Below are 57,671 nucleotides of genomic sequence, written 5' to 3' on the forward strand. Positions count from 1 at the left end.
GCAAATCCTGCGAGCAGCCGTTTCACGCCCACCGGCGCCGGGAAGGCGATCTGCAGCTCCATATCGTTGCCGCTGCCTTTCACGGCGACAATGGTGCCAACGCCCCATTTGCCGTGCGAGACCTTGTCGCCCGCCTTGAAATCGGCGGACGCTCCTCCTCCAGCCGGGCGGGCCGCAGCTCCGCCTGAGGTCACGGTCACGCGGCTGCGGCCCGCCGCCGCGGACGCCGAAGCGCCGCCGTAGCCTGCAGCGGCGCCCGGCGATGAAGCCGCGGCCGCTCCGCTCCGGCCGCCGCCGAAATTGCCGCGGCCGCCTGCGCCGAAGCCGCGGCCGCCGTAGGCTCCGCCTACATCGCCGCCCCGGCGGAAACGGTCGGCGTTCATGACGGTGTCTTCCTTGAGTTCCTCAGGAATCTCGTCCAGAAAGCGGGACGGCGGGTTGGCCGTCGTCCGCCCGAACAGCGTGCGCATCCGCGCGCAGGAGAGGAATAGCTGCTTCTCGGCCCGGGTAATGCCCACATACGCCAGCCGCCGCTCTTCTTCCAGCTCATCATTGTCCTGGAAGGCGCGGCTGTGCGGGAACACCCCTTCCTCCATCCCGACGATGAACACGACCGGAAATTCCAGCCCCTTCGCGCTGTGCATCGTCATCAGCACGACGGCGTCGCTGCGGTCTTCTTCCGTATCGTTCATGCTGTCGATGTCGGCGATCAGAGCCAGATCGGTCAGAAAGGAAACGAGCGACTTATCGTCGTTATTCTTCTCAAATTCCATCGTCACCGATAGGAATTCGTCGATATTCTCCAGGCGGGAGCGAGATTCAATCGTGTTCTCCTTCTGCATCTCCAGCTTGTACTGCGACATTTCCAGCACCTTCTCCGTCAGCTCGGTCACCGACAGGAATTCCACCATCCGGTGGAGCGCCAGAATCATGTCGTAGAACTCTACAAGCCCGTTCCGGGTCCGTCCGGCGAAGCCCAGGTCGTCCACCGTCTCCAGCACCCGGAAGATGGAGATGCCTCGGGATGCCGCCGCGTCGGCAAGCTTGGACACTGTTGTATCTCCGAGTCCTCTTTTGGGAACATTGATGACCCGGGTCAGGCTGATATCGTCATCGGGATTGGACAGCAGCCGCAGATAAGCCAGCAGGTCCTTGATTTCTTTGCGGTCGTAGAACTTGATGCCCCCGACAATCTGGTATGGAATATCCGATTTAATGAGAATTTCCTCTATGACCCGCGACTGGGCGTTGGTTCGGTACAGAATAGCATGATTTTGGTATGAATTTCCTTTTTTAACATTTTTGCTGATTTCTCCGGATACAAAATAACCCTCGTCATGCTCGGAGTCGGCCCGGTACACCTTGATCTTCGGACCTTCCTCCGAATCCGTCCACAGCTTCTTCGGCTTGCGTCCGGTATTCAGCGCGATAACGCCGTTCGCGGCGTTCAGAATATTCGAAGTTGAACGGTAGTTCTGCTCCAGTAAAATAACTTTGGCTTCCGGATAGTCTTCCTCGAAGTTGAGAATGTTGCTGATGTCGGCTCCGCGCCAGCGGTAGATCGACTGGTCGCTGTCGCCGACGACGCAAATATTGTGATGGCCATCGGCCAGCATGCGGCAGAGCATGTACTGCGCCCGGTTCGTATCCTGATACTCGTCCACATGGATGTACTTGAATTTCCGCTGGTAGAAATCCAGCACCTCGGGCACTTCCTTGAACAGCTGGATCGTCGTCATGATCAGATCGTCGAAATCCAGCGAGTTGTTGCTTTTGAGCCTTTTTTGGTACATCGTATATATTTTGGCAACGAGGCCTTCAAAATAATCCCCGATCTTCATCTCATACTGCGCAGGCGTTACCAGTTCGTTCTTGGCCGTGCTGATCATCGACTGCACCGCCTTCGGCTCGAATTTCTTCGTGTCGATATTCAGTTCCTTCATGCAGCCGCGGATAACGGAGAGCTGGTCCGTGGAATCCAGAATCGAAAAATTGGACGTAAACCCGATCCGCTCAATATCCTTCCTCAATATCCGGACGCACATGGAGTGGAACGTCGATACCCATATATCGCGGCCTTCCGGGCCTACAAGCTTGGACACCCGTTCCTGCATTTCCCTTGCCGCCTTGTTCGTGAATGTAATGGCAAGAATCGCCCAAGGCGGAGCCTTGCGATTAGCGATCAGCCAGGCGATGCGGTGGGTCAGCACCCTTGTCTTGCCGCTTCCCGCTCCGGCCATAATGAGCAGCGGACCATCGGTCGCCTCGACCGCCTGGCGCTGGGGAGGATTGAGCCGGCTTACGGCTTCTTGTATGTTAACGGATTGCATGTAGGACATGCCCCTTTCCAAGCTTAAATCGCTTATTTCATGAGTAGCTCTATATAGAACTACTATATCATTCGCTAGATGGCGGCGTCTGCTTAACCGCGTTGACCGTCGACAGCGCCCGCCCGATATCACTATAAATAATGTTACCCACGACAACCGTATCGGCCAGAGAAGCCGCAAGCTTCGCCTCTTCTTGTCCGGCAACTCCTCCGCCGTAGAAAAGACGGGCACGGCCTACGGCTTCGCGCACGGCTTTCATTGTCTCCACATCTCCAAAGCTGCCGCTGTATTCCAGATAGACGATAGGCAGAGTCATAAGCTTGTCCGCAATATGCGCACAGGCAGCCGCTCCGTCCGCCGACAGCCCCGTATCCGCACCGGTCAGGCGGGCCACGGCGGAATTTCCGTTCAGCACAATATAACCCTCGGTCAACAGCAGCTCCCAGGGGATAAAATCACCGTATCGCTCGACGGCTCTTCGATGGTGGCCGATAATCCATGCCGAATCGGGAGTATTCAGCACCATGGGAATCATATAGGCGTCAAAGCCGGGCACGACAGCGGATAGATCAGACACTTCCTGAGCGCACGTCACACCGTAACCCTGTATTCTGGACATGAGACGGGCGGTATTAACATAGGTGATGCCTGTAGACCCGCCCACCAAAATGGCATCCGTACCAGACTGGCAGACTGCCCTCAGCTCTTCTTCACCGATATCGCGGTCCGGGTCCAGCTTGAACACATGACGCCAGTTCTCAATCATTTGTCGCACCACAGTCATGATCTTCCATCCTTATTCGGTTTAATAAGCATCAAGCTTATACTTCTTATATGTTAAAATAGCCGGCTGGACGTGTCAATTAAATACGAACATTTTTTCGCCTTTTCCGTCAATCCCTCCGGCTTCCCAACGACTACAGTCTTATGCCTATTGCCGCCACAAAGACTGCCATAGTCCCCCCGACGTCTTCACCTCGTTTTCGGAGACAAAATCGGTGTAAAATCCGTCCACCCCCAAACGGTCCAGCCTGCGAATTTCCCTCATATCATTGACAGTGTGGACGTACACGCGCACGCCGGCGTCCTTTAGCCTGCTTACAAACCCGGCATTTGCGCGGCTGACAGGCATCGTGATATCGACACCCGTTTCTTTGGCAAATCCGATGACCTGCTCATCGGTGTCTTGAGATTCATACAAGGTATAGATCACATGCGGAAAAGCATAAATCCTGTTCAGTTGTTCCAGCATCGGGCGGTTGTAAATCTGCGGAATAATCCGGCTGAGCAGCGCAGGATTGCGCTCCCGGGTCGCTTCCACCAGCATTTCAAATTCCTTCCCGAACGTCCCGCCGGATTTCTTGATGTCTGTCACAAGGTAAGCATCCGGATAATGCTGCAGCAGATCAAGAACGGTATCCCAATCCATCGGAGAGTAGATATCCAGGATCGGCGTGTTCATAAAATCATCGTAGCTGAGAGCTTTCCCCTGCTTGTCCGCAGGCAGAACGTCCAGTTGTCCTAGCTCCTTGCTCATATTTTTCGTCCACTCATGCCTGGCCACCAGCCTGCCGTCGCTCGTTATGAGCAGATCAGTCTCGAACAGCCTCGTGCCTTCTTCATAATTGGCGACAAAAGCTTCGAAGACGTTGGTATACTTATGACCGTTTACACTCCCCATCGCATGGGCGACAACCCGGTAAGCGGCCAGTCCCGTTCCGGACTCATCTTCATCATTACGAGAATTCACCAGCAATAAGATTAAAGCCATCGAGAACAGAATCGCAAACGACAATACTGTTTTTTTCTTCATATGCAGGATTCCTTTGGAAATAGTCTGTAAAAAACAATTCCCCGCCCCGCCTTCAAGCGGCGGAGCGGGGAAACGGATGTATGATGACCTCATTAATAAGCGTTCTTATTGATAAAACCGTTGCGGATCGTTTTGAAAATAATCCGGATATCGAACAGCAGCGACCAGTTCTCGATATAGAAAATATCGTGCTTGATCCGGTCCTCAATCGAGGTATCGCCCCGCAGACCGTTGCTCTGCGCCCAGCCGGTAATTCCGGGACGCACATGGTGCTTGACCATGTACTTCGGAATTTCTCCTTTAAACTGCTCCACATAGTAGGGGCGTTCCGGCCGCGGACCGACTACGCTCATGTGGCCCATCAACACGTTGAAGAACTGTGGAAGCTCATCCAGACTCGTTTTGCGGATAAATGTCCCGAACCGGGTTCTCCGCGGATCTTGCTCCGTGCTCCAGCCCGTGTCCTCCTCGCCGTCACGCTGCATTTTCATCGAGCGGAATTTATACATCGTGAACGTGCGGCGGTTGAGACCCACCCGCTCCTGCCGAAAAATCACCGGCCCCGGTGAAGTCAGCTTCACTCCAAGCGCCACAATCAGCAAAATCGGACTCATTACCACAATGGCGAACAGCGAAAATATAATATCGAACAGCCTCTTGGCCATCCGGTTGGCCGTCATGTCCAGCGGAATATCGCGCACATTAATCATCGGCATTCCGGCAAAATTATCGAAGTACGGACGCGCAGGCAGGTAGTCGAAGAAATCCGGGATGATCAGCGTTCGGACCCCTGCCCGTTCGCAGGTCGCGATAATCGTGGAAAACTTGTGGTGCGCATCCAGCGGCAGAGCGAGAACCACCTCATCGATCAGCATCGTCTCAAGCACCTTCGGCAGCTCGTCAAGCTTGCCGAGAATCGGCTTATAGCGCTTGGACTCCAGCGTGTCCCATGCTTGGTAATCGTCCAGAAAACCGATAATCTCATAACCGAGCTCGGGGTAATTCCCGAGATTGTCGTAAATTCTTCTGCCCAGCGTGCCCGCCCCGAGAATGAGCACAAATTGACGGTTCAGCCCTTTTTCCCGGAAAGACTTCAGCATCTTCTTCAGTACATACCGGTACAGCATGGTCGAGAGCATAATAATGCCGATATAAATGGACAAGTATTGGCGGGAAATATCGATTTCTCTCACAAAATACATCAGGCCGAGCAGGATGAAGATGCCCATCACATGCACCTGGAAAATCTTCAGGAACTCATCGGCAAACCGCTTCTTCCGTTTGGGCATATACAGCGTAAGCAGGATACCGAGCAGAACGGCGATTCCTCCATAAATTAAGCTCCAGTACGCATACGATTCTACCGTCATATGATTCTCGTAAGGCATCCAGTCACTCTTGAACTTCAACCACCAGGATAGCAGAAAAGCAGCCTGAATGATAATGAAGTCGGCGACCATATAAAGCTGCGTCAAAAACCGCTGATTGCGGCGAATCATAATCTCACCTCGGTATTCGATTCGGAACGCGTGCCGGCGTCACCCGCGGTAGAGAGGCTTGGCACAGGCACTTGCTTCCGCTGTCCAAACGTCAGGGCATTGCGCAAAAGGACTGCGGCAAACTTGACGCCTACTCCGGCGTATACGGCCCCATTCACCATAAAAGGATACTGCCTGCTGTAATGCTTACGGTGAAAGACAATCATGGCGCGGTGAAACTCATAGATGATCTTAAGCGGTCTGCGCCGCGCGCTGCCGCCCTTCAGGTGCACGATGAATGCTTTTGGATAATAGTAAATCTTCCAGCCGGCTTCCTTGATCCGGTAACACCAATCGAGATCCTCACCGTACATAAAAAAGGTCTCGTCCAGTCCGCCAATCTGCTCGATCGTCTCCCGCCTTACCAGCATGAACGCTCCGACCAGACAATCCACTTCATATTCCTTGTCAGGGTCAAGATATCCCAATTGGTAACCGTTGAATCGCGGGTTGTCGGGAAACAGCCTGCTGAACCCGAACGCATAATAGAAGGAAGCCGTAGGGGTCGGAAATCCCCGTTTGCATGCCTTATCCAGACTTCCATCCGGTAAAATCACCTTGCACCCCGAAGCCCCGAGCTCCGGCCGCCGGTCCATCAAGGCAATCATCGTCTCCAGCGTGTCCCGCTGGACCACCGTATCCGAATTCAGCAGCAGAATGTATCTGCCATTGGCAATATTCATTCCCTGGTTATTGGCCCGCGCAAATCCGGTGTTCTCCCGATTCTGGATAAGATTCACCTGCGGAAATCCTTCCCGAATGACATCTGCTGATCCGTCGGAGGAATGGTTGTCTATCACAATAATTTCATAGGCATATTTAGTTTCCGAGTCATACACCGACTGCAGACAATCGACTGTCAGGCGGCACGTATTGTAATTGACAATGATGATGCTCGCATCGATATTCACTTTTGCTTACGCTCCAGACAAAAATAGTAATCTATCGACAATATTATAGCATAAAACCGCGATCAATAACGGGATACCCTCAAGTAAGCTCACCTCCGGGAAATGATGGTGCATCCCTCCCCAGCAAAACGCGGCCTTCGTAGCGGCGATGGAAGACGTGCTGGAAGTGTATCATGAACCCTACGATGTGAACTGCCCAGTCATTTGCATGGACGAAAAACCGTTTCAGCTTCTGGATGGAGTCCGGCAGCTGGATTCCCATGAAACCGGCCAAGCCCCTGCGAGAATACAGCGAATACGAGCGAAACGGGACCTGCAGTATCTTCATCTTTACGGAGCCCTTGGTGGGGTGGCGGCATGTGGAGGTACGGAGTCTACGAACCCGAATCGACTGGGCCGAGTAGGTGAGAGAGTTGCTGGACGTTCACTATCCCGATGCCCCCAAAATCAAGCTCATCATGGATAACTTGAATACCCATTCCATCGCTTCGCTCTATCAGGCGTTTGATCCGGAAACGGCTCTTCGTTTAGCCAAGCGACTGGAGATTCATTACACCCCAAAGCGTGGGAGCAATCCCGTAACCAAAGCCAAAGGAGTGTGGATTGGCAATTTACGACCGATGATGCTCGCATTAAATTAAAGCACCTCTATCCATAAATTTAAAGACTGATGCTGTACTAGATTGGGACAAGAGTTCAGCATGATGAGTCACATTACACCGTCGTATGATGATTCTGATATTTCTTCTCTTTTTAGCTGATGCCACTGTCTAGAAGTTTAGAAATCTGGAAACTTATAATTAAAGCCTCTTATTTCGAGAAACGAATCATTACTATTAACTTTTACCTTTACAAAATCTTCTATCACAGCATATTCACTAATGCCATCACTTGGAACAAGATAACTCATAATTTGTGTAGGCCCAAGCTTATAAGTTTCATTATCTTTTTCAACTTTAATAGAGCGGATTAAGTATTCTCCTTTCCCAAGTTGTATTCTTAAATTCTGAACTGTATCTTCTGGTATTGGGAATACTATTTCCTTGGCAAGCTCACTATCTTTTATATATTCTCCAACCATATGATGATTATTAAAGCCTTTCCCTATGTCATAATATGCACTGTAAGTATTCGTTTCAAGGTTATTATCGAATTCAATCTGTAATGAAGTAGATGTCTCTATATGATCACCTTTAATACCTTTAATTGTGTTTAAACCAAAATACCTTGTCATAATATTATTATAGTAATGATCTTTATCAGCAGTGATATCCCATCCAAACATATGTATATTAAATTTGACATCTTGATAAAATGGGACCTTGACATCTAAATTACCTTTTTCAACTTGTTCCCTAATAATTTCAATTCTGTTCAGATGTTCTTTATTAAGTTGTTTATATTGTTGAAAATTAAATATCATTGAATTGAATAATATTAACACCAAAACAATTAGTGGTAAGTTATACAGTCTTTTATTTAGTGAATATAAAAGTTTACTATTTATTATTAAAGAAATTGAAACTATAAATGCAATACCAGCCGCAAATGTAGACCTAGGAGGAAATTCAGGAGAAAAGAACATAGCAATAATTGAAAGTGACCCGCCTAAAATGAATGCAGCTGATAAGTAAACATCTGTATTTTTAGATTTAAAAAGATTATTACGCGAAAATATCATTAATAAAAGAATTACTACTACCCCACCTAAAAACCAAAAAAGATATCTTTGCTCATAAAACACTAGATCCAAACCATTTTTGAAGTTTTGAAACATTTCACTTAGAGTAAATTCATTATCCACGGAAGTACTTCTATTAAAATTACCAGGTGCAAGAAAAAGCATTAAACTCCCAAGTACTAAAGAAAACAACCCACCATAATACCACTTTGGAAACATTCTTTTTTTAACTATAAACCAAAGATAAAGAGAGATCGACCCTATAACAAATACATTAACAATAGCTTGATTTTCTTGAGACCATCCTGCTAGTAATCCTAGAGTTACCATAATCGCAAGTGACTTCTTGTCATCTCTTAATAAGTATTTGCCATCTAATAAATGTCGATAAGGTAGTAAGAAAACTAAACTTACAACAGCTACCCATAAATAGTTAACAGCGCCAGCTTCCCAAATAACAGTTTCTCCAAATGCAGGTAAACCAAACCAAACTAAAAATAAAGCAAATACAAAGGATAAAAAATCTTCTTTTTTATTAAAACGAGTTAGTCTGGTATATAATACTATTAAAAATATCAATGAAATAAACATCAACGCATTTAGAAAATTAAAGATATCCTTTCCTGTCAATAGTAAAAGTTGTAAAGTAAAGTGCACTAAATTTCTTCCAGTCCATGTGAAAAATAAGTGCCATTGAGATTTTGCTATATCTATTAAATTTGATACTTTTTGGTCATAAGTCCCAGAAATTATGCTATAATTATATTCATCAGCTGTATAAGGTTGGAAAATATTTATCGCCATAATAAACACAAATAGTACTATAGAAAATAAGATTATTCCTTTTTTGTAATTTATCATTTTAAACCCCTTTAGTTTACTTGTTCATTTTTTAAAAATGTATACCTTACTGGCTATGTAATGAGAGAAATCTAAAAGATCACAAACAACATTAACTCTCTTACTATTAAGAAAATTCCGCGATTTACATTTCTAATCCATTCCATTTACTTTGGTTAGTATTACATAACAATAAGATTAACAACTGTCACAAGAATACCAAAGATAATGTAACTAATAATTTCTCTTTTACTGTCTCTCATCATTTACTCACATAATTTAGACACTACTAGTTTAGTATCGTTATTATTTCTTTCATCATTGTATTCATCAATATAGTAGAGTGGACGATTTTTAGTTTCATTAAAAACTCTACCTAAATATTCACCAATTATCCCTATTGAAAGTAATTGTATTCCGCCAAGAAACAAAATTACAGTCATTAGTGATGGGTATCCTGTAACGGATTCCCCAAAGAGGAGCGTTTTCCCTATGATCCAGATCATATATAGAAAAGCAAATAAAGAAATAAAACAACCAAATACAGCTGATAGACGTAGCGGAGCAATAGTAAATGAAGTGATACCTTCTATCGCTAGATCTAGTAACCTAAAGTAACTCCATTTTGTTTCTCCTGCTGCCCTAGGATCCCTATCAAATAATACCTCTTTCTTTTTATATCCAATCCAACTAAACATTCCTTTGGTGTATCTTTGGGACTCACGCAGATGTTTTAATGCATTTACACATCTACGATCTAATAATCGAAAGTCACCTGTATCTTCCTGTATAGGTATATTAGATATTTTTTTTAATACTTTATAAAAAGTAGATGACGTCAATTTTTTCAACCAGGTTTCACCAGCTCTGCTTCGTCTTTTGGCGAAAATGTCATCATAACCTTCTTCCCAATACCTTAACATTTCTGGAATTAATTCAGGTGGATCCTGTAAATCTGCATCTAAAATAATTACAGCATCACCTTTTGCATAATCTAATCCGGCAATCATCGCAATCTCTTTACCAAAGTTTCTAGATAGGTTTACATAAGAAATTCTATTATCAAGTTTTCTAAAGGATTTGATAATATCCAAAGTTTCATCAGTACTGCCATCATTCACAAACAATATTTCAAAATGATAGTATCCTAAGCTATTAATTATTGTCGTTAACCTGTCATATAATAAATTTAGTACGTCTTTCTCATTATAAGCAGGTATCAGAATAGAAATAGTTTTCATCATTAGCTCTCCTATAACAATATGAATATCCATATTTAAATTTATATAATTATATCACAATTCTATTACAAATTACTCAAATTTCGAAGACCAACTTAGGTACGGTAAGTCAAAAGTTACTATTCACAGTCGAAAATAAAAAGGGCGGACGCGCGGCGGGGGGAGCCGGCGGCATCTGCCCTGTTTCCATCCTGGTTTTCTGCACGACAACAGACGGTGATTACTCACCGCTGTCAGCGAAGATCTCCTTCACGGTATAGGGGTTGCCATTGCATAGTCTCGTCAGCGCCGCTACTTCATTGATTCCGTTCCGGTAGCAGGTTTCGATGTAGCTTTTGACCGCCGCATAGTGCCCTGCCGTTTCCTCGGACTGGAACTGGCCGGAGACTTTCATTTTGCTTTTGATCCCCCGTAGCGCCCTTTCGCTAAGGTTGTTGGAGAAGGGCAATTCGAAGTTCACGACCCAGGCGAGATAGTTGTCCTTGTAGTCCGGAATCCGCAGGATCAGCGCTCTCTCCTCGCTCCCGTAATATGTGTTGCAATCCGCTTTATTCTCCTCTACGGCCCTCAGCTGACGTTTCGCACCCTACAGATACCAAATGGGAAACATTTCAATCGGTTTTTTGAAACGGGATGCCAGAGCAACGTAAATCAAGTGGCCGGAATGCGTCAGCGCACGTTGGCGGGAAAAAGTTTCGCTGGAGAGAGAATGTGGATCGTGCTCCAAACCCATTCAAATATAGATGGACTCATCATAGCCAAATAGCGCCAACAATCGCCGTTCCTCCGACGTCAGTTGTTGACCCAATTGGCGAAAGCGGCTGCCGTCGGGCATCCGAAAGATAATGACCTGCACGTATTCAAGCAGCCGAAAGATTTCCCGCGTCGTCGGTTGCGCCAGTTTTCGTTTGGTAGTCGCAATCAGTGGATGGCGCTCGCTCGTTGGCTGCGAACCTTGCCCTGTATCGTGTGATACACCAAGAGCGCGATCAGAAACAAATAGCCCAGGACTTCCACACGATGCGGCTTTTTCAGATAGATCTCATCGACAAAATAAGGATCCTTCAAAATCGAAAAGTTACATTCGACTCGAATTTGTCCTTTGTACGTTTGTAAGAGCGCAGCGCTATCCATGGATTTACCCTGAAATGCTGCGGGAGCCGTGGACACCAGCACAAACCGGGAAGCCTTGCGGCGAGCCGCTTGAATCGCTTCTTCATCCGGTACAACCGGGCCAAACCCAATTTGTACCGCGTGACGACTTCCGGCACGGCTTCTTTCTTAGGGCGGCCTCGCGTACGCAAGATTTCTTCATAGGCTTCGGATCGTACTTCCAGTTAATGAAAGTGCACCGGATGATCAGCCAGCCATTGCCCCAGCGCCGCCTGCGCGTCATGTTCACAGTGGAACACGATTTTCCCTTGGGCTTTCATCGCATCCGTGATCTGTTCGTGTTCCTGACTTACGCGTTTCTCCAGAGTATGGGCTTTCTTCTTATCCAGTGCGCTGGATTCGACGACGGCCAGCCGAACGGCATGTCCTTCATAGTTCGCTGCAAATTCTTGAAGGCGGTACTGGGCACTGCCGCTGGAAGAGGCGAATGCCTGAGGACTTGACCAGCGGTCTTCCTGCCCATCGGCTTGCTCCAATGCCTGCTTCACGATCTTCAAGTTGTTACTGCCGCGTGTGATCAGATACGCTTTAGCCTGCCTGGCTTGTTCCAGCGTTTCGCGCGTCATCGCGGCTGAGTCCGCTACATAGATAAAGCCTTGCAGATTGACCTTTTGCAGTTGGGCATCCAAGGCCTTCAGTACCTCGGGATTCCAGCTTTTATCGTTTTGGTTGCCGTCGTGGACATCGCCATAGACCGGGCGCCCTTGTCCGTCTACGATCAGTCCATACTGAAACTGCTTGTCTCCTTGGCGGTCACGGCTATAGCCTTCCGTGATGAACAAGTCTCCTTCTTGGGGGTCTTTATACGCTCCGTACACTGATTTGCTGGTCGTATCGCTATGAAAAGCCAGTACGGTATCCGGGTTGTACTTCCAAGCTTGCAGTGCCAGTGTCGAATACAGTTCATGGATGTCCGCATCGCTGATCCGATCCAAATGCCGTGCGATCGCATCGTCATTAAAGAAAGAGGCTTGCGCACCGGGGCGCAGCAACTTCTCTACATCCAGGCGTTTGGCCCACTCCGCCATGTGAACCAGCGCTTGTCGACCGGTTAACATGTCCATTACGATCATTTGTACCACTTCGCCCGGACTAACCAGGCACTGCTTATCATAGGGTACTTTTTCATCAATCGTCTGGGGAATCTTCATGTCCTTCATCGTTTGGCTAATAAGATTCAAATACCCTGCTGCATAGATCGATTCGATTTGAATATTTGGGTTCATCTGCTTTCCTCCGCACGTTATTCACTCTACAGAGGTATTCGACACGCTCACCCTATTTCATTTTTGCTTTTATTTCTTTTCTTAGGGGACTCCAGGGTGCGAAACGTCAGCTCAGCATGATCCGATCGAAGGTTAGGAAGAACGTCCTCACATCGGCATCGTCAAAGGCGGACTCGCCCCTTTCCATGGCAGCCTTTCGGTCCGTATTGGTCTTCTCAAGGAGTGTTTTCAATTCAGATGACCAACTGTGCGGCAGGTTGTCCGTCGTTTTCTGAAGATCCCGCAAGAGATGGACATTGCACTCGATATTGCTGAAGCTGTACGCCTTATTGTAGTTGACCTTATTGTGGTCGTGCATAACGATCGTCTCTGCCGGGAGCAGCTTCAGGATCCCGTCGTCATCCAGCCCTTCCTTGTTTTTATGCAGATGCGCCGTGTATAACGCTATTTGCTCATTTCCGTAAAAACGCAGACATCCTCTGCACTTGTTGATGTCGATGACCGTGTCGTCCCAGTAGACCGTACCCAGCGTCAGGCATTTCTTTTTCAACCCATTAATGAAAGGTTGGAGTTCTCCGGCAGCCTTTCTCTGCTGCTTCATCAGATACCCTTCACTCGGGTGGATCTCCTCTTCGCTTAGGCCGTAGATCATTTTCCGCACTTTGTTCACACTCATATTCCCGATGTTCATGAGCGACAGACCGAGCGCCTGAACACGGCTCCCGTACTGATTCTCTTCCTTGAGGCTTGCCGGAATCGGGAGATGGAATTCATGCCCGCAATCTGCGCACCTGCACACGGGAAACCGATGACGCCTTTTGATCACGACGACTCCGTAATCCAGCTCGTCCTTGTCGATGACCTTCCCTGTGTCTTCTACCTGTCCGCCGCATGAAGAACAGGCTTTCGGCCTGTGGACGTTCGTTTCCGTCACTTTCTCCTCCGCAAAGGCATGGAGCTTGTTTTTGGCATGCCCCGGCTGTCCCCCAATCGGTTTCCCGCTCTTCGTTCTCGAATTGGGGATCACCTTCTTCTCGGAGAGAGGCGTCCGCGCGGTAGAAACACCGCTATTGGTACCGTCTAGGTTCAGCATCCCGCTCAGGCGCAGGATTTCCTTTTTGAGCGCCTCGTTCTCGGCCATCTTCTCTGTGAGTTCCGCCTCTAGCCGCTCCCGCAGTTGGATTTCCTTCTGCAGCAAGCGACTCTCGTTTGGCAAGGTCACACGTTCTGCTTTCAGTGCTTCATTTTCTGTCAGCAACCGTTCGTACTCTTTATATAATCCGCGTTCGTAGTTCGCCGCCATAGGAAGAATTCCCCTTTTCACTCTATGGCTTGAGTGTATCATGGATGTAGAAGAATGTGGATCATTTCTTTATTCAATGGATAGTGAGAAGACATGGCAATACGCCTTCGACTTTTTTGACGCCGATGGCGTGTGCGGGAATTATGGTTTCGGGGCTGTGAATAGTAACTTCAGACTAACTTTTTTCCAATTCCGCAATTTCACCTACTTGACATTGCACCGCTGGGCTTTCTTACGCTTCGCCCTGTCCTGAACCCATTTTCTTTTCTTTCTCAGTGAACCCCACTGCGCAAAAAAACTTCTCCACGCCTTTAGCATCTTCGGCTCCTTCAGCAGCATATATCCATGAGCGGCGATTTCGTAAGGAAGAGACAACAGAATCGTCTTGAGCATGGTCCGAAACGGCTCATTTTTAAAAATCATCTTATAGCGGTTGATGTATGAGATCCGCCGGATGAAGAGTGGCTTTCCGCTGCGGCCCGATGCTTTCCAGCCCCGTTCATGGTACCCGATCGCATCCGCGTCGTAATACGCCTTCCAGCCCAGCAGCCGCGCCCGCCACGCCACATCGACATCTTCCTTATAGGCAAAAAAATCCGCGTCAAAAAAATCGCCATCCACGCTGATCTCCTCAATCATCAGCCGCGAATACATCGCCGCCGCGCCCGATACCCCAAATACTTCGCCCGACTCCATCCAGTTCTCCGTCGGTTCACCTGCTCCCCGGTCAAAGGCCCTGCGGGCCTTATTCATCCGCAGCCCCGTACTGTCCACCATACCTTGGGCCGCCTTGAACAGCAGCTTTCCGGTGGCACTGCCGACTTCAGGATCGGCTTCCATCCGGGCAACCAGCCTGGACACATAATCCGGCGCCAGTGTAACGTCGGGGTTCAGCACCAGCACGTAATCAGCATCGCTCGCGGCAATCGCCTGGTTGTGGGCAGGGGCGAAGCCGGTGTTGCTTTGATTTTGCAGGAGGTAGAGAGGGAACACTGGTTGTTCAATTAAGGCAGCTGGAGTTTCCGTATGAGTAACGCCCGCCGCCGAATCTTCGGGTAGTCCGAGACCATTGTCAACATTGTTAACTTTGTACCGGGATTGAATCCGTTCCACCGTATGGTCACTCGAGGCATTATCCACTATAATGATTTTTTCTATCGGATAGTCCTGCCGGAACCCGGCTTCCAAACAATTTATAATGTCCTCTTGGCTGTTGTAGGTTACGATATGTATACTGATGGTTTTGTTGGTCATAGGGCAATTATAACGGAAAACGGATTGTCCTTAAATAACAAAAACTCCCGGCCTGACTTGCAGACCGAGAGTTATAAGCTTCCATATGCTAATCCCGCAGTTCAGCCAAAAATGCCTTAAGACCTTCACGCCAAGGCGGCAAATCCTGCAGACCATTCGTCCGTATCGATAAATGCTCCATCACCGAATTTCGTGGACGCGGAGCGGGCCGCGGAAACTGTTCCGTCGTACATGGCTCCAGCTTGGCGGTTAACTTGAGTCCCAGAATCTCCTCCGCCTCGGCAAAAATCGCCTGGGTAAACTCATACCACGTACAAACTTCAGTATTGGAGGCGTGGTAAACTCCGTACTTTTCAGTATCGATCAATTCCAGCAGGAAATTCGCCAAATCCACCGTATACGTTGGTGAGCCCTTCTGGTCATCCACGACCTGCAGTACCGGTTTTTCCCGGCCAAATTTCAGCATCGTTTTGACAAAATTATTCCCGTACTTTCCATACACCCACGAGGTGCGCACAATAAAATACTTGGACGACAAGGTCTGCACCAGAATTTCCCCGGCTCGTTTGGACTTGCCGTAGATGCTCTTGGGATCGGTGTTGTCGTATTCATGATACGGCTGGCTTCCTTGTCCGTCGAACACATAATCCGTACTGATATAGACCAGTTTGGCGCCGGCTTTCTCCGATGTGAGCGCAACATTGCGTGTGCCCACGGCATTGATCAAGTATGCAGCGTCAACATCCGTCTCTGCGGCATCCACCGCCGTATGCGCGGCGCAGTGAATAACGACTTCAGGACCGAATTCTCCAATTACCTTGCCGCACTGGTCGAGATCGGTAATATCCATCTCCTGCCGGTCGCAGGCCAGCACCTCATGCCCCCGGCTTTCCAGCAGCAGCACCACATCACGGCCGAGTTGTCCCGCCGCTCCCGTCACAAGAACCTTCATCGCCATTACAGGGCATCCCCCAAACGGCTGCCGTACTGTTTTTCGGCATACTTCTGGTATTCTCCGGACGGGATGCGAGTCCACCATTCTTTATTGTTCAAATACCATTGGATCGTTTCCTTGATCCCCGTCTCAAACGTATGCTTCGGCTTCCAGCCAAGCTCGTTCATTATCTTCGTTGGGTCAATGCCGTAGCGGCGGTCATGCCCCGGACGGTCCTGCACGTACGTAATCAGCGATTCCGGCTTACCCAGCTCCTGCAAAATCGTCTTGACAATATGCACATTCGTCCGCTCATTATTGCCGCCGATGTTGTACACTTCACCCAATACACCCTTATGAATGACCAGATCGATCGCGCTGCAATGATCCTCCACATAGAGCCAATCGCGAATGTTCATGCCGTCGCCGTACACCGGCAGCGCCCCGTCAGCCAAAGCGCGAGAGATCATCAGCGGAATGAGCTTTTCCGGGAACTGGTAAGGGCCATAGTTGTTCGAGCAGCGCGTAATATTAACCGGCAGACCGAACGTTTCATGATAAGCGCGCACCAGCAAATCTCCGCCCGCCTTGCTGGCGGAATAAGGGCTGTTGGGCGTCAGTGGTGTCTCTTCCGTAAAAAGACCGGTCGCCCCAAGCGTACCGTACACTTCATCGGTAGAAACCTGCACAAAATTGGTGACCTTATGCTTTTTCGCCGCATCCAGCAGCACCTGAGTCCCGAGCACATTCGTCTTCACAAATACATCCGGCTCCAAAATACTCCGGTCCACATGAGACTCCGCCGCAAAATTCACGACTACATCCACACCCTGACCAATCAAAGCGTCCATCGCCTGAACATCCGTAATGTCCGCTTTTACAAACGTGTAGTTCGGATAATTTTCGACCGATTTTAGATTTTCCAGGTTTCCCGCATACGTGAGCGCATCCACATTGACGATCTTGTAGTCCGGGTGCTGCTGAAGCATGTAGATGACAAAGTTACTGCCAATAAAACCGGCTCCGCCGGTGATAAGGAGTTTCATGGGTGACCACCTTTTTGTTCGATAAATGGTTTTAACGCTCCTGCTTCGGGAGTAGCGAATTCGTCATACAAATTAATCAAAATTCAGCTCCTCAACCTTTAACAGCGATTAGAGCTGATCTTTGTCCGATATTACAGAACCTCGCCATAGGCTAATCAATGGCACGCACGAATCACTTCATAATATGCCGCAGTCATTCTCTCGGGAATAATATTCGTCCATTTATATAATCATTGGGTGTCTGGCAACAGCTTTTCCTTATGTAGTTTTTTATAATTCCAATCCCCTGTATACTTCAGTAAAAATATTATATTTTGCCAGCTCATTCACTCTGGCTAATGAAGAGTACTCCGGCTAATGAAGAGTACTCCGGCACCGATCCACCATCTTTGAAGAACGCTTTATGTTAATTCATTTACTTTTATTATATACAATTGTTTAAGTCATCAATTCCAAGCAAATTTACCACATCGTTTATATACCTCTTAAACGGTACGATCATAATGGCCTGAGTACCGACCTGTTTTACGTTATCAATTGCGGATAAAGTATTAGACACAACCCAAGAGGAACTGTTGCTTTAGTCAGAGAATAAAACGAGAACCAGTGCCATCGGCTTGACTACCTACTAGGATTATTCAAAATCTCTTATAAGTAAATTACTCAGGCCTCACAAAAAAATTAAATATAGCCAAGGATTACAAGAAATTTAAAAAGCAGATTTTCACTACATGATTGTCTATAAAGCTTTGTATGCTTTAAAAAATATAATTTACTATTAAGCTTCTCTCTTGGTAATAGAAATAAATCGAGTTCTCTTCTTTCATTGTCTTCTAGTAGATCTTTATAAATCTTCTGAAATTCATACGCTTGATGATATAAGAAGTGCTTGTTTTTATTACTTTTAAATCTGTACCATTTCTTCTTGTATTTTTTTACCCAAGATACATCTGCACCTATTAAATTAGATTTATGTTGTCTGTACAAAATTGAAGGCTCTTTATTGTATATGATAACACCTAACGAGGAGACAACAAGATATAACCACCAATCGTGCATAATAATATTACTCGAATTAGGCATTTTATATTTAATCAACTCTTTTGCTGAACGATTAAATGTAATAGTTGCACCAACAGCAACATTTTCAATAAGTGCATTATAAAAAGTAGGTTTTTTTCTTAATCGTGGCCAAATTTTTTCGGTCCTGTACATATCATTTGTAGGAAAAGTAGAAGTAAAATGCAATGCAGGAACAGTAGGATTTGTTACACTAAGCTCCTTTACAGCGTACTCAATTTTATGTGAGAGCCAACTATCATCTTGATCACAGAAGCAAAAGTATTCGGCATTTTCATCTGTATTCAGGATTAATTCAAAAAAGCTATTAATTACTCCAACATTCCTTGCCTCTATTAAAGAAAATATGCCTGGGTATTTCCTAATATATGACTTGATTATAATTAATGTATTATCTTCTGATCCATCATCCCTGATTAATACAGAAATATTCTTATACGTTTGGTTCAAAATACTATCCAATTGTTGTTCTATATACTGCTCACCATTATATGTTGATAATAATATTTGAACTTTACCCATCATAGTGGTATTAACCCTTCTAACAAACTTTTTATTGTACTTTTATATTTCCATCCTTTTAAAAAATACAATTGAGTAGCTACTATTGTTAATCAATCGATAATTTTTCATTTTTATTCTTGCGAACAATAATTTTATTGCTAAAAAATGCATTGCACGAATTTGGTATAATAATATGCAAGTAATAAAATGCCCAGCATATTTAGTTAATAAATAGTCATTTAGAATTTTATTGTTTAGCTAAAATACATTTACCAAAGAAAGAATAAGCCAAACCGGCAAAAAACTATATTTATACTTCGTCCAAATCTTACATAGAATAAGCACTGATATTATTATATAAAATTTGACCTCAATCTGTAGCGTCCAGAATACACCGATAATGGTTCTCTTCCAAAAACCTCTGGAAACAATACAAGGCTGGTAACCCAGCGAGTAAATGTATCCCTTACAGAAACTCCTGGCAGTAAGCTGAAGGTGCAGGCTGTTATTAAGGAACATACAAACAAGGCAGGGATAATCCGTAAAAATCGTGATTTCACTAAATGTTTAAAAGTCCTTCCTTCGGCTGAAACACTTATAACAAATCCACTGATGATAAAAAATACATCAACACCAAAATCCCCTAAGTGTGCAATAGAAAGAAATTGATTTTGTGGCCAATATCCTTGAAGAGGGCCAATAAAAAAATAATGATATAATAAAACACTAAAAGCTGCAGCAAAGCGCAGTAAGTCGAGTCCCTCTATTCGAGTCTTCAATATTAAACCTCACAATTCAACTATAAGTCTATTCTCAAATGTTATTGCTGATTTTTTATATTCTTACTTTTATTAAGAACTAGGTCGGCGATCCTCCCAAAAAGGTAAATCACTTTTTTAAATTTACTAAAATCCAAATGATTATAGCTATGAACAAAATCTTTTTGTAAAAAGCAAACAATATCTTTTATGTTGTTTTCCCACTTATATTGATTAACTAGCTTATCAAAATTAGCTCTATAATTTAACTTTCCAGTATATCCCAAAATTTCTTCCGCTAAACTCTCAGCACTCAGATCCTCGATTACTATTCCAATAGATTTGTCTTTTATTTCATTAGCAAAAAAATCCCCTGAATTAGTGATAACCGGAAGTTTCGCCCAAATATAGTCCAGTATTCTTGTTCTAAATGAATAACGTGTTTCTATGTGATTTTTATGAATATTTATTCCAAGATCAGCTTCCAATAAAAAATTATGCCGATCTTCATAATCCACCCAATCATTAAAAAAAACACAATTATTAGTTAAATCCAATTGATTACTTAGTTTTATCGTTTCATCAACAATTTTCATTCTTTTAATATCAGTATTAGGATGATTAATCCCCATAAAGAAGAGTTTTATATTATCTTGCTTTTGATTAACAATTTTCATCGCTTTGATGAGCGTAATAGGATCAAACCATTCCCAGATCCCCCCTCCCCATAAAATAACTTTATCATCCTTTTCAATTCCAGGATAAACTCCCTTAAGCACTTCTTTACTTTTAACGGGAGGAGTACTGGGAACGCCAAATGGAACTACTCCAATTAAATGCTCAAAAGATTTGTTCTTCTGATATTCTTTTAAGTTAATTCTTTTCAATGAAGTTAAAGATCCCAGCCAAAAATCCTTTTGTTTTTCAGAAGCACATATGAAGTAGTCACCAAACTTAAGTTGATCAATAAGAATATTCATCATGTTGGTGTAGATCAAGTTGCCGCGCAAATTATTTTCATTCAACTCCAAATGTTCAAGCACAAAAGGATCATACAGATCAACAATAATAGAGGCATTATACTTTCTTAGAAACCTAAATTTCCACAAAGTATCACCTTGAATAAAGATAGAGTCTTTTTCCCGAGCTTCCTTTTTTAGAATTTTGGACTCCGAACAGATTAGCTTTATTTTGTAATCTTCAAGCATTTTATGGAGATCAAACGTATGGTAATTGGGAATTGCTAAAGTTATTTGAAAATATTTGGACAGCTCAATAGCCAAGTTCCAATATCTAATTCCCGGTCCAGCCATTTTTGAGGCTATAACATCCGATGAAATGATTAATAATTTTTTCATACTTACCTTCTTAATCAGCTTTATTTTTAATTTTTAAAATATACTTTTTTATTATAGATAGAAATTAAAGGTTTTAAATGGAAATAAGTTAATAAACCTTGCGGCCATGAAGAATCCTCTAAATATTGAACAAATTGTACTTTACCCTCATAGGATACTAGAGCTTTTAATGATTGTTTAAAAGGAAATCTCCTTCTTTTCTCAACAAATTCGCCAACGCCAAAAGTCTCATTATGCGCTAAATTGAAAAAGGCATTTGCTAGAGAAGAAGAAGGTGCCGTTAGCAGTTCTTTCAATAATTCCTTCGAAAACTCTTTTAATTCTCTGTTTGTCCATGCCTGGTTAAATAAGAGTGGATACCATTTCTCCACTGCTTCTAAAACCCCTTTTTGAAAGTGGGATATATACTTTCTATGCACTTCTGTTTCTTTCTTGCTCTCATCGTAACACACACTAACACTTTTTCCATTAGATTCATAACCAGTTACACTTCCCATTGGTGCATTACACATCATTTCGAGTGGAGCAACATGACGAATTATTGTCATTTCCTGCTGGTCTAAAAACGAGTATTTTTTTGTGTTATCTAATTGTTCATTAATAAAAGGGTATAGCCCAAAATAATACCCGATTATTTTTGAGTTACTCAATAAATAAGCCAGGTTATCTTGAATTGTCCCCCTCCAACCTATATCAACCATGAACACATCATTTCCATCAACAATGTTATGTTCTTCTAAATAGTTTTTAAGCTTGGCTTTCTTCAACTTAATATCATTATTTAATTTGGCAACAAATTCAATATCATTAAAGAGTTTTATCACAGAATCATTTTGCCACGGATAAACGATCGGTTCATCAACTTTTAAATCATATTTAGAGATTAGATCAATATACCCTTCTAAATCTACATTTAAGGTTTTGAATAATGCCTTTATAGATTGTATGGAGTATTGATTCCAAACACGCATAAATTCTTCAATTGAAATCTCTCTAAGTGAAGAAGAAAAGGTTGCTAGTCTACTTACTTCCAATAGCTCAGTTTTAGGTAAGGCGCTACCATGAAGATTGATATTAGCCAGAGTATCGTGAATCCTCTTAAAGAAAACACCTTCTCTAGTCAAATAGTATACTGTCTTTACTTTGTTTTGCTTTGCGGCCTCAATTATATGAAGAATATAACTTAAGAAAACAACACTATATTTCACGCCCTCAATATAACAAGCATTGTTTGATTTATTTAAGGTAAGCTCTCGAATAATATTTTCGTTCATTTCTCTCAATACTGAAGATGGATTATTAACTCTTTTTTCAAATCTTAGATTATGGGCCTTTCTCAACTCTTCTTCTTCTTTATTGAAATAATGAAGACTGTTGATTCCTAAACTTGAAGGTTGCTTAACATCAGAATACTCATTGTCTCCCAAGTGAAAATGTTCCGAAGGGGATATACCATGGAGTTCATGAACTTTTTTAAATAAATTTGAGCTTCTTTTGTTGTAACCTAACTCCATAGATGTAGTTCCAGTTTCCCCCACTAACCCTTTAGCGTTTAATATCTCTTTAATAAAAGAGCTATTTGTGTAGAAGTCGGAGAGAAACAACCGTTTATTGTAGGAAAAGCTATTTAATACATTAATTATATTAGGATCAAGGTATGTTATATCGATTTCGTGTTGTAGTTCCGCATGGTACAAATCAGTTACAACAAGATCCATTTCCTCATCGGATATTACTGCAACTAGTATAGTTTGTAACCATTTTTTTAAAACAACAAGAATATCATACTCGTCGTCAAAACCATTCTTAAGATTGACTTGTCCAATTTCGTACTCCATTTCCTGCCTTTTGCGGAACAAGCTTATCTCATTATTATCAATAAGGGCTAAATGGGGGTAATTATGTTTCAAATAAATTATTGTATTAATTTTCACTTCATCAGCATGGCTCTTTCTCCTCAAAACTGTATCCCATACATCAAATGTTAATAGTTTATACTCACTCATATCCAAACCTCATTTAATTATTTTTTTAGCTTTATTCTTTATCTTTCGCAATATATCTTTTACCTTTTGAGGGGATTGCTCCTTATTTATACGCAATGGTTCAATTTGTTTCAAAAAGGCTTCTGCTATTATGGGGGCTTCATTATATGATTTGGGGAAAGTTTTAAGTTCGAAATTTTCATTCGAGACAATTTTATTGACTGCTTCAGTGAACTGCTTATACCCATGTTCAAGTGTCTTGTCCTGCATGTAGTTAATTCCATATTCAGACATTCTATTAATTTGCTCATCGTTAGTTAAAATACTGACCAATGCATTAGCAATGGATTCAGGTGTTTGATCGGCTAATTTCACCCCGCCATCAGGCAGATCATACAAATTGTTCTCTCTGTATATATCTACAACCGGAAGACCCGCAGCCATCATCTCAAATGGAATTCTGGAAGGATTAGACGAACTAATGCATAATCCAACAGAACATTTATTGTATAGATTGTTACACTCTTCTACTGATATCAACTCTAAATTTGTATGTTCGAACCACACATTTGTTTTATTTCTAGATCCATACAAATAAATCTTTACTTCGGGCATTAAATGCTTAACGATTCCCAACGCTTCTATTCCTATAATACTGCATCTTCTTGGTTTCTCAGGTTGATATATAAAGCAAATTGCTTTTTCCCTAGTTTTCTCCGGCAGTCTTCTATACACCGTGTGATCTGCACAAAAATCAAAATAACTCGATGCCGTATTAAATTTCTCAACCATTAGATTAGAAAGCCATTTTCCAATTGTTATCGGAGTCAAATTAAACTTATAAGAGTTCTCAGCCAAAAGATACCCATCGCCCATGGGGTTGAAATATGCTTCGAAATCTTGAACAAAATAAAATTTTTTGGTTTGGTATGGAATATCTCTAACTACTTTAGCTGTGTGCCATGCAGTAGCAAAAACCGCATCATACTTTATCTCTGAATGAAAACCGAGAAAAAGATTTGCTTTAATCTCCCCAAAATACTTATTTATGCTTGACTTCATTTCTTTAAGGTTTAAGTAACTATTGTCATCTTCAATATAGATATCACATTCATAGCCTTCATATGCTAAAGCATTAATATTTTGAAATATTGTTCGATGTCCTCCGGACCCTTCCATAGGACTAGGCACATACCAAGCTATTTTTAACACAACTTCCCCTCCAAAACTACTTACAATAATTTATTATTTATCTTTAATTCAGAGATTGTACTATCTCTTTCTTTAATCATCTGATCCATTTTCTCAATAACATTATAACGTTCTTCTAGCATTAGACTTTGATTAGAGATTGTGTTATCCCTTTCTCTGATCATATGTTCCATCTCTAGAATTGTATCATAGCGCTCCTCTAGCATAGTTTTCTGAGCGGCTATAACATCATCCCGTTCTTTAACCATGGTGTCCATTTGTTGAATAGTATTTACTCTTTCTTCTAACATTTGAGCTTGTGAATTAATGACACTATCTCTTTCCTTGATCATTTCCTCCATCTTATCCATGCTTTCCAAACGTTCCTCTATAAGATGATTTTGAGATTTAATAATGTTATCTCTTTCTTCAATCATTGCCTCCATTTTCCCCATACTCTCAAAACGTTCAAACAACAATTTTGCTTGAGAGTCTATTGAGTCATCTCTTTCTTTTATCATCTTATCCATTTCGTTTATGATTTTATAGCGTTCAAGACCCAAGGCTTCAAGATCTCTGACTTTAATCAGTGCAATATCTAATTCTGATTTTGAATTGTAGTATAAAACTTTGTCATAGATATTCTCTGCAATCATAAGATCAAAAAATTTATTGCCTTTTGGAAATAAGATACCTAATCCCCAGCTGTGACTGAATTCAAAACTATTGAACTCCTGCTTTATCTCATCCCAGAATAAAGAAGAGCCATAACCAGTATCAGCAGCAGTATCATGGAATAAAATAATTCCGTTTTCCTTAAGCTTTGGTAAACACATTGTAAAGTCATGTTTTACAGCTTCATACTCATGAAAGCCATCAATATGAATAATATCAAAGTAACCATCTTCAAACTTTAGAAGAGCCTCGTCGAAAGTCATTTTATGCAAAACGGTTGAAAGCCCCGAGAAATATTCTTTAATAGTTTTCTTGACTAAATCATACACTTCTTCTCCATAGAAACCTGCTTGAGGATCTCCCATCCAAGTATCTACAGCCTCAATTTTTGTATCCATTTTAAAGTCTTTAATTGCTTGACACATGGCAAAAAAAGAACAACCGAAATGCGTCCCAAGCTCTAAAACGTTTTGAGGTTTTACAAATCTCAGAAGGTCATAAACAAATCTTCGATGGCCTGCCCATGGAGAGACATTTAACTTTTCATTGAGATTATCCGATTCAAAAAAGGGATTGCTAATCTTCCAGCTAGACATTATTATTCATCTCCGCAAGTTGGTTATTTCCACCTGTTCAATGTTGTTGTTAAACAAACAGTGAATTGTTTTATGTGGTGAAACACAAGAAAACTCGAATATATTATGCGCCCAGCACTGTATGGTATGTTGTAGTTCGTGATTACCTTCCCCAATGCCTAATGTAAGAAAATAATATCCTTCTTTTACTTCAGGCCACTGAAAACTAAGACTTACAAGACTATTTCCTTCTTCAAACAAAAAAACTTGTTTTAATGAGGTAACAGTATTTTCCCCAAAAATTTGGTTTCCGAATTTATCCGAAATAATATATCCAAATATAGTTTCACCCATATCTCTTTGTGCACAAACTTGATAGCTAATTTCAATGTTGTCTCCTGCTAATACAAAACCTCGGTAAGGAGAACCGTTCACCTCTACTTTGTAACTTTTAATATATGCTTCCAAAGCCCCTCCTAAAGAAGCTTGATCTATTTGAATGTACGAGTCATTGTCTTCAATATCCGAATCAGTCCGTTTAGAGGGTTCATCCGATCTCTGCAAGCTTGATTCTTTAGATTTAACAGAAAAACTTTCCGAGTGGATCCGTTTTACATAAAATTCTATCCCCTCAAGGGTGCTTCCATCAAACACTTTTTTTCCTTCAGAAATTACTATGCATCTGTCAGCAAGATTCGCGACGCTTGTCATATCATGGGTAACTACGATTTTTGTAACATTCCTCATTTCATTTTTCATATAAGAATTACATTTTTGTTGAAAAAATATATCCCCTACTGAAAGGGCCTCGTCAACGATCAAAATATCCGGTTCAAGATTGATCATTAATGCAAATGCTAGCCTTGCGAACATTCCACTAGAGTATGTTTTAACCGGTTGATGAATATACTCACCGATATCAGCAAAATCTAAAATCGATTGTATTTTACTCGTTATTGCTTTATCCTCGAATCCAAATAAAGAACCATTAAAATAGATATTCTCGATTCCGGTATACTCTGGATTAAAACCAGCTCCCAACTCAATCAACGAAGTGATTCTCCCTTTAATTTCCACTTCACCCAAGGTAGGTGTCAACACTCCTGCTATCATTTTTAGAAGTGTCGATTTCCCAGATCCATTCTTACCTATTATCGCTACAGTTTCCCCTCTTTTGAGTTCCATAGAAAAGTTCTTCAATGCAAACTTCTCTTCATGTAATTCTTTGTTAGAGAAGAGACTGATAGCCTCCTTTAATCTATCCGAAGGCTTTTTATACAACTTATACATCTTAGTAAGGTCTGTCACCCTTATTGCTGTTTCTCTATTCATAATTTTCAACCATTCCTTTTCTGCAAAACAATTAATTATAGAACATCGGAAAAGCCATTTTTAGAGCGTTTGAAGAACATAAGACCTATGAAAAGGACAACAATAACCTGAATAATATAAAGCAGGCTGGAAGGTCCATCTTCCCAGAAATGTTGACCATAAATAAAAGAATCACGATATCCAGAAGTTACATAATACATGGGATTTAGTTTAAAAATAAAAGAATACTTATCAGAAATAATATCCGGATTCCAAAAAATAGGTGTTAACCAAAATCCGAACTGCAAAATTATTCCGACAATTTGATTGATGTCTTTAAAAAATACATTTAATGAAGAGGTTATGTAGGCTAAGCCTACTATAAGCAGCGTAGAAGTTAAGAGGTAGTACAGTAAATCAAAATAATATATAGTTGGATAAAAACCATGTGCAAGAAACAAACAAATAGTTAATAGCAAGAAGAATAAATGTATAATAAGAGATGCACAAATTTTAATCAACGGAAGATATCCCACTCTAAAACGGACTTTTTTCACTAGGTATGAATTATCAATTACAGACGTAGTTGCCGCACCAATGCTATCCGAAAAGTAAAACCATGGTATTATTCCTGGCACTAACCACAACACAAAAGGAATGTCATTCACTGGCCCACTTTTAAACCCTACTTCAAAAACAAACCAATATGTCAGCACAGTAATTATAGGATTTATTAAAGCCCAGAAAATCCCCAAATATGATCCAAGATATCTGGTTTTAAAATCATTCCGAATCATTTTCCATATTAATTTTTGATCGAGTTTAAGCTGGTTTAAATAATTCAAGATCATTCTTCTCCTTTAATCGTTTCCTTCATAAACTTATATTTTAGATTATTGATATCTTTTTTCAGTTTAAGTAGTATGAATATCAATATCAATAACGATACTGCTAGCAAACTAATAAATGAAACAACTGCTGTATTTACGTAACTTAAGCTTGCATTTTCTTTTAAAATATCATTAACTTTTTTATTGTTTAGATAGAGATCGCCATTTAAATATATTCCACCAAAATTATCGATTAAAGCAATCTCTTTCTGACCATCATTGCTTATAATTCTCAATCCCGCTTCTGATTGCCTAATTGTAAGCCAATCTCTTTTGTCCTTTGTTGACTCATCTCTTTTTTCTAAATGAACGTAATTGCCACTATCTGAAGCAAAGGCTAACTTATAATTGAATATAAGCGAACTTGCTATTACAATCGTTAAAAAAAACAACACTCTCCTTAATTTCACCTTACATTATCCTCTCTATATAAAATTTTATTTTAATTCAGCGAAAGGCATAACTTGATTTTTAATGTACAACTTAAATCCTTATGCTAAAATATTGTCGTATCTACAGGAAAAGGAGATTAAAAAGTTGGCTAATCCAGTATACGGTAAAAAGGCTGCTCAGTCGAGAAATGCCGAAAAAATACCCGACTCGCTATGGGTGTTGGTAATTGGTTTTATTGTATTTTTAATTTGGGCCCCGTTTCAAGTGGGATTATTTAACGGGCAGCAGACGGATTTTGAGAAACCGATTTATGTCGCGGCTTTGCTCGGCTGTCTGATGCTCTTCTTCTGGGCTGGCCTCTATTACAATAGGTTTAAATTGGAGGACCAGCGGGATTTGCTGGCGGTAGTCGTACTGCTGCTTCCTCTGACGTACTTTCTGTCGCTGTTTGTCGCCGTTTCGCATTATATGGCGATGAATCTGCTGTTGATTCAGAGCATGTACGCAGCGTTGTTCATTGTAAGTCTCTACCTCCTTCGACAAAAACAAGTTAATGTTATCATACAAACTGCTATTTTGACAGTAGCTTATCTGATCGTCTGGTTCGGTCTGATGAACTGGCTGGGCGCCTGGAACGTGGCCGGAGGAGCCATCGGCTGGTTCTCGAATACGGTAAAAGGAGGCAAATATCTGGACGCGGTGATGACCGACGCCAATGGTCTGCGTCTGACATCGATTTTCCAGTATGCCAATACATATGCCGCCTTCCTGATGGCGTTCTTGTTTGTGGCGATATTTGCGCTGATTCGCTCGAAAAAAGGGTCCGGTACGCTGATCAACGGCTTTATGCTCGTTCCTATCATCGTTTCGCTGCTGCTGACGCTCTCGCGGGGCGGGCTTGTCATGCTGCCGGTAGTATTCGTTCTTCTGCTGCTATTCCTGAAACCGGCGCGGCAAATATTGTGGATCATTCATCTGATTATCGCAGGTATTGCCTCGTTGGCAGTGACCAATCCGGTCACCACGATCGGCCAGCGTCTGAGCCTCGTCCCCGATCCGTCAGCGGCTCTCAAAGGCTGGGCCTATCTCCTGATTGCCTCAGCGGTTACGGCGGTTCTATGCTGGGTGGTACAGCGTTTTGCGGCACCTAAGCTGGAAAATAGTCTTGGGAGCTGGTCAAACCGGAGATTCACCAATCTGTGGCTTCCGATCGGCGCAACGGTGCTGGTGGCACTGGCCGCGTTCTTGCTGATCGGTACGAGCGTACGCAGCATTTTGCCGGACAATATTGAAACCCGTCTGGAAAATATCAACTTCCAGCAGCACAGCGTACTGGAACGTTTCACCTTTTACAAGGATGCGCTTAAGGTGGCCAAGGATTATCCTGTACTTGGCGCCGGCGGCGGCGGTTGGGCCGCACTCTATGAGAAGTACCAGAATAACCCGTACACGAGCCGTCAGGCGCATAACTTCTTCCTGCAGTATTTAATTGAAGTCGGTATTCTTGGCTTCGTTGTATTTATGGGCTTTATCCTGTTTGTGTTCTACAAATATATCAGAGGGTTTATTAAGCAGAAGGATAAAGACGAGTATGAAAACGGCTTTTTCTACCTGATTCTTACCCTTTCGATTCTGCTTCACAGCGTTCTCGACTTTAATATGAGTTACGCCTTCATGGGCCTGCTAGTGTTCATCGGGCTGGCGGGGATGGCGGCCGTTATGGATGCCAAACCGCTCGCGGTTAAATGGAACTCTTCCGGGCTGCGGTTAGGCTACATGGCCCTGGCTTGTATTGGGGCAGCGGCAGTTCTGTTTGTATCGCTCCGCTACATCAGCTCAGCCAATGCCGCTGCGGATGCCAAGGCGATCGCGCAGACAAGCCAGTCTTACGAAGAAATCAAGGCTCCGCTGCTCAAGGCGCTTAAGAACCGTCCCAGCCTTCCTGAATCGGTCATTATTCTCTCTTCGCTGGATAACCAGGTATACCAGCAGACGAAAAATGAACAATTCGCGGCCGAATCACTCGCCGTGCTGACACGCGGATTAAAGGACGAACCGAATAATAAGCAGATGCTGAAGCAGCTGATCAATCTGTACGATGTGCAAGGGAAGACCGAGGAAGCTTACGCAGTCTACCGTGACAATGCGGATAAGTATAACTGGGATATTGAATGGTACGAGCCGCTCATCAGCCGTTCGTTCGATCTTGGCAATCAGGCCTTTCTCCAGAAAGACAGCGCAAAAGAACAGCAATACTTCCAAACCGGGCTTGCCGCTTACGAGCATGTGGTCGCGGGCGTCGCACATCTCAAGACGCTGCCGGCAGGGCAGATGCAGGGGCGTCCGTTCTCGGCAACGCCTCTGATCGCTCTTAGCGCGGGGAAAATGCAGCTCATGACGGGTAAAACGGCCGAAGCGGCCGCCACGCTGAAACAAGGGTTAAGCGACGATTATAAAGATGCGACGAATCGCGAAATTGCCCGCTTCTATCTGGCCTCATTGCAGAAAGAAGGACAGCAGGACCAGGCGGTCTATGACAAGCTCATTCAGGCCGATGCTTCGGAAAAAGCGAAGATTGAGGAGATTGCGGCGGCTCAGTATTGATGGAGAGTTGCTTGGCATAGTTTTTTTCAGTCTTTGTAGTTGAAAAGGAGAAACGGAGCGCATGCGGGAAACCGCGGCGCTCCGTTTTTTGAGTTTAGACGGTATAGACTAAATGATGAACTTGTTCAGCAGAAGAGCCAATATAAATTGTTCATGAGAACGAACTCCTCGCTCCCAACTGGTCGGCTTCCAGCATAGCCGCCAGGACATCTTCCGGCTTCACTTCAAAAGGCATATTACTCATCGGCTCCTGGAGGGCACAGCTAGCCTCGGCCACGATCCGCAGCTTTGATTGGTCGGTCGCATCCAAGTTCAGCTGCCGCAAGGTGGTCGGCAAGCCGACGCTTTGGCAGAAAGCAAGGGCTTCTGCGATTTCGGACGGATCGGCATTCTCCAGCACAAGCTGTACAATCGTTCCGAAGGCTACTTTTTCACCGTGCAGAACCGGGCGGGTCTCTTCAAGCTGTGTCATGGCGTTATGAATCGCATGGGCGGCGGCAAGGCCGCCGCTCTCGAAGCCGATACCGCTGAGGTAGATGTTGGCTTCGATGATATTCTCCACCGCCTCGGAGAGAATGCCGTTCTCAACATCCCGTTTGGCCTGAGCTCCATCGGCCAGCAGCGTGTCTCTGCAAGCCTGTGCGAAGGCGTAGGCGCCTATGGCGCTTTTATCCTGATTGCGGATCTCGGCAGATCGCCGGCAGGCCCTCGCCTCATAGTAGGTCGACAACGCGTCGCCCATGCCGGCGACCAGCAGGCGAACGGGCGCTCCCGCCACAAGCTCCGTATCGACCACCACTCTGTCCGGATTGCTCCGCAGATACAAATACTTCTCCAGACGCCCATCTTCAGTATAAAGGACGGACAGAGCGCTGCACGGGGCATCGGTTGAAGCAACGGTTGGAGCGACGATCAGCGGCAGACGGGTGTAGAAAGCGACCGCTTTAGCAACATCCAGCGTCTTGCCTCCCCCAATTCCAATGATGACATCCGCTTCCGCCTTTTCGGCCGTTTGGGCGATCTTTTCCACTTCCTTCAGGCTGCATTCTCCCGCAAACGACTGCAGAATGAATGAAGCGTTCACTTCTTGGAAGCCTCCGGTGATTTCTTTCTCATAATGCGAAAGAACGAAAGAATCAGCGATGATATAGGCCTTTCCGGCGCCTAAATCAGCGCAATAACGATGAAGACGACGGATTTCTCCCCTGCCTTGAATATACTTGGCCGGTGACATGATACTTCTGGTCAATGCTCCCACTCCTACTCATTAAAAGTTGTAAAAGAACAAACAATCAGCCGAATAACAGCCACAACTTTAGCTATATAACGCTAAAATGGCAGCTCCGGGCCAATTCCCGGACTGCCATTTCTGTGCTGTAGTGCGGGCGCGCTTATACGCACACCGTCTTTATTTTGTTATCGGATATTATTTCGACGCTGTCTTTGACGCTTCATTCTCAATCAGGCCCTTGAGATAGACGAGCAGATCTTCCTTGAGCTCTTCATGCTGCAGCGCATAATGAATCGTGGTTTGGATAAAGCCCATCTTCTCACCGACGTCATGCCGGTGTCCCTCGAAGTGGAAGGCCAGAATGCGCTCCACCTCGCTCAGACGGGCAATGGCGTCCGTCAGCTGAATTTCGCCGCCTACCCCCGCCTGCTGCTCGCCAAGCAAATCAAAGATGCGCGGAGTCAAAATGTACCGTCCAAGGATGGCCAGATTGGAAGGCGCTTCTTCTTTTTTTGGCTTCTCGACAAGCCGGTTCGCTTTATACACACGCTCCGCCAGCTCCGTGCCGTCGACAACGCCGTAACGGGAAACCTCATCCCACGGCACCGGCTGTACGCCTACAATGGATGATTTATATTGGTCATAGACCTCGATCATCTGCTTCAGGCAGGGTTTGTCCGACTCGACGATATCGTCGCCGAGCAGTACAGCAAACGGCTCGTTGCCGATAAATTTGCGCGCACACCAGATGGCATGTCCGAGACCTTTGGGCTCTTTTTGCCGGATATAGTGAATGTCGGCCATTTCGGATGATTTGCGGACAGAATCCAACAATTCCCATTTCTGTTTCTCAGCCAAATTGAATTCCAGCTCGAACGAATTATCGAAATGATCCTCGATCGCCCGTTTGCCCTTGCCTGTCACAATAATAATATCTTCAATGCCGGAAGCGACGGCCTCTTCCACAATGTACTGGATGGTGGGTTTGTCCACAATCGGCAGCATCTCCTTGGGCATCGCCTTGGTGGCGGGCAGGAAGCGGGTTCCGAGGCCAGCGGCCGGAATAATAGCTTTGCGAATTTTAGTCATATTATGGATCCTCCTCTAAATAATTACATAAACTCCCAAGTTTCTTTACGCAAAACGTCCATTTTATCATATTATACCAGCTTAAAACGAACATTGTCAGTAAAAAGACTTTGTGGAACCATTTAGAAGTCAAGGCGACAAAACAAAGAGTAATCCCAGTTTTTTTCTTATTATATTTTAATTGGCCTTGAATTCGGAACCTTATTTCAATTTATCCCTTATGACGATGCTATTTCCTGGCCGATCAACCCAATAGTACTTTCCACCATAATACTCAATGCCTTGTCCAGCACCGTATACAGGCGGTTTAATTCGTTCAACAAAAGTAAACGTATCCCCATCATACTTATAATGATCCAAACCTTGTGCATATTTTTCATTGAACTTATTGGAGCCATGTAAGTTCACAAATAAATCATTTCCGATAAAAAATATGCCTTGATATCCTCCCTCTTCTTCAAACTGTTGCAAAAGTGGAAATTCATTGATTAATTTAAAGTTCAAATCGAATTTTGCTATATTGTTTTTATCGTGGTATACAACCCAAAAAAATGAGTCTTTTTGTGTGACCGATTCAGCAGTCCCATCACCAATTTCGTATTCAGCAACCATTTTTAGATTGGGTAGATCATATTTCACGACTCTGCTTACCGTCTTTTTTGCCCCACTATTAAAATTATACACGGTTGCATATAATGAATCGTTTATAACAGTACAATCACCAAAAGACATAAAGTTACCGTTAGAATCTGTTTTTTTATATGCTTTAGGAAGTGAATATATAAACTTTCCATCAACTCCATAGACAGAGATTGTATTTGACAAGTTGAAATTTCCATCCCTATCTGAAGTAATATAAATATATCTCCCGTCAGACGCTACCCCTTGCCAAGCACTGTACATTACCTTCATTGGAATCATTGAAATTCCGCTTGTTGCTCCATTATCTGTACAAGCTGTGAGTGTCAACAAAATAAGTATAGCTGTAACAATTCTAAACACACAACCGCCTCTTCACACAGAAATAAATATTTATATATCTTTATAAGATGGATCAGAATAGTGCATCCAAGCTGTCCCACATAACCGATTATTTCACGAGCTGACCCCGGGTAACGCCAAGCTGATTGGTCGCTTTGAGCGTCTTCCACACTTGGGTTCCGGAAATTTCGCCGCGCAGCGCCTTGCCGTACAGATTGATGACCTCGGCTACCTGCTCGGGCGTTTCTTCCAGAAACTCTACGCGGAAAGTCGATACACCGAGTTCGCGGAAGTTGCTCAGATATTCCGCGCCGGACTGCTCGATCGCGTTGTAAACGGTGTTGCGGCAGCCTTCATCCACACGGACGGGATGGGACATGCCGATCCGGTCCTGCAGGGAAGCCCGATGGCTCTCGCAGGGACGGCCGCAGTTCGTAAAGTCGGTCCCTTCGCTCATAAAGGTGCAGTAGACACAGTGCTCCGTATGATACATCGGCAAATGCTGGTGAATGACCACTTCGAGCTGTGAAGTGCGGCTGCGCCCCAGCAGATCGACCATCTGCTGGATATTCAGATCATACGACGGCGTTACCAGATCACAGCCGGCTTCGAGGAACAGGTCAACCGCTTTATGGTTGGCGATATTCAGCGAGAAATCGCCGATAAGCTGCGGATGCACGGCATCCGGCTCTTCCCGCCGGCGGCGCAGGTAATAATACAGCGCGCCGGTATTGCGCACCAGCACCGCATCCGGCTGGAGGCGCAGGATGTTGGCATGGTAGCCGTTCTCGCCGGGCATATGAATGCGCGGTGTCGCCAGCGCGATTCTTGCGCCCGCAGCCCGAACGGCCTCCACCGCTGCCGGGAACTGCTTGATGAATTCGAAGTCGGCGTAGATGAACGTTACGCCGGCCTTCAAGGCAGCCTGCACCTGCGGCAGGCTGCGGCACAGCGCGGTGAGCTGCGCATCACCGCCGCTTGTGAAGGCGCCGCCCGCTCCGAGCGGGGCGGCCGTTCCCACGCCGTCCGGCCGTGCCGGGACGGCGCTTCCGGCGCCGCGCGAGGCGGCGTCGCCGTAGACCTCTACCGCCCGTTTCACGTATACGGGCGGCTTCGGACGCTCGCCGGCGAGCAGCTCCACCGCGCGGCGGCGGATGCCGTTCAGCTCGCGCATTGGCACGATGACGCCGCCTTCCAGTTCGGCGTCCAGCCGCTCAAGCTGGAAGACGGTTCCGCCGAGGCGTCCGAACTGCTCTTCCAGCAGCGCGGCGTCCATCGGCCGCTTGTTCGCCGTCTCCAGCGTCAGCTCGGAGTCGACGCGGACGGTAACGCCCTTCTGCACGTCGGTCCACCAGGTTGCCAGCGGCTCGCCCGCGCGGCCCGCCGCTTTTACATGCACCGGGAATACCCGGTACGGCTTCTCCGTCTCGTACGTCTGGCGCAGCGCCTTATCCAGCGCCGGATCGTTCGTCTTCCAGATCCGGTCGCCGACATGCAGACGGTCAAGGTTGACATCGCTGCGTCCGGGGATAATGTCGACAATCCAGCCTTCCTGCGCTTCGCCTTCCAGCTTCACGCCTTTGCGGCGCAAATCGTAAATGCGGCCGCCTTCCTCTTTTTTCGTGGGATCGCCCGCATCAAATACAATCCCGTCGCCGCGTTTCACCGGCGCTTCGATCCGGCAGACGACGCCGTCGCGGAGAATCTGCTCCACGGTGCCGAGGTAGACGCCCCGGCTTTTGGGGAAGGTGCCGTCCACCAGCTTTTTATTATTCGTCCCTTCCAGAAAGCCGTGCGTGAAGCCGCGGGAGAAGCTTTGCTGCAGCTCCCGCATTTCTTCCTTGGAAGGCGCCGTCCATTTCCCTTCAAAATAGCGATGGATCGCCTTGCTGTACTTGCCGACCACATTCGCCACATATTCAGGACTCTTCATTCGCCCTTCGATTTTGAAGGAAGTCACGCCCGCTTCAATCAGCTCCGGTATAAGTTCGATGGCCGCCAAATCCTTCGGCGACAGCAGATAGGCGATATCGCCCATCGGCTTCACCTCGCCGTCCACTACCAGGTCGTAGGGAAGCCGGCAGGCCTGCGCGCACTCGCCCCGGTTGGCGGAACGGCCGCCCCACATCTCCGAGGTCAGGCATTGGCCCGAATAGGAGACGCACAGCGCGCCGTGCACGAACACCTCCATCGGCAGGCGGGCCTGATCGCCTATCGTGCGGATCTGCTTGAGATTATTTTCCCGGCCCAGCACTACGCGTTCCAGTTCAAACGGCTTGGTGAATTCCACCGCCTCCGGCGAAGTAATCGTCATCTGCGTTGAGCCGTGAATCGGAAAATCCGGCGAAATCTCGCGGATCAGCTTCACCAGCCCGAGATCCTGCACAATGACCGCATCCACGCCCGCGTCGATACAGGCCTCGATCAATTCCCCGGCATCCTCCAATTCGTTCTCGAACACCAGAATATTGAACGTCAAAAACCCTTTAACCCCATAGCTGTGCAGAAAAGCCATAATTTCCGGCAGCTCGTCCATCCGAAAATTATTCGCTCTTGCCCGGGCATTGAACTTCTCTACGCCGAAATAGACGGCGTCCGCCCCGTTCGCCACCGCCGCGCGCATACAATCCCAGTCGCCCGCCGGAGCGAGCAGCTCCACGTCTTCCCTGCGTATATCCCGTTCTTTCATCTATATCCTCCCAAACCGTCCAAGGGGACGGGTCTATTAATATGCAAAAAGCCTATGTGATCTGGACTTCCACGGTTTTAAAACAGATTTATGTCCGGTTAACCTATCTATTGTATCAAATATCACACTTGTATGCTATAGTCCTGAAGCGAAGCAACAAGGAACTGGAATGGATTTCTTGAAGCAAATGGAAAAGAGAAATAGACAGCAATCGAGCGTTGAGCGTAAAATATACATAGCCATGATTATTTAATTATATGTAGTAGGGAGAGCTGACCCAGAAAATGAAAGGCATTATTCTAGCAGGCGGCAGCGGCACGCGCCTATATCCTTTGACGATGGTTACAAGCAAGCAGCTTCTGCCGGTTTATGACAAACCGATGATTTACTATCCTTTATCCACCCTGATGCTGGCGGGAATCAACGACATTCTGATTATTTCGACTCCCGAGGACACACCGAGATTCGAGAGTCTGCTGGGCGACGGCTCCCAGTTCGGCATTTCGCTGCAGTACAAAGTCCAGCCAAGTCCCGACGGGTTAGCGCAGGCCTTTATCCTTGGCGAAGACTTTATCGGCGGTGAATCGGTCGCCATGGTTCTCGGAGACAATATTTATTATGGAGCCGGTATGCGTCAAATCCTGAAACGCGCTTCGGACAAACCGCAAGGCGCTACGGTATTCGGCTATCACGTTAACGATCCGGAACGCTTTGGGGTTGTGGAGTTCAACCAGGACGGCCGAGTCCTCAGCATCGAAGAAAAGCCTGAACAGCCCAAGTCGAACTATGCGGTGACGGGATTGTATTTTTACGATAACCGGGTCGTCTCCATTGCGAAAAATGTAAAGCCCTCGCATCGGGGCGAATTGGAAATCACTTCGGTCAACGAGGAGTATCTGCGGCTTGGCGAGCTGGATGTGGAGCTGCTGGGACGCGGCTTTACGTGGCTGGATACCGGCACGCACCAGAGTCTGGTGGATGCGACGAATTTTGTCAGAACGATCGAGGACCATCAGGGCATCAAAATCGCCGCCCCCGAGGAAATTGCATATATTAACGGGTGGATTACGGAAGAGCAGCTGCTGAGCTGCGGCGAAAAGCTGAGCAAAACCGGCTACGGTCAGTATTTGATCAAGGTGGCCACCGGCAAAATCAAATATTAACGCGGAAAGAGTGAAATAGATGAAATTCACGAAAACGAATCTGGAAGGCGTGTTTATCGTCGAGCCCGCCGTCTTCGGCGACCATCGCGGATGGTTTATGGAAACCTATAGTCAGGCGAAATTCCTGGAACAAGGGATCGACCTGGATTTTGTACAGGATAACCAATCCTACTCGGCGGTTAAAGGGACGCTGCGCGGACTCCATTACCAGTTGAACCCCAAAGCGCAGACGAAGCTCGTCCGGTGCACACGCGGCGTTATTTATGATGTCGCTGTCGATATCCGGAAAGGAAGCCCTTCTTACGGCCAATGGTTCGGAATCGAACTAAGCGCCGACAACAAGAAGCAACTGCTTATCCCCAAAGGCTTCGCCCACGGCTTCATGACGCTTACCGAGGACGTGGAGGTTCAGTATAAGTGCGACGAGCTGTACGCGCCGGAATGCGACGGAGGCATTCTGTGGAACGACCCGGACATCGGCGTGAAGTGGCCTATCGATGTGGAGCCGGTGCTGTCAGCCAAAGACGAGAAGGCACCGCTCCTCAAGGATGCGAATCTCAATTTCGTATATAACGCTTAAGTCCCTGCCCTGCGGTAGACGGAATTCCAAATCAAGCTTTTCTATTTAAAAATAGAACCTCCACTCCGCCTCAGTGCGGTCTGGAGGTTCTTGCTATTTGGTAGGGCTGGCTTATGTCCGAGACTCCTTGCCCCCGTTCTTACTTCCCCCCGTCCGTGAACCGGAACGACTTGAGTGTCCGATCCAGCACCGCCTGCTGCGCTTCCGTTGCGTTCGCATCGCCGAGCGTGGCCGTTAGGGTATAAACGGCATCCTCGCGGCTGAAGGCGATGACACGGATGCGCGAAGGGATGCCGCTCTTATTTTGCCGCACGGTCATCTCCACCGCCGGTTCTCCGGCTAAGGTTGTATCCTGCACGCTTTCGACGAACGGCCCCTGCGGATCGCTGCCCGGATTACGGTAAAATTCGTTAAGTTGATTAATTGTATAATTCAAGGAACCTTCGGGAACCACAGCGATTTGGAATCTGCCGCCGGTGAACCGATAATCGACGGCCTGCATTTCGAATCCCCCCTGATACGGCGTCCACAGCCGCGGCATGTCGATGGCATAGCCGTAGATTTTCGAGGTTTTGGTGACGGTCTTATTTTTCAGCGAGGGATAGTCATTCTGCTCCAGGCGGCCGAAGTTCTCTTTGACGGTGTCAAAATCAATCTTCACCGAGGTCAGAACAGCTCCGAACTTCGCCTTATCCTCCTCCTGGCCCGCCGGAGCGGCATATTCCGCATAGTAGCGGTAGCCGTTCTTCAGCAGCAGTACCTGGTACTCCGTCATCCACCCGCCGCCGTAGTTATAGCGGACTTCCCGCACCCGCGCCGGAGCGCCGGATATCTCCGTCGCCATAACCCCCTGCTCATGGTAAGCCTCCGGCACAAACAGCTCCGCATCCTTCAGGCGAAGCTCCTCTCCCCAGCTATCCAGAGTCGAAGCCGGCGGCGCCGAGCTGATAATCAGCTTCAAATAGCTGCCGGCTTTGCTCCCATAGACGAGATGCCGGTTGTCAATGCTCCATGCGGCGGGTACCTGCAGAGAAATGCCGTAATCGTCGCTGCCGGCAGAGCGCAGGCCGTTTCGAACGGTCGACAGATCGCGAATCGAGCTATCCTTATCGTCAAAAAAGGGACGGAATGAATCCAGCAGCCCTGTGTACTTGACAAAGTCTTTATAGTTCACGGCGTTGTCATCCGTCAAATACAGCTGATACAACCGCCCATTGGCATAATATCCGCGGCCTTCCCACAAGGCTCCGGCAGGGTCCTTGCTGATAATGCGCGCATAGGGAACGGCTGCCTGCGGGAAAATCCCCCGGTCCAGCACGACCTCGCCGCTGTCCTCGGAGCTGCGCACGAGCTGCTCCAGCAGTTCGTCGGCGTCCGGGGCAGCTGCCTGCGGCGCCACATGAACCTCCAGATAATAACCAATATCGGCGCTTATGAAGCTGGACACGCCCTCTTCTCCGCCGCTGTCGCCGATGATGAGCCCGGCCGGGTAAAGCATGCTCCACTTATAATAGCTATTTCCGACCTTCGTCTTGCCTGCTTCGCTGTCGATGCCGCTCTCCGGCAGGCGGTCACCCCTCGAATTTGAGGCAGACAACGCCACAACGATGCTCCCGCCGCTGCCGGCCGAAATCTTCGCTCCGATGACCCCGGCTACAAAGCGCAGCGGAACCATTAGTACCCCGTTCACCATCCGCGGCGGAGCAGTCAACTTCACTTTCTGCCCGTCCTTCCAGGCGATCGTTCCGCCGATGGTCATTGCGCCCGTATGAGGACCGTAGGTTACTTTGACAACATCGTCATTTCCCAGCGAGACGCCACTGCCGAACGCTTTTTTGAACACCCCGAGCGGGACCATGACACTGCCGTTTTCGGAGAAAGGCTCAGCGATGGCAATAACTTGTCCATTCGCTTTTGCCTGCTTGCTGCCTAACTTGAGCGTCAGCAGAAGGGTCTCTTTCTCCGCTGCCCCCGCACCGTTCATCGGCAGCATGGCCAGGATAATCAGCGCGGCCAGTACGGCATGCAGGACTTTTAGGCACATCTTGTTCATATCCAGCTCTCCCCACTTTCGCTTGCTGTTACTCTTCCGGTCCTTCATCTTCGCTGCCGCCATCCCCCTTATTAACCATAGGATCTCCTTCTCCCAGCACCAGCTTGCGCTGAACGATATCTCCTCCGCTCTGCATGAGCAGCTGAACAGTCTGTCCCGGGCGATAGCTTTTGAACAGCTCATTGATATCGACCGCAGAGGTTACACGGTGACCGTCGATGCTGTACAGTTCGTCGCCTTCGGCTACACCGGCTTTGCGGGCTTCCGCCGAGACCGCCTTCGTCACGGTTAGAGGATCTTCCGCAGGCAGTCCGACAATAGCGGACCAGCTCTCCTGAAGCTCGAGTCCGAGGCTTGGACGTCTTACTTCACCGTAAGCAAGCAGCTGCTTGATGATATAGCGGACCGTCTCCGCAGGAATCGCAAATCCCGTATTTTCCACACCAACAGCCGAGTATTTCATGCTGACAATCCCAATGACTTTTCCATTCATATCGACAAGCGGACCGCCGCTGTTGCCCGGATTGATGGCGGCATCGCTCTGCAGAAGGCGGTACGAGGCATCGACCACCCGTCCCGAGCCGCTGACGACACCGACGGTGGCGGAGTTGCGGAGCGCAAAAGACAAGGGCGAGCCGATGGCAACGACCTTCTCGCCCACTTTCACATTCGATGCTTCGGCGAAAGAGGCAGGCTTTAGATAGGCCGCGTTGATTTTGAGCAGCGCAATATCGCTGACTTCATCCGCATAGTAATCCTTAATGCCGTATGATTTGCCGTCCGATGTCACGACCGTGGCATTTTGCATCGACTCGATGACATGCGCATTGGTGACGATCCAGCCGCCGCTTGTGATGATCACGCCCGAGCCGTGCACCAGATTGTAACGGTTGTCCAGACCCGTATTTTTTCCGCCTTGGCCTTTGCCGATAATGCCGACGACTGATGGGGACAGTCTTTTATAGATTTGTGGAATCGGGTCCGCAGCGAATACACCTGCTTCTGTGGAGGAAGGATGCGTTGCAGCCGTTTCTCCTTTCCGCGCCGCTTCAGACACGGGTATGCTCCAGCTTAGGGCCAGTCCCAGAGCAATGCTGCACAGCAGCAAGCGCAGGCCTTTGTTTCGCATCGTACCATCTTTTTCCATATGTTGTCCCCTTTCTTAAGCCTGTATTATCTTTGTGCCGCCCCGCTTGAAAAAAAGAAAAAAAGACACCTTGATTCCCGCAGGCGGCAAAGGTGTCTTCGTCGATAAACAAACGATTTTTCTGTATCATTTCATAGAGAACGCCGGCTCTTCAGCTTAGCCAATATTTGACCATGGCATAGTCGGAAACGAGAAAGACCAGCAGACTGACGATTCCGAAGGCAATCGCAAACTTGTTCTTCTGCGGGGCCCTGAGCAGCCGGACAACCCCGGTCGCTATGAGCACCGTGAACAAAATCATAAACACATCAAAGGTATGAAATCTGGACGCAGTTGCCGTGGCGGCTTCCGCAAGCAGCATAGCCCTACCTCCTCATAATGGTTGTCGAGCAGACATGCCCATCAGCCGCACCGTCTACTCTCTGCTTATGCCTTTTCACTTCTATGTTACCGTTACCAAAGACAGCGCGCAATAGGATTTTTACAAAAATCTATGTACTTGTGACAACCTTCATTGACACCCAATGCGAATATTTAATTCTCAAAGTGCCTAAGACGGAGAATCTCTTTTATATCCTACTAATAACTATATTAACGGGATTATCCCTGTTTGAATCTTACGCGCTGCGGACCGGGCATATGCCTTGTATTTATCAACGGAACCTGGAGGTTCCATAAGCAATTGTTATACGAGCTATACCTTACTTCATATACGGGAGGCCGGATCATTTGATACCATCAAACTAATATCATAGCGACCTCGTCGGATTTATATTAGAAATGAGCGCGAAACTGGCGCAAACCGTCAAGGATTCTGAAGGAGGCAACATCAATGGCATATGAGCCGATTTGGACCAAAGATCCGGACAAGCTGTCAAAATTCGAATTAGTCAAACTGGAAAAAGACGGACTGGACGTTATTCGCACTATTATTGAAAAATATGCACTGGAGGGCTACGACTCCATTCCGGCCGATGAGCTGGACCTCTTCAAATGGGCGGGTGTGTATCAGCAGAAACCGAAGAACGGTCATTTTATGATGCGTGTCCGCATCAACACCGGCATCATGACATCCGCGCAGGCGCGGACCTTGGCCGATATCTCCCGGCTTTACGGCAGAGAACTCGTCGATATTACGACCCGGCAGGCGATCCAGTTCCACTGGCTGACGGTGGACAATTTCCCGGACATTTTCAAACGCCTGGAAGAGGTCGGCTTATATTCGTTCGAAGCGTGCGGCGACTGCCCGCGCACTATTGTCGGCAATCCGCTTGCCGGGATCGACAAGGACGAACTGCTGGATACCAAAGCCCTTGTCGACGAAGTGAATGGCTTCTTCATGCTGAACCGCGATTTCTCCAACCTTCCGCGCAAGCTGAAGATGTCGATTTCCGCCAATCCTTATAACAACGCCCATGCGGAGATCAACGATTTGGCATTCACACCTGCCGTTAAGGAGATCGATGGCCAAGAAACCGTCGGCTTCCATGTCATGGTCGGCGGCGGACTGTCAGCCAAGCCGCACCTGGCGCAGAAGCTCGATATCTTCGTCCGTCCGGACGAGGTATTGAAGGTGGCGACGGGAGTAGCTACGATCTTCCGTGACTATGGGTACCGCGAGAAGCGGCACCATGCCCGGCTGAAATTTCTGATGGCCGATTGGGGCGCGGAGAAATTCAAGGACAAGCTGGTTGAAGTGATCGGGGAGCTGCCTGCACGGGGCGAGGACAAAACGGCCGGCTGGCAGGCCGCCTATTTCGACGGCGTGCATCCGCAGCCGCAGCAGGGATTGAACTATGTCGGCCTGAACGTACCCGTAGGACGGCTCAACGCCGACGAGCTGACGCAGTTGGCCGATCTGGCCGACGCTTATGGCGACGGCAATATCCGCACGACGATGTCGCAGAACGCGATTCTCAGCGGAGTGCCGAACGACAAGGTCGACGAGCTGCTGGCCGCGCCTTTGCTGACGCGCCTGTCGCCTGCACCGAAGAATTTCATCAGCCGTACCGTCGCCTGCACCGGCAACGAGTTCTGCAGCCTGGCCCTGGTGGAGACGAAAAAGCGGGCCGTAGCCATTGCCGAGTTCCTGGATGAGCGTCTGACGCTTGATGAGAAGGTGCGCATCCATCTGATCGGCTGCCCAAATGCCTGCGGACAGAAGCAGATCGCGGACATCGGACTGCAGGGCGCTTTGGTGAAGACCTCCGAAGGCATGGTTGAAGCCTATGATATCGCCATCGGCGGTACGCTTGGCGGCGGAGCGCAGGGCCCGGCTGCAAAGTTTGCGCAGCCGCTAAAAGGGCGCGTCAAAGCGGACGAAGTGGCAGGCGTGGTTGAGCAGCTTCTGCTGTTCTACAAGAGTGAGCGCGCCGCGGGCGAGGGCTTCCATGCTTTCGCCGAACGCGTCGGCCTGCCTGCCTTCCAGGAAAAGCTGAGCTCGATCCTGGCCGCGACCGCCTCTTGATTGGACATTGAAATAAAGGAAATTTGAATACAAAGGAAGGACCGCGGCAGTTTGCCGCGGTCCTTTGTTATTTCCTCTATAGTAACCTTCGCTTAGAAACCCTCGCTTGCTTACTTTGCCTCCGCAGCCTGAAGCATCAACGCCTCCGTACGGGCTGTATCGCGAAGCAAAATCGGCTTTAAATATTTCCCTGTGTACGATTCGGATACCTCGATGATTTTCTCCGGCGTGCCGGTTGCAATAACCGTTCCGCCGCCGCTTCCGCCTTCCGGTCCCATGTCGATAATATAATCCGCCGTCTTGATAACGTCGAGGTTATGCTCGATGACAAGCACGGATTCGCCCGATTCGACCAGGCGGTGCAGCACTTCCAGCAGACGGCCGATATCGTCGACATGCAGGCCGGTTGTCGGCTCGTCCAGAATGTACAGCGTCTTGCCCGTGCTCCGGCGGTACAGCTCCGACGCGAGCTTCACACGCTGGGCTTCCCCGCCGGAAAGGGTCGTTCCCGGCTGGCCCAGCTTGATATAGCCAAGGCCAACATCCAGCAGCGTTTGCAGCTTACGGTGAATCTTAGGTATGTTTTGGAAAAATTCCGTTCCGTCCTCCACCGTCATCGCCAGCACATCGGCAATGTTCTTGCCTTTGTACTTGACTTCCAGCGTTTCGCGGTTGTAGCGTTTGCCCTTGCAGACCTCACATGGAACATAGACGTCCGGCAGGAAGTGCATCTCGATCTTGATAATGCCGTCGCCCCGGCAAGCTTCGCAGCGTCCGCCCTTAACGTTGAAGCTGAAGCGGCCTTTCTGAAAGCCTCTGATCTTCGCTTCATTCGTCTTGGAGAACAAGTCGCGGATATCGTCGAACACTCCCGTATAGGTTGCCGGGTTGGATCTCGGCGTACGCCCGATCGGCGACTGGTCGATATCGATAACCTTGTCCAGCTGGTCAAGGCCGCGAATCTCTTTATGTTGACCCGGGCGCACTTTAACCGCTTTGTTCAGCTCTCTGGCAAGACTCTTGTACAGAATTTCGTTGACGAGCGAAGACTTGCCGGAACCGGACACGCCGGTTACCGCCGTGAAGACGCCGAGCGGAATTTTGACATTTACATTCTTGAGATTGTTTTCCTTGGCTCCCCGGATTTCCAGCCAGCGGTCGTCGGTCGCGCGCCGCTTGGATGTAACCGGGATGAATTTGCGTCCGCTGAGATACTCGCCGGTTAACGAGTTGGGGTCGTTCATGATTTCCTGCGGCGTTCCCTGGGCGATAACGTTGCCGCCATGAATGCCCGCTCCCGGACCGATGTCGATGATATAATCCGACGCCAGCATCGTATCCTCGTCATGCTCGACGACAATCAGGGTGTTGCCAAGATCGCGCATATGCGCGAGCGTCGAGATAAGCCGGTCATTGTCACGCTGGTGCAAGCCGATGCTCGGCTCGTCCAGGATGTACAGCACGCCCATGAGGCTTGAGCCGATCTGTGTCGCAAGCCGGATGCGCTGGGCCTCGCCGCCGGACAGCGAACCGGCCGAACGGCTGAGCGTTAAATAATCGAGACCGACATTGACGAGGAAACCGAGACGGCTGCCAATCTCCTTGAGAATGAGATTGGCGATGGCCATTTCTTTTTCGCTTAAGGAGAGGTCGCCGAAAAAGCGCTGGCCGTCCCCGATCGACAGATCGGTTACGTCGGCGATGTTCTTTCCGCCCACCGTCACGCCCAGGATTTCACGCTTCAGCCGTTTGCCTTTGCATACGGGGCATGGCTTGGCGCTCATGAAGCCTTCGATAAATTCCCGGATGCCCTCGGACGCCGTCTCGCGGTAACGGCGCTGAAGGTTCGGGATAATGCCTTCAAAGGGAACCATCGCTTCCTTGCGCTGTCCGAAGTCGTTCTCATAGCGGAAACGGATTTTCTCGCTCCCCGTGCCGTTCAGCAGCTTGTTCATATGCTCCGGCGTCAATTCGCTGACAGGCACATCTTGGGGAATATGAAAATGCTGGCATACCGATTTCAGAAACTGCGGGTAATAGTTGGACGTGCTGCCGGTCCAGGCTAAAAAAGCGCCGTCTTCGATCGATTTCCCGGAGTCCGGAACGAGCAGTTCGGGATCGACCACCATTTGCGCTCCGAGACCATCGCATTCCGGGCATGCCCCGAACGGACTGTTGAAGGAGAACATGCGCGGAGCCAGCTCTTCCATGCTGAAGCCGCATACGGGGCAGGCAAAATTGGAGCTGAACAGCAGCTCCTCCTGTCCGATGATGTCGACGAGGATTTTGCCGCCCGACAGCTTCAGGGCCGTCTCGATTGAATCCGTCAGCCGGGACTCGACCTCTTCCTTGATGACGATCCGGTCGACCACAACCTCGATCGTATGCTTCTTGTTCTTCTCAAGCTCGATGTCCTCGGATAAATCACGTAGCTCACCGTCCACACGCACGCGGACGAAGCCCTGCTTCGAAATTTCTGCAAACAGGCTTTTGTGTTCGCCTTTGCGGCCTGAAATGACCGGAGCGAGAATCTGCAATCTCGTCTTCTCCGGGTACTGCATGATCCGGTCGACCATCTGCTCCACCGTCTGAGACGTAATCTCGATGCCGTGGTCCGGGCAGTGGGGATGTCCGATCCGCGCGAACAGCAGGCGCAGATAGTCGTAAATCTCCGTCACCGTTCCCACGGTAGAACGCGGGTTGCGGCTCGTCGTCTTCTGGTCGATGGAAATGGCCGGGGACAAGCCGTCGATGGAATCGACATCCGGCTTCTCCATTTGGCCTAGGAACTGGCGTGCGTAAGCCGACAGCGACTCCACATACCGGCGCTGCCCTTCGGCATAGATGGTATCGAAAGCCAGCGACGACTTGCCGGAGCCGCTCAATCCCGTCAGCACGACGAATCGGTCGCGCGGTATCGTCACGTCGATATTTTTGAGATTATGCGCCCTCGCGCCTTTGATTACTATGTTTTCGTTCGCCAACGGTACATCCTCCTTAATGTGTTGGTGCTTGCCCTCTGGACACCCGCAAATTTCTGGCGGATGGAGGTTGGGGGCCGTATTTAGTTGCCTGCGTGCGGAGAGCCGCTTATCCCTGCGGGATTCGCTTCAGCTGGCTCAACCTCAAGCGCCTCGGCAAAAAGCACGAAGAACGGCCTAAAGACAGCGCCGTTCAAATCAATGCAAATGCTATCATGATGCTTCTGCGCAATAACGGTTACTCGGCCCGCAGCTCCAGCAGGGCGTCGCGCAGTTCGGCGGCGCGTTCAAACTGGAGGTTCTTCGCGGCTTCCTTCATTTCGGCCTCAAGCCGCTGCATGAGGCTCTGGCGTTCTTTCTTGCTCATCTTGCCGCCCGCGCCGGTCAAGTAGTCGGACTTGGATTCGGCGACCTTAGTCGCCTCGATGACGTCGCGAACTCTCTTGCGGATCGTTTGCGGCGTAATGCCATGCTGCTCGTTGTAGGCGATCTGGATGGTCCGGCGCCGCTGAGTCTCGGTAATCGCCTTGTCCATGGAATCGGTGATGTGGTCGCCGTACATGATGACCTTGCCTTCCGAGTTGCGCGCGGCACGGCCGATCGTCTGGATCAGGGAGCGCTCGGAGCGCAGGAAGCCTTCCTTGTCGGCATCGAGTATGGTAACCAGCGAGACTTCCGGCAGATCAAGTCCTTCTCTTAACAAGTTAATACCCACGAGAACGTGAAATGTACCGAGTCGCAGGTCGCGCAGGATCGCTATCCGCTCCAGCGTCTTGATGTCTGAATGCAGATAACGCACCTTGATCCCGATTTCCTTCAGGTAATCGGTAAGGTCTTCCGACATCTTCTTCGTCAGCGTCGTAATCAGCACGCGTTCGTCGCGGTCGAGCCGCTCGCGGATTTCACCGATCAGATCGTCGATCTGCCCTTCCGTCGGACGCACTTCGATGATGGGGTCCAGCAGGCCGGTCGGCCGGATAATCTGCTCCACCATCGTGTCGCATTGCTCGAGTTCATAAGGGCCGGGCGTTGCCGAGACATAGACGATCTGCTTGACCTTATTCTCGAATTCCTCGAACTTCAGCGGACGGTTGTCGAGGGCGGACGGCAGCCGGAAGCCATGCTCCACCAGCACCGTCTTCCGCGCCTGGTCACCGTTATACATCGCCCGGATTTGCGGAAGCGTCACATGTGATTCGTCGATAACGATCAGCATGTCATCCGGGAAATAATCCAGCAGCGTATAAGGAGTGGCCCCGCGCTCGCGGAAGGTCAGCGGTCCGGAATAGTTCTCGATGCCGGAGCAGAAGCCGACCTCCTTCATCATTTCAATGTCGTACCGCGTCCGCTGCTCCAGCCGCTGCGCTTCCAGCAGCTTGCCGGCGTCACGCAGTACGGCCAGACGTCCTTCCAGTTCCCGCTCGATGTTGACCAGAGCAAGGCGCATCGTCTCTTCCTGCGTAACAAAGTGGGAAGCCGGAAAAATGGCGACATGCTCCCGCTCCCCGATCAGTTCCCCGGTAAGCACGTCGATCTCGGTAATCCGCTCGATTTCATCGCCGAACAGCTCGACGCGGATCGCATGCTCCCCTTGCGAAGCGGGGAAGATCTCAACCACATCGCCGCGCACCCGAAACGTTCCGCGTACGAAATTGATGTCGTTGCGCTGATACTGGATATCCACCAGCCGGCTCAGAATCTGATTTCGCGGCTTCTCCATTCCCACCCGAAGCGACAGCAGCAGGCTGCCGTATTCCTGCGGCGAACCGAGACCGTAAATGCAGGATACGCTGGCGACGATAATGACATCCCTGCGTTCAAACAGCGAGCTCGTCGCGGAGTGGCGGAGCTTGTCGATCTCCTCATTGATGCTGGAATCCTTCTCTATATAAGTATCCGAAGACGGGATATAGGCCTCCGGCTGGTAGTAGTCATAGTAACTCACGAAATAATCGACAGAGTTATGCGGGAAAAACTCCTTAAATTCGCTCGCAAGCTGAGCGGCCAGCGTCTTATTATGCGCAATGACCAGCGTAGGCCGGTTCACCTTGGCGATCATCTGCGCAACGGTAAACGTCTTGCCCGTACCCGTCGCTCCCAGCAGCGTCTGCTGCTTCTTGCCCCCACGCAGACCTTCCACCAATTCCCCGATGGCGCGGGGCTGATCGCCCTGGGGTGAGTACTCGGACTCCAGCTCGAAGGTCTTCGTACTGACGACAATATCATTCATTTGCCCGTCTCCCCCTTAATCGTCTAAAATATATGAATATATTAACCCATTCTTATCTTAAATGCCGTTCTTCATACGAGAGTGAAAAAAAGGAATATAAGAATACTTGTTCCCGTCAATTATACATGTCCCGCCGCATTCATGCAAACCTAATATATAGAACAATTAAGGAGTACACCCGATGGATATAACCTCAATAATCGGCATCATTGCCGGGCTCGCCGCCCTGATCGGCGGATTTTTCTGGGAAGGGGGAAGCGTATCCGGTCTGCTGCAATGGAATGCCGCCCTGATTGTGTTCGGAGGCACGGTTGCCGCGGTCCTGATCAGCTTTCCCGCCCGCACGCTGCGCGCCGTTCCGGCGGCGCTGAAGATGGCCTTCGGCCGGAACCGGACCCATCTGGAGGAGCAGGCCGAAGAACTCGTGGAGATGGCGCTGCTCTCCCGCCGAAGCGGCGTTCTGTCATTGGAACCCCGGGCGGAGGCGCATCCCGATCCCTTTACACGCGAAGGCCTGCAGCTTATCGTCGACGGCACGGACCCCGGACAGGTGCGCCAAATCCTGGAACTGGAGATGGACGCTGCGGAGCTGAAGCATGAAGGCTATGCCAAAATATTCGAGGCCGCCGGCGGCTACGCGCCCACCATGGGCATTATCGGAACCGTCATGGGACTCATCCGTGTCCTCGGCAACCTTACCGATCCTTCCCATCTCGGCCCTTCGATCGCCGTCGCTTTCACAGCGACGCTGTACGGAGTCGCCAGCGCCAACCTGCTCCTCTTGCCCATCGCCTCCAAGATTAAAGCGCGGAGCCAGCTCCGGCTGCATGGCATGGAGATGCTGCTTGTAGGCATTCTGGCGGTGCAAAACGGTGATCATCCCCAGCTCGTGCGCAAGAAGCTGGCGTCCTTCCTTCAGGACGAGAGGGATGAGAACGCCGCGGCAGGGGTCCGGTCATGAGGCAGCGGGGACAGCGGATCCGCCGGCGGGAAAGCCGCGAGAGCCGCGACCGGTGGATGATAACCTACGCCGATTTGATTACGCTGCTGCTTATCTTTTTTGTCGTTTTGTATGCCATGAGCAGTCTGGATCAGGAGAAATACGGCAATGTGATCGCTTCGCTCCAGCGCTCGTTCCAGACCGGCAGCGGCATCCTTGACGGCGGAAGCGGGGTGCTGGAAGGCGGGAACGGCCAGCAAAACGGAAGCGGCAAAGAGAGCGAAAACGGGCAAAGCGGTTCAAACGGCAGCCCCACGGGCCAGCCGGCAGCGTCAGCGGCACCGAGCGGCGGGGCATCCGCCGGAACGGACGGCGGGAGCGGGCAAGCCGGAGCGACACCTGGAGCGGAGGCGTCTCCTTCCCCCCGCGAGCTTGCCTTCCGCCAGCAAGAAGCGAAGCTGGCCGATCTGATGAACGTGATCACCGAATATGTGAAGGATAATCATCTAGGCGACCAGATTTTTGTCGCGGACAAGCCGCAAGGCATCGCCATCACCCTCAGCGACCGTTTCCTCTTCGCCGTCGGCAGGGCGGATCTCAAGCCCGCGGCGGTTCCCGCGCTGCGCCAGCTGTCCGGTCTGTTCCGCGGCATCGGCGCTACGGTCAGCATCGAGGGCCATACGGACAACACACCGGTGCTTCCCTCATCCCGGTATGCGGACAACTGGGAGCTCTCGGGAGCGCGTGCGCTGTCCGTTCTGCGCTTTTTTCTGGACAGAGAAAGCCTGAGCCCCGGCCAGTTCCAGTATGCGGGCTACGCTGATACGCGTCCGGCCGCGGACAACGCCACGGAGAGCGGACGGCAGAAAAACCGCCGGGTGGAGATTATCGTCCTGCGGCAGCTCCAGGAGGAGTGAACGGAGGCGCTTTGAATCGACTGCGCTCCTCTGCCCGCTGCAAACGCAAGCTGCCTGAGGCATTAGGATTGGACCCAAGCATACCGGAATTTAGCAGAACATGAATGAGCATACAAGGCGGATTTTTCGGCGGCATAACAACTTGCTGTCCGTAAAAATCCGCTTTTTCGCGCTGCCTCCTTACACACTAGATTTTCCTGCTGAACCGGGTAGATGACAATGCCCCATTGGTTTACCCGTCTCTGAAATGCGTTAAGTATCATATAGACTGAGACTAGCCACAATATGCATATAAAATCATTAACGACTTTAATAAAAAGAGGGATTATCCATGAGCGATTCACCATCCGTCTGTCCCGATTTCGCTGACCCTTCTTTTTTGAAGCGGCATATTCTGGACACGGTTCGTTTCTATGCCCCCCGCTGTATCGACCGTCTTTACGGCGGTTATATCAACTGCTTTCTGGACGATGGAACCGTATGCGATTACGAGACGAAACAGCTGGTGGGAATGACGCGGTTCGTTTATATTTTCAGCGCGGCTCTGCTGGTTGGAGGGCCTGCGGAGTACCGCGGGGCCGCCGAGCACGGACTTCGCTTTCTTCGCGAGTTTCAGTGGGATCATGAGCACGGAGGGTTCTTTTGGACGCTGAAGGGGCGAAATCCGACCGATAAAAGAAAGCTCGCCTACGGGCATGCTTTTGCCTTATTGGCGGCCTCTACCGCTTTCAAAGCAGGAATCTCCCCGGCAGGGGCGATGATCGGCGAAGTGTACGAGGTGCTCGAGAAGCATTTCTGGAATGAACAGGACGGCCTGTACGCAGATGAAGCGTCCGATGACTGGTCTGAAGTGTCTCCCTATCGCGGACAAAATGCGAACATGCATCTGACCGAAGCGATGATGGCGGCTTACGAGGCCACCGGCGACAGACGCTATCTGGACCGCGCAAATACTCTGGCGCACTCCGTCATGTTCAAGCTGCTTCCGCAATCGGGCAAGCTGATTTGGGAGCACTACAAGACCGACTGGGTGATCGACTGGAATTACAACAAGGGCAACACCAAGGACGAATTCCGGCCTTACGGCTATATTTTCGGCCACTCCATTGAGTGGGCCAAGCTGCTTCTGCTGCTTAACCGGCTGTGTCCGCAAGCATGGCTTGCGCCGCAGGCGGAACGGTTGTTTCGGGAGGCGGTGGACAAAGGTCTGGACCGGAGGCATGGCGGTATTTTCTACTCGATGTCCCCTGAGAACGGACAAATTATCGATTCTGATAAGCTGTATTGGGTAATGGCCGAGGCGATTGGCGCTTCCTCCCTGCTCGCCGCTTGTACGGGGCAGACCGGCTACCGGAAATTTTATGAAGATATTTTCAGCTACTGCTGGACCTATTTCGTTGACCATGACTTTGGAGGGTGGTATCAGCTTTTGGATGCGTCAAACCGGAAGTACAACAGCATCAAAAGTCCGCCGCCGAAGACTGACTATCATCCCGTCACCAATTGCATAACGGCCATTTTCGTCTGGGGAACCGCAGCAGGCAAGCCTTTGTGACCGGATGTTGAAATGACAGAAAGTTGCAAGGCGGGAGAAGTGCGGGCGGGGGATTCACAGGATATTAACGCAATTCACTGGGAATTCACGTTTAAACAAGCAGGAAAGAATATACATCGTGCGGAAAGAGTAGGCAAAGGAGATGTTTCCCAAAATGGCTTCTCTTGTCCGCGCTTTACGCGATCCGAAGCGATGGAAAACCGTAGCGTATTCCGTTAGCCTGCCGTCGGTCAGCCTCGTTTTTCACGCCGTTTTCTTGATGTTTCTATTGGGTTTTGGGATATCCCGACGGGTATGCCCACTGGCTGGAAACTGACGACGATAAGGGGCTACTTGCTGGCCTTTGGCGCGCTCTACGCGCTCGTCTGGTGCGGTTATTGGTGGATTCTGCGCGCGTTGAACGGCAATAAGATCCCGGCTTTCCCGCTTCATGTGCTGGCTGCCTGGCTGCCTCTTCTCGCAGGGCTGTATTTTGCCGATCCGGCCAGCAATCCGAATGCCATGATTCCGACCTCCGCCGCTGAAATCACCTTTACGATGAGCACAGCCTTGATGACGGCCGCCCTGTTCCCTTTCTACTCCATAGCCGTCTACGCACTCGTACTTTCTCCCTCTATTCGTAGGAGCAGCAAAATAGGAAGGCTTCTCGGATTATGGATTCTTTTTGCGGCAGCCAGCTTGTACCTAGAGTCCTTCTTCTGGCATCTGGTGCCATCCATCTACAAGGGAATCGCCGGCTTTCCGACCTGGTAGCATCCTGCAGAAAGCCCGGAAGCAGCAGGGCCAACCGTCCTCAATCACCTGCAAAAAACATAAGAAGAAACGGCTTTGCCGTCCTCTGGAAGAGGAGGGCATCCGTTTCTCGTAAAAATATCAGGTTAAAGATAAGCGCGAAGCTTATACTTTCTGATATTTCAAAAAAGCCGGCCCTGGTCTGGCGGATCATCCGCTGTCCAAAGCCTGCCCAGTAAGGACCGCGTTGGTTCGGCGGATCGGACCATTGTCCAGTGCCAGCCTGCCGAGTTTAGCCGCTTATTCGTCCGTATGCAAAATGGTCCAAAATCCGCCGCTGACAACCTTGGCAGGACAGCATCCATTCCTCTACTCGCCAAATCAAGCAGCCAAATGGACGAAGCGGAATTTCTCCCTTTTATTTTTCAAAAAAGGAGCCTCTTACATACTTAAACTGGAAAATCTCCCTCTAAATCGGCGTTTCAGGCAGAAATAAAGAAAAAACAGCAAATAAACGGGAGGTTTTCCCATTTATTAGGCGAAACAGCTTTTTTCCAAAAAATTAAACGGAGGTTTTCCCGTTCATGCAAAAACCGCTGCCGGATCAGGCACGAACGGAATCCTCCGTTTAAGCTATGACCGAATACCAAATATAATCGCGTTACTCGCCGACCAGTTCACGATAAGCCGCCGCGTCCAGCAGTCCGTCCGTCGCAGAGGCGTAGTCGCCCTCGACCTCCACCTCGTAAATCCAGCCCTCGCCGTACGGCTGCTCGTTCAGCAGCTCGGGCTTGTCTTCAAGCGCCGCGTTGACCCGCGTCACCGTTCCCGACACCGGAGAATATAATTCGGATACGGTCTTGACCGATTCGATGCTGCCTACGCTGTCGCCGGCGGTGACCGCCGTGCCGATTTCCGGAAACTCCACGAACACGATATCACCAAGCAGATGCTGGGCATGGTCGGTGATGCCTACGCGCACGATTTGACCTTCGCCCTGCTGCGCCCATTCATGCTCTTCGCTATACCGGAGATTGTCTAGCACTTCACTCATTTTCGATAGCCGCCTCTCTTCGCCATTGGGAGTCTTAAATTAGTTATAGACTAAGTTATGCCCTTATCCGGTGTCAATATATCTGACAGGAAAATAATTTTTGACCGGTTTTTGAACGAATATGGTTGACACCGGGAAGGGATTCCAGTATTAATGGAGTGAGAAGAATCACATACAAACAGCGAATGATGGCATAGGGAGAGACCGTCCTCCGAAGACGGCGCCGAAGGAGTAAGCCTTGAACCAAGGGGAATCTCTCAGGCAAAAGGACCTCTGCCGGACGCATCTCTGGAGAGCATCGGGCGCGGTCAGCGTACGGTCACCAACGGGGAAACCCGCTCAAAGCTAAAGCGCCGGGCCGTCAGGCTATTGCCGCTGATATGCTGGAATACCGGACTTTTGCAGCCCGGAGCGGGGTAACTCTCAGGTACAAGGGACAGAGCGAAAGACGAAAGTGTGCGCATATTTTGTGCAGATTCGTCTTACGCCTGTCCTTTTTTGCGCTTGCCGAAAGATAAAAGCGGGATCGACGCAAAGGTTTGGGAATGTGCTGCGGAGGGCAAGCTTCATTTTGCAGAATAAAACAGCCCCGTTCGGGACCCGCTTCCTGGCCCCTTCAAAGTAAAATCTGGCGGTAAAGCAGACCCGGATACTTTAGGAGGACCCCAACAGCTATATGCGGCTTGAAGAAACACCGGACGGCGTCCCCGCTGGACGCAACCACGTTTCTTTTTGGAAATATTAGGGTGTGCAAAGTCTTATTAATTAAAAAAATCACGGGGAGTGACGACATGAATGCTTTGAAGAGAACGCCTTTTTTCGCCTTCTACTCCGCTTATCCGGAGTCCAGAAGCATTGATTTCGGCGGCTGGGAGCTGCCGGTGCAGTTCACCGGCATCCAGAAAGAGCACGAAGCGGTCCGCAGCCGGGCGGGATTGTTCGACGTCTCGCACATGGGCGAATTCATGGTGACCGGCAGCGGAGCGGAGACTTACCTGCAGCACATGACGACCAACGATGTCGGCAGGCTCGCGGACGGCCAGGCGCAGTATTCGCTGCTCTGCTACCCGGACGGCGGCACGGTCGACGACCTGCTCGTATACCGCCTGGGCGAAGGGCGCTACATGCTTGTCGTGAACGCCTCCAACATCGATAAGGATTACCAGTGGCTTCAGGACCATCTGCCGGAGAGCGGCGTGGAGCTTACGGACCGGTCGGAGGAAACGCTGCTGCTGGCGGTTCAAGGGCCGCACGCCCAACAAATCATAAGCGAGGTTTCCTCTGTGGCGCCGGCCGGTCTGAAGCCGTTCCATTTCGCGGAGCGCGCGGTCGTGTGCGGCGTGGAAGTGCTGCTGTCGCGTACAGGCTATACCGGCGAAGATGGCTTCGAGCTGTATGCTCCGGTAGACGCTGCGGAAAAGCTGTGGAACGGGCTGCTCGAAGCGGGCAGCGCCCACGGGCTTACGCCGGCGGGCCTCGGCGCGCGCGACACGCTTCGCTTCGAAGCGAAGCTGCCGCTGTACGGCCAAGAGTTGTCGAAGGACATCTCGCCGCTGGAAGCGGGGCTCGGCTTCTTCGTGAAGCTGGATAAGGCCGACTTTATCGGCCGCGAAGCGCTGCTGGCCCAGAAGGAGCAGGGCGTTCCCCGCCGACTGGTCGGAATCGAAATGATCGACCGCGGCATTCCGCGCTCGCATTATCCCGTATACACGGGGGAACAGCAGATCGGCGAGATTACGACCGGCACTCAGTCGCCGACGCTGAAGCGGAACCTGGGGCTTGCCCTGGTGGATGCCCGGTACGGCGAAATCGGCACGGAGTTGGAAGTCGAAATCCGCGGCAAGCGGCTCAAGGCCGCCGTCGTGAAAGCCCCTTTTTATAAGAAAAACTCTTAGCGATTCTTTTCGAAGAAGTCGTCTAATCCCTCATTAGCGGTCGTTTTACTTGCGATTGAAGAATTGTTGAGCAAGACATAATCCTACGAATCAGCCAAGGAGTGAATCCGAAAATGAAGCATCGTTATCTGCCAATGACCGAGCAGGACCGCAGCGAAATGCTGGCGGAGATCGGAATTCAGTCCGTGGAGGAGCTGTTCGCCGATATCCCTGAGGCCGTACGTTACAAGGGCCGGCTACCCATGTCGGAAGCGCTGGACGAATACGCCCTGCTGCGGCATATGAAGCGTCTGGCGGACAAGAACGCCGATTTCGACAGCCACATCAGCTTTCTGGGGGCGGGCCTCTACGATCATCATGTTCCAGTCGTCATTAACCATGTCATTTCCCGTTCGGAATTTTATACGGCTTACACGCCTTACCAGCCGGAGATCAGCCAAGGGGAACTGCAAGCGATCTTCGAATTCCAGTCGTACATTTGCGAGCTGACCGGCATGAAGGTCGCCAACGCCAGCATGTACGACGGCGCGACGGCTTTATCCGAAGCGGCGGTGCTTGCTTCGGGAGCTGCGAAGCGTAAAAAGATCATCGTCAGTAGAGCTGTCCATCCTGAAGCTCGGCAGGTGCTGAAGACCTCCGCCGCCGGACTCGGTCTTGAAATCGCCGAGGTCGGCTGCGCGGACGGCGTCACCGATCTTGCGCTGCTGGCGCAGGCGGTCGACGGCGAGACGGCGGCGGTGCTCGTGCAGTACCCGAACTTCTTCGGGTGCATCGAGAACCTGGCCGCCATCGAGCAGCTGACGCATGACGCCAAGGCGCTGCTCGTCGTCAGCGCCAATCCCCTCGCGCTCGGCGTGCTCGAAACGCCGGGCAAGCTGGGCGCCGACATTGTCGTCGGCGACGCCCAGCCGCTCGGCATCAACGCCTCGCTAGGCGGGCCGACCTGCGGCTACTTCGCGGTCGCCGAGCATCTCATGCGGCGCATCCCCGGCCGCATCGTCGGCCAAACGGTCGACCGCAGCGGCAAGCGCGGCTTCGTGCTGACGCTTCAGGCCCGGGAGCAGCATATCCGCCGCGAGAAAGCGACGTCGAACATCTGCTCCAACCAGGCGCTGCTGGCGCTCTGCGCTTCGGTCTACCTGTCCGTCATGGGCAAGGAAGGCATGCGCGAGGTCGGCGGACTGAATATCCGCAAGAGCCATTACGCCGCCGCCCGGCTCGGGTCCATCCAAGGCGTTGAGATCGCCTTCGACTCCCCGTTCTTCAACGAATTCGTGTTGAAGCTGCCGGAGGGCAGCGATCCATCCTCAGTTAACACCAAGCTGCTCGGAGAGGGCTTCCTCGGCGGCTACG

Annotated in this window: 42 protein-coding genes, 1 pseudogene and 1 riboswitch (2 of these 44 only partly in view); of the genes and pseudogenes, 11 read left to right on the forward strand and 32 right to left on the reverse strand. The window is 48.8% G+C overall.

Translation table 11 applies throughout. The annotated features are described in order from the left end of the window. The 5 genes from pcrA to PUR_RS23585 form a co-directional block, all read right to left on the reverse strand. Positions 1-2,330, reverse strand: the 5' portion of a protein-coding gene (gene pcrA / locus PUR_RS23565) for a DNA helicase PcrA (protein WP_179037306.1). It extends 22 nt beyond the left edge of the window; the window shows 2,330 of its 2,352 coding nt (coding positions 1-2,330); it begins with the start codon at positions 2,328-2,330; the stop codon falls past the left edge of the window. Positions 2,331-2,397: 67 nt separating this feature from the next. Then, the gene (locus PUR_RS23570) at positions 2,398-3,114 is read right to left on the reverse strand and encodes a heptaprenylglyceryl phosphate synthase (protein ID WP_179037307.1); all 717 of its coding nucleotides are present in this window, start codon (positions 3,112-3,114) and stop codon (positions 2,398-2,400) included. A 147-nt stretch (positions 3,115-3,261) separates the two neighbouring features. After that, positions 3,262-4,143 carry a phosphatidylinositol-specific phospholipase C/glycerophosphodiester phosphodiesterase family protein gene (locus PUR_RS23575; protein WP_179037308.1) on the reverse strand — a complete coding sequence of 294 codons (882 nt, stop codon included), beginning with the start codon at positions 4,141-4,143 and terminating at the stop codon, positions 3,262-3,264. A 92-nt stretch (positions 4,144-4,235) separates the two neighbouring features. Continuing rightward, the gene (locus PUR_RS23580) at positions 4,236-5,642 is read right to left on the reverse strand and encodes an undecaprenyl-phosphate glucose phosphotransferase (protein WP_179037309.1); all 1,407 of its coding nucleotides are present in this window, start codon (positions 5,640-5,642) and stop codon (positions 4,236-4,238) included. Next, a complete protein-coding gene (locus PUR_RS23585) occupies positions 5,639-6,586 on the reverse strand; it encodes a glycosyltransferase family 2 protein (protein WP_179038046.1) in 948 nt (315 codons plus the stop codon). Before PUR_RS23585 ends, PUR_RS23580 begins: the two co-directional genes overlap by 4 nt. A 419-nt stretch (positions 6,587-7,005) precedes the next feature. On the opposite strand from PUR_RS23585, the gene PUR_RS23590 reads away from it, so the two are divergent. Then, entirely contained in the window at positions 7,006-7,233 is a 228-nt protein-coding gene (locus tag PUR_RS23590) for a transposase (protein WP_232101615.1), read from the forward strand. Positions 7,234-7,370: 137 nt separating this feature from the next. Here the strand turns inward: PUR_RS23590 and PUR_RS23595 are convergent, their stop codons facing one another. The 17 genes and pseudogenes from PUR_RS23595 to PUR_RS23675 all read right to left on the reverse strand — a co-directional run bounded on the left by PUR_RS23595 (position 7,371) and on the right by PUR_RS23675 (position 28,027). Beyond that, a complete protein-coding gene (locus PUR_RS23595) occupies positions 7,371-9,134 on the reverse strand; it encodes a DUF3329 domain-containing protein (protein ID WP_179037311.1) in 1,764 nt (587 codons plus the stop codon). A gap of 245 nt (positions 9,135-9,379) precedes the next feature. Then, complete coding sequence (locus PUR_RS23600) at positions 9,380-10,354, reverse strand: glycosyltransferase family 2 protein (protein WP_179037312.1); 975 nt, start codon at positions 10,352-10,354, stop codon at positions 9,380-9,382. Between the two features lie 220 nt (positions 10,355-10,574). Beyond that, positions 10,575-10,748 (reverse strand): hypothetical protein, encoded by a 174-nt coding sequence (locus PUR_RS26425; RefSeq protein ID WP_232101616.1) that lies wholly within the window; start codon positions 10,746-10,748, stop codon positions 10,575-10,577. A gap of 339 nt (positions 10,749-11,087) precedes the next feature. Beyond that, a pseudogene (locus PUR_RS26690) lies at positions 11,088-12,753 on the reverse strand (IS1634 family transposase). Between the two features lie 106 nt (positions 12,754-12,859). Beyond that, on the reverse strand, positions 12,860-14,056 hold the full coding sequence (locus PUR_RS23615) for an IS66 family transposase (RefSeq protein ID WP_179037313.1): 1,197 nt from the start codon (positions 14,054-14,056) through the stop codon (positions 12,860-12,862). Between the two features lie 204 nt (positions 14,057-14,260). Further along, on the reverse strand, positions 14,261-15,244 hold the full coding sequence (locus PUR_RS23620; protein ID WP_232101619.1) for a glycosyltransferase: 984 nt from the start codon (positions 15,242-15,244) through the stop codon (positions 14,261-14,263). A gap of 154 nt (positions 15,245-15,398) precedes the next feature. Next, on the reverse strand, positions 15,399-16,262 hold the full coding sequence (rfbD, locus tag PUR_RS23625) for a dTDP-4-dehydrorhamnose reductase (protein WP_179038048.1): 864 nt from the start codon (positions 16,260-16,262) through the stop codon (positions 15,399-15,401). A gap of 5 nt (positions 16,263-16,267) precedes the next feature. Next, complete coding sequence (rfbB, locus tag PUR_RS23630) at positions 16,268-17,290, reverse strand: dTDP-glucose 4,6-dehydratase (RefSeq protein ID WP_179037315.1); 1,023 nt, start codon at positions 17,288-17,290, stop codon at positions 16,268-16,270. 681 nt (positions 17,291-17,971) lie between these two features. Next, complete coding sequence (locus PUR_RS23635) at positions 17,972-18,895, reverse strand: glycosyltransferase family 2 protein (protein ID WP_232101620.1); 924 nt, start codon at positions 18,893-18,895, stop codon at positions 17,972-17,974. 332 nt (positions 18,896-19,227) lie between these two features. Continuing rightward, positions 19,228-19,653: an acyltransferase family protein gene (locus tag PUR_RS23640; RefSeq protein WP_179037316.1), complete on the reverse strand. Its 426-nt coding sequence runs from the start codon at positions 19,651-19,653 to the stop codon at positions 19,228-19,230. A gap of 41 nt (positions 19,654-19,694) precedes the next feature. Continuing rightward, a complete protein-coding gene (locus PUR_RS23645; protein WP_179037317.1) occupies positions 19,695-20,990 on the reverse strand; it encodes a glycosyltransferase in 1,296 nt (431 codons plus the stop codon). A 26-nt stretch (positions 20,991-21,016) separates the two neighbouring features. Further along, positions 21,017-22,996 (reverse strand): hypothetical protein, encoded by a 1,980-nt coding sequence (locus PUR_RS23650; RefSeq protein WP_179037318.1) that lies wholly within the window; start codon positions 22,994-22,996, stop codon positions 21,017-21,019. A gap of 9 nt (positions 22,997-23,005) precedes the next feature. Beyond that, positions 23,006-24,187, reverse strand: coding sequence for a glycosyltransferase family 4 protein (locus PUR_RS23655; protein WP_179037319.1), 1,182 nt, complete (start codon positions 24,185-24,187; stop codon positions 23,006-23,008). 20 nt (positions 24,188-24,207) lie between these two features. Continuing rightward, positions 24,208-25,437, reverse strand: a complete 1,230-nt coding sequence (locus PUR_RS23660; protein ID WP_179037320.1) for a class I SAM-dependent methyltransferase — start codon at positions 25,435-25,437, stop codon at positions 24,208-24,210. 6 nt (positions 25,438-25,443) lie between these two features. Then, the gene (locus tag PUR_RS23665; RefSeq protein ID WP_179037321.1) at positions 25,444-26,748 is read right to left on the reverse strand and encodes an ABC transporter ATP-binding protein; all 1,305 of its coding nucleotides are present in this window, start codon (positions 26,746-26,748) and stop codon (positions 25,444-25,446) included. A 35-nt stretch (positions 26,749-26,783) separates the two neighbouring features. Next, positions 26,784-27,572 carry an ABC transporter permease gene (locus tag PUR_RS23670; protein ID WP_179037322.1) on the reverse strand — a complete coding sequence of 263 codons (789 nt, stop codon included), beginning with the start codon at positions 27,570-27,572 and terminating at the stop codon, positions 26,784-26,786. A 2-nt stretch (positions 27,573-27,574) separates the two neighbouring features. Continuing rightward, complete coding sequence (locus PUR_RS23675; RefSeq protein ID WP_179037323.1) at positions 27,575-28,027, reverse strand: hypothetical protein; 453 nt, start codon at positions 28,025-28,027, stop codon at positions 27,575-27,577. A gap of 127 nt (positions 28,028-28,154) precedes the next feature. Here PUR_RS23675 and PUR_RS23680 point away from each other — a divergent pair, with 127 nt between their 5' ends. Next, positions 28,155-30,614 (forward strand): O-antigen ligase family protein, encoded by a 2,460-nt coding sequence (locus PUR_RS23680; protein WP_179037324.1) that lies wholly within the window; start codon positions 28,155-28,157, stop codon positions 30,612-30,614. A gap of 151 nt (positions 30,615-30,765) precedes the next feature. Here PUR_RS23680 and PUR_RS23685 read toward each other — a convergent pair whose 3' ends face one another. From PUR_RS23685 to PUR_RS23700, 4 genes are all read right to left on the reverse strand, one after another. Further along, complete coding sequence (locus PUR_RS23685) at positions 30,766-31,863, reverse strand: glycerol dehydrogenase (RefSeq protein WP_179037325.1); 1,098 nt, start codon at positions 31,861-31,863, stop codon at positions 30,766-30,768. A gap of 177 nt (positions 31,864-32,040) precedes the next feature. Then, complete coding sequence (gene galU / locus PUR_RS23690) at positions 32,041-32,934, reverse strand: UTP--glucose-1-phosphate uridylyltransferase GalU (protein ID WP_179037326.1); 894 nt, start codon at positions 32,932-32,934, stop codon at positions 32,041-32,043. Positions 32,935-33,135: 201 nt separating this feature from the next. Next, complete coding sequence (locus PUR_RS23695) at positions 33,136-33,936, reverse strand: hypothetical protein (protein ID WP_179037327.1); 801 nt, start codon at positions 33,934-33,936, stop codon at positions 33,136-33,138. Between the two features lie 88 nt (positions 33,937-34,024). Next, entirely contained in the window at positions 34,025-36,604 is a 2,580-nt protein-coding gene (locus PUR_RS23700) for a U32 family peptidase (RefSeq protein WP_179037328.1), read from the reverse strand. Between the two features lie 284 nt (positions 36,605-36,888). Between PUR_RS23700 and rfbA the strand changes: the two genes are divergently transcribed. Together rfbA and rfbC are read left to right on the forward strand one after the other, a co-directional pair. Further along, positions 36,889-37,767 (forward strand): glucose-1-phosphate thymidylyltransferase RfbA, encoded by an 879-nt coding sequence (gene rfbA, locus PUR_RS23705; protein ID WP_179037329.1) that lies wholly within the window; start codon positions 36,889-36,891, stop codon positions 37,765-37,767. A 19-nt stretch (positions 37,768-37,786) separates the two neighbouring features. Continuing rightward, positions 37,787-38,347: a dTDP-4-dehydrorhamnose 3,5-epimerase gene (gene rfbC / locus PUR_RS23710; RefSeq protein WP_179037330.1), complete on the forward strand. Its 561-nt coding sequence runs from the start codon at positions 37,787-37,789 to the stop codon at positions 38,345-38,347. Positions 38,348-38,486: 139 nt separating this feature from the next. On the opposite strand, the gene PUR_RS23715 is transcribed toward rfbC, so the two are convergent. The 3 genes from PUR_RS23715 to PUR_RS23725 all read right to left on the reverse strand — a co-directional run bounded on the left by PUR_RS23715 (position 38,487) and on the right by PUR_RS23725 (position 41,908). After that, positions 38,487-40,463, reverse strand: coding sequence for a copper amine oxidase N-terminal domain-containing protein (locus PUR_RS23715; RefSeq protein WP_179037331.1), 1,977 nt, complete (start codon positions 40,461-40,463; stop codon positions 38,487-38,489). Beyond that, entirely contained in the window at positions 40,429-41,547 is a 1,119-nt protein-coding gene (locus tag PUR_RS23720) for a S1C family serine protease (protein ID WP_442953737.1), read from the reverse strand. The genes PUR_RS23715 and PUR_RS23720 overlap by 35 nt, the downstream gene beginning before the upstream one ends. Positions 41,548-41,698: 151 nt before the next feature. After that, entirely contained in the window at positions 41,699-41,908 is a 210-nt protein-coding gene (locus PUR_RS23725; protein ID WP_124696698.1) for a hypothetical protein, read from the reverse strand. Positions 41,909-42,379: 471 nt separating this feature from the next. Between PUR_RS23725 and PUR_RS23730 the strand changes: the two genes are divergently transcribed. Then, on the forward strand, positions 42,380-44,014 hold the full coding sequence (locus PUR_RS23730) for a nitrite/sulfite reductase (RefSeq protein ID WP_179037332.1): 1,635 nt from the start codon (positions 42,380-42,382) through the stop codon (positions 44,012-44,014). Between the two features lie 110 nt (positions 44,015-44,124). Here PUR_RS23730 and uvrA read toward each other — a convergent pair whose 3' ends face one another. Both uvrA and uvrB read right to left on the reverse strand, forming a co-directional pair. Further along, positions 44,125-46,998 carry an excinuclease ABC subunit UvrA gene (uvrA, locus tag PUR_RS23735; RefSeq protein ID WP_179037333.1) on the reverse strand — a complete coding sequence of 958 codons (2,874 nt, stop codon included), beginning with the start codon at positions 46,996-46,998 and terminating at the stop codon, positions 44,125-44,127. A gap of 235 nt (positions 46,999-47,233) precedes the next feature. Next, a complete protein-coding gene (uvrB, locus tag PUR_RS23740; RefSeq protein ID WP_179037334.1) occupies positions 47,234-49,225 on the reverse strand; it encodes an excinuclease ABC subunit UvrB in 1,992 nt (663 codons plus the stop codon). 181 nt (positions 49,226-49,406) lie between these two features. Here uvrB and PUR_RS23745 point away from each other — a divergent pair, with 181 nt between their 5' ends. The 4 genes from PUR_RS23745 to PUR_RS23760 all read left to right on the forward strand — a co-directional run bounded on the left by PUR_RS23745 (position 49,407) and on the right by PUR_RS23760 (position 53,390). Then, positions 49,407-50,186 carry a flagellar motor protein gene (locus PUR_RS23745; protein WP_179037335.1) on the forward strand — a complete coding sequence of 260 codons (780 nt, stop codon included), beginning with the start codon at positions 49,407-49,409 and terminating at the stop codon, positions 50,184-50,186. After that, on the forward strand, positions 50,183-51,082 hold the full coding sequence (locus PUR_RS23750) for a flagellar motor protein MotB (RefSeq protein ID WP_179037336.1): 900 nt from the start codon (positions 50,183-50,185) through the stop codon (positions 51,080-51,082). The genes PUR_RS23745 and PUR_RS23750 overlap by 4 nt, the downstream gene beginning before the upstream one ends. Before the next feature lie 331 nt (positions 51,083-51,413). Continuing rightward, positions 51,414-52,637, forward strand: coding sequence for an AGE family epimerase/isomerase (locus PUR_RS23755; protein WP_179037337.1), 1,224 nt, complete (start codon positions 51,414-51,416; stop codon positions 52,635-52,637). Between the two features lie 294 nt (positions 52,638-52,931). Continuing rightward, the gene (locus PUR_RS23760; protein ID WP_179037338.1) at positions 52,932-53,390 is read left to right on the forward strand and encodes a hypothetical protein; all 459 of its coding nucleotides are present in this window, start codon (positions 52,932-52,934) and stop codon (positions 53,388-53,390) included. A gap of 640 nt (positions 53,391-54,030) precedes the next feature. On the opposite strand, the gene gcvH is transcribed toward PUR_RS23760, so the two are convergent. Next, a complete protein-coding gene (gene gcvH, locus PUR_RS23765; protein WP_179037339.1) occupies positions 54,031-54,423 on the reverse strand; it encodes a glycine cleavage system protein GcvH in 393 nt (130 codons plus the stop codon). Positions 54,424-54,608: 185 nt separating this feature from the next. Next, positions 54,609-54,706, forward strand: a riboswitch (glycine riboswitch). Between the two features lie 508 nt (positions 54,707-55,214). Between gcvH and gcvT the strand changes: the two genes are divergently transcribed. Then, positions 55,215-56,318, forward strand: a complete 1,104-nt coding sequence (gene gcvT, locus PUR_RS23770) for a glycine cleavage system aminomethyltransferase GcvT (RefSeq protein ID WP_179037340.1) — start codon at positions 55,215-55,217, stop codon at positions 56,316-56,318. A 113-nt stretch (positions 56,319-56,431) separates the two neighbouring features. After that, positions 56,432-57,671: the 5' portion of an aminomethyl-transferring glycine dehydrogenase subunit GcvPA gene (gene gcvPA, locus PUR_RS23775; RefSeq protein WP_179037341.1), read on the forward strand. Its footprint extends 113 nt past the window's final position; only the first 1,240 of its 1,353 coding nucleotides appear in the window; its start codon is at positions 56,432-56,434; its stop codon lies off the right edge, out of view.

Origin of the sequence: Paenibacillus sp. URB8-2 (genome assembly GCF_013393385.1) — a bacterium.
GTDB lineage: Bacteria > Bacillota > Bacilli > Paenibacillales > Paenibacillaceae > Paenibacillus_AQ.

Excerpts from the sequence above, each read along its gene's own strand:
- PUR_RS23570 (WP_179037307.1), bottom strand. The coding sequence starts at position 3,114 with ATGACTGTGGTGCGACAAATGATTGAGAACTGGCGTCATGTGTTCAAG.
- PUR_RS23575 (WP_179037308.1), bottom strand. The coding sequence starts at position 4,143 with ATGAAGAAAAAAACAGTATTGTCGTTTGCGATTCTGTTCTCGATGGCT.
- PUR_RS23580 (WP_179037309.1), bottom strand. The coding sequence starts at position 5,642 with ATGATTCGCCGCAATCAGCGGTTTTTGACGCAGCTTTATATGGTCGCC.
- PUR_RS23595 (WP_179037311.1), bottom strand. The coding sequence starts at position 9,134 with ATGATAAATTACAAAAAAGGAATAATCTTATTTTCTATAGTACTATTT.
- PUR_RS23600 (WP_179037312.1), bottom strand. The coding sequence starts at position 10,354 with ATGAAAACTATTTCTATTCTGATACCTGCTTATAATGAGAAAGACGTA.
- PUR_RS26425 (WP_232101616.1), bottom strand. The coding sequence starts at position 10,748 with ATGAAAGTCTCCGGCCAGTTCCAGTCCGAGGAAACGGCAGGGCACTAT.
- PUR_RS23615 (WP_179037313.1), bottom strand. The coding sequence starts at position 14,056 with ATGGCGGCGAACTACGAACGCGGATTATATAAAGAGTACGAACGGTTG.
- rfbD (WP_179038048.1), bottom strand. The coding sequence starts at position 16,262 with ATGAAGGTTCTTGTGACGGGAGCGGCGGGACAACTCGGCCGTGATGTG.
- rfbB (WP_179037315.1), bottom strand. The coding sequence starts at position 17,290 with ATGAAACTCCTTATCACCGGCGGAGCCGGTTTTATTGGCAGTAACTTT.
- PUR_RS23635 (WP_232101620.1), bottom strand. The coding sequence starts at position 18,895 with ATGATGGGTAAAGTTCAAATATTATTATCAACATATAATGGTGAGCAG.
- PUR_RS23645 (WP_179037317.1), bottom strand. The coding sequence starts at position 20,990 with ATGAAAAAATTATTAATCATTTCATCGGATGTTATAGCCTCAAAAATG.
- PUR_RS23650 (WP_179037318.1), bottom strand. The coding sequence starts at position 22,996 with ATGAGTGAGTATAAACTATTAACATTTGATGTATGGGATACAGTTTTG.
- PUR_RS23660 (WP_179037320.1), bottom strand. The coding sequence starts at position 25,437 with ATGTCTAGCTGGAAGATTAGCAATCCCTTTTTTGAATCGGATAATCTC.
- PUR_RS23665 (WP_179037321.1), bottom strand. The coding sequence starts at position 26,748 with ATGAATAGAGAAACAGCAATAAGGGTGACAGACCTTACTAAGATGTAT.
- galU (WP_179037326.1), bottom strand. The coding sequence starts at position 32,934 with ATGACTAAAATTCGCAAAGCTATTATTCCGGCCGCTGGCCTCGGAACC.
- PUR_RS23700 (WP_179037328.1), bottom strand. The coding sequence starts at position 36,604 with ATGAAAGAACGGGATATACGCAGGGAAGACGTGGAGCTGCTCGCTCCG.
- rfbA (WP_179037329.1), top strand. The coding sequence starts at position 36,889 with ATGAAAGGCATTATTCTAGCAGGCGGCAGCGGCACGCGCCTATATCCT.
- rfbC (WP_179037330.1), top strand. The coding sequence starts at position 37,787 with ATGAAATTCACGAAAACGAATCTGGAAGGCGTGTTTATCGTCGAGCCC.
- PUR_RS23715 (WP_179037331.1), bottom strand. The coding sequence starts at position 40,463 with ATGGCGGCAGCGAAGATGAAGGACCGGAAGAGTAACAGCAAGCGAAAG.
- PUR_RS23720 (WP_442953737.1), bottom strand. The coding sequence starts at position 41,547 with ATGGAAAAAGATGGTACGATGCGAAACAAAGGCCTGCGCTTGCTGCTG.
- PUR_RS23725 (WP_124696698.1), bottom strand. The coding sequence starts at position 41,908 with ATGCTGCTTGCGGAAGCCGCCACGGCAACTGCGTCCAGATTTCATACC.
- PUR_RS23730 (WP_179037332.1), top strand. The coding sequence starts at position 42,380 with ATGGCATATGAGCCGATTTGGACCAAAGATCCGGACAAGCTGTCAAAA.
- uvrB (WP_179037334.1), bottom strand. The coding sequence starts at position 49,225 with ATGAATGATATTGTCGTCAGTACGAAGACCTTCGAGCTGGAGTCCGAG.
- PUR_RS23745 (WP_179037335.1), top strand. The coding sequence starts at position 49,407 with ATGGATATAACCTCAATAATCGGCATCATTGCCGGGCTCGCCGCCCTG.
- PUR_RS23750 (WP_179037336.1), top strand. The coding sequence starts at position 50,183 with ATGAGGCAGCGGGGACAGCGGATCCGCCGGCGGGAAAGCCGCGAGAGC.
- PUR_RS23755 (WP_179037337.1), top strand. The coding sequence starts at position 51,414 with ATGAGCGATTCACCATCCGTCTGTCCCGATTTCGCTGACCCTTCTTTT.
- PUR_RS23760 (WP_179037338.1), top strand. The coding sequence starts at position 52,932 with ATGCCCACTGGCTGGAAACTGACGACGATAAGGGGCTACTTGCTGGCC.
- gcvH (WP_179037339.1), bottom strand. The coding sequence starts at position 54,423 with ATGAGTGAAGTGCTAGACAATCTCCGGTATAGCGAAGAGCATGAATGG.
- gcvT (WP_179037340.1), top strand. The coding sequence starts at position 55,215 with ATGAATGCTTTGAAGAGAACGCCTTTTTTCGCCTTCTACTCCGCTTAT.